The following is a 56,799-nucleotide window of genomic DNA, read 5'->3' as shown; positions in this document are numbered from 1 at the left end:
ATCGACCTCGGCAGCCATGCCGACGTCCACCACACCGACCCGACCCCGCACTCGGCCACGGGCGGCCTGCACCTGCTCGGCCTGTGACGGCCGAAGCCCCCGCCGCCCACGCGGCGGGGGTTCTTCTGTGAGCGTGCCGAGCCGCCGGGGGACAATCCTGTGACCGACGAACGCGTGTTGCGTGCTGCCAAGCGCCGGGAGTTCTGGGCCGCGATCCGGGCCGGGCGCACAGCCCTGATCACCGTGATGATCGTCAGCGGCCTGATCAACCTGCTGATGCTGACCGCCCCGATCTTCATGCTCCAAGTCTACGACCGGGTGCTGCCGAGCCGGAGCATCGCCACCCTGGTCGGGCTCGCCGGCATCGCCCTGATGCTGTTCGTGATCCAGAGCGTGTTCGAGGTGTTCCGCGCCCGGATCCTGTCGCGCTTCGGCCGCCTCGTGGATGAGCGCCTCGGCCCGCGGATCTTCCGGACCCTGCTGGCGCGCGGCGCCGAGACGCCCCGCGGCGACGACGGCCCTCAGGCGCTGCGCGACCTCGACACCGTGCGGGGCTTCGTGTCCAGCATGGCGCTCACCGCCTTCTTCGACCTGCCCTGGGTGCCGCTCTACATCGCGGTCTGCTTCCTGTTCCATCCCTGGCTCGGGGCGGCGATCGCGGGCGGCGCCCTGTTCCTCTGCGGCCTGACGGTCCTGACCGACTGGGCCTCCGCCGAGACCACCCGGGAGACCGTGCGGGTCGCCGGGGAGCGCCGCTCCTTCACCGACATGGCGCACCGGACCGCGCCGCTGCTCTGCGCGCTGGGGATGCGGTCGCGGGTGGCCGACCTCTGGCAGGTCCGGACCCGTAAGAACCTCGACGTCGCCACCTCCAGCAACGATCTCGCCATCGGCTTCGGCGCGGTGGCGCGCCTGCTGCGCACGGTGCTGCAATCCGGGATCCTGGGGCTCGGCGCCTACCTGGTGGTGCGCGAGGAGGCCACCGCCGGGGTGATGCTGGCCGCCACGATCCTGTCGGCCCGGGCGCTCGCCCCGGTCGATCTCGTCATCGCCAACTGGAAGTCGTTCTCGGCCGCCCGGCAGGCCTGGAGCCGGCTCGTGGCGTTCCTGCCCCGGCGGGAGCCCGAGGCCCTGACGCCCCTGCCGGCGCCCCGGGAGAGCGTGCGCGTGACCGCGCTCTCGATCGCCGCCCCCGGGACCGACAGCCTGATCCTGCACGACGTCAACGTCGCCCTCGCCCCCGGCAGCGCGCTCGGGGTGATCGGCGCCAGCGGCTCGGGCAAGTCCACCTTCGCCCGGGCGCTCGTCGGCCTGGCCCGGCCGGTCCGCGGGGTGATCCGCCTCGACGGCGCGGCGATCGACCAGTGGGATCCCGACGCCCTCGGGTGCGCAATCGGCTACCTGCCGCAGGACATCGAGATGTTCGACGGCACCATCGCGGAGAACATCACCCGGTTCGATCCCGCGCCCGACCCGGAGGCCCTGCAATCGGCCGCGAAGGCGGCGGGCGTCCACGAGGTCGTGCTGCGCCTGCCCGGCGGCTACGACGCCCGGGTTGGCGCCGCCGGGCTCGGCCTGTCGGGCGGCCAGCGCCAGCGGATCGCGCTCGCCCGGGCGCTCTACGGCGACCCGTTCCTGGTGGTGCTCGACGAGCCGAACTCCAACCTCGACGTCGACGGCGACCGCGCCCTGTCGGCGGCCGTGCAGGGCGTGCGCGCCCGGGGCGGCATCGTGGTGGTGATCGCCCACCGGCCGAGCGCGCTGGCCGCGGTCGATCGCATCCTGGTCCTGGGCGAAGGCCGCGTGCGCCTGCACGGGCCCCGCGACGAGGTCCTGGCGCAGCTGGGCGCCCTGACCCGGCAGACACCCACGAGGGTCGCATGACGCGGGACCAGGCCTCCATCGACCCGACCCGCGAGACCCGGCGCTCGCTCCGGCGGCACGTCGTCGGCGTCGCCGCGGTGATCGTGCTGGCCACCGGCACCGGCGCCTGGACCGCCGCCACCGAGCTGGCCGGGGCGATCATCGCCACCGGCTCCCTGGTGGTCGAGAGCAACATCAAGAAGGTCCAGCACCCGACCGGCGGCGTAGTCGCCGAATTGCCGATCCAGGAGGGTGCCCGCGTCCAGGCCGGCGACCTGCTGGTCCGTCTCGACGCCACCACCACCCGGGCCACCTACGACAGCGTTACCAAGAGCCTGTGGGAGATCGCCGCCCGCAACGCCCGGCTGGAGGCCGAGCGCGACGGCCGCGACGAGCCCGCCTTCCCGGCCGATCTCGCCGGGGCCGGGCCCGACGTCGCCCGGATCGTCGACGGCGAGCGCAAGCTGTTCCGCTTCCGCCGCGACGCGCTCCAGGGCCAGAAGGCGCAGCTGCGCGAACGGATCGGCCAGCTGCGCGAGGAGATCAAGGGCCTGGTCGAGCAGGCCGCCGCCAAGGAGCAGGAGACCGCGATCATCGGCCGGGAATACGAGGGCGTCGAGGATCTCTGGAAGAAGAACCTGATCCAGCTCACCCGGCTCACCAGCCTCCAGCGCGACATGTCCCGTCTCAAGGGCGAGCGCGGGGTCCTGGTGGCCAACATCGCCCAGACCAGGGGCAAGGTCTCGGAGACCGAGCTGCAGATCATCCAGCTCGAGCAGAACCTGCGCAGCGACGTCGCCAAGGAGCTGGCCGAGAACCGCGCCAAGGCCGCGACCCTGACCGAGCAGCGGATCGCCGCCTTCGACCAGTTGCAGCGGATCGAGATCCGCTCGCCGCAGACGGGCTACGTCCACGAGCTCGCGGTCCATACCCGCGGCGGCGTGATCTCCCCGGGCGAGCCGATCATGCTGATCGTGCCGAACGCCGATTCCCTGGTGGCCGAGGTCCGGGTCGCGCCCCAGGACATCGACCGGCTGCAGACCGGCCAGGCCGCGGGCCTGCGCTTCCCCAGCTTCGACCAGCGGACCACGCCGGAACTCAACGGCCGGGTCACCCGGATCGCCGCCGACGTCAGCGAGGACAAGCGGACCGGCAGCTTCTACTACCTCGTGCGCCTGGGCGTGACCAAGGACGAGCTGAGCCGGCTCGACGGCGCCAAGCTGATGCCCGGCATGCCCGTGGAGGCGTTCATCCGGACCGCCGACCGGACGGTCCTGTCGTATCTCACCAAGCCCCTGGTCGATCAGGCGCGCCGGGCGTTTCGCGAGAAGTAGGGCCGTCGGCCTCGCCGCCGCCGGGCCGGCAGGAATATTGCAACCCATGATTGCATATAGAACGTGATCCGGCAGAACCGACAGGCCAGCCACGATGCCGATCGACCCCAACAACCTCGCGCAGACCGCGACCCTGACCTACAGCGCCGAGTTCAACACCCTCGACCTCTGGAACGGGACGTCGGGCCTCGACACGGCGGGCGGCCCGCAATGGGGCAGCTACGTCACGGCGACCGGCACGCGGCCGTTCAACCAGGAGCAGGAATGGTACGTCCGGGCCGACCATCCCACGGACGGCAGCGCCGCCGCGCTGCCCAACCCGTTCAGCGTCCATGACGGCATCCTGACCATCACGGCGGCGCCGTCCGACCCGTCGCTGCTCTCGGACCTCGGCGGCCAGCCCTACACGTCGGGGATGATCAACACGTCCCACAGCTTCAGCCAGACCTACGGCTACTTCGAGATGCGGGCCGAGCTGCCGGCCGGGCAGGGGGTGTGGCCGGCCTTCTGGCTGCTCGCCAAGGACGGGTCCTGGCCGCCCGAGATCGACGTGATGGAGATGCTCGGGCACGATCCCAGCACGCTCTACACGACCGTCCACAGCCTCGCGCCCGGCCAGACCCCCGACACCCACACGGTGAGCCAGGGCGTGTCGCAGGTCGCCGACATGAGCGGCGGCTATCACACCTACGGAGTCGACTGGGAGCCGGACAGCCTGGCCTTCTACTTCGACGGCCAGGAAGTCTATCAGACACCCACCCCCGCCAGCCTGGACAAGCCCATGTACATGATCGCCAATCTGGCGATCGGCGGGACATGGCCGGGCGATGCCGACGCGACGACGCCGTTCCCGGCCCAGATGAACATCGACTACCTGCGCGCCTATCAGGCGAACCCGAACGCCGGCACGAGCGCGAGCCTGGAGCCGGTCTTCCACTTCTACGACGCGTCCACCGGCCAGCATCTCTACACGGCCAGCACGGCGGAGCGGGACGCGATCAAGACGTCCCAACCGGACTACGCGTATCAGGGGGTCGGCTGGGCCGCCCCCACCGGATCCGCCGGCACCGAGGACGTGTTCCACTTCACGAATGCGGCGACCGGGGACACGTTCTACACGACCAGCCCGGCCGAGCGGGACGGCCTGCTCGGCTCCGGTTCGGGCTACCACTACGACGGCGTCGCCTTCGAGGCCTATGCCGATCCGTCCGCCCCCGGATCGAGCGCGATCAACATCGAGCGGTTCGTCAACACCGAGAGCGGCCGCCACTATTACGCGTCCAGCGCCGCGGAGATCACCTCGATCGAACAGGGCCACGCCGGCCCCGGCTGGGTCGACGAGGGCCACGCCTTCACGTTGCACGCGCCGACCCAGAGCATGTTCGGGCTGTAACGTCTCGGAGACAGGCGCCGCGGTGCACGATTGCGGCAGCGCCGAGCGGAATCCGCTTTCGCACGGGATGTTTTATCCAAGGCGCCGGGAACAAACGCCGAGGCCATCTTTTGTGCTGGCGGTTACCCCCGTCGGCCCTTTTCGGATTGTCCCCGGCGCCCTCGAGACAGGAGATCGCTGTGCCCGCGGTGCAGAGCGCGATGACGCGCCAGCCCTCTCGGACAGCGGCCTCGGCCGGCGGCGGCGGCGCGACGTTTGAAGCTTCCGCGGGGCCGGCGTGACCGCCCGCGCCGCCCTGGACGTGATCGAGCAGCTGCCCGGGCGCTCGAAGACCGTCGACCGGATGATCGTGGGCCTCGCTGTGATCCTGGCGATGCTGGGCATCGCGGTGGGCGCCTCGGTCTATCAGCAGCGCGGCAGCGAGGCGGTACGCCACGCCCTCGCGGTCGAGGGACGCCTCGGCCGGGTGCTGTCGGCGGTCCAGGACGCCGAGACCGGGCAGCGCGGCTATCTCCTCACCGAGGACGAGAACTTCTTGCAGCCGTTCCGAAACGGCCGGTCCAAGGTCAACGGCGAGATCGCCCGCCTGCACGACCTGCTCCGGGACGACGACAGCCAGCGCGCCGAGCTCGACGGCCTGATCCTGCTGATCCGGGAGAAACTCGGCGAGCTCGGCACCAGCATCGACCTGCACCGGAGCGGCGACACCGAGGCGAGCCGGACCCTCGTCCGAGAAGGGCACGGGCGCCGCCTCATGGACGAGATCCGCAAGGTCGTGCGCCGCATGGAGGCCCAGGAATCGGCCCTGATGGAGCAGCGGCAGGCGGCGGTCTCCCGGATCGCGCTGCTGATCTGGGCGGCGCTCGCCGGGCTCGTCCTGGTGCTGATCCTGTTCGCCGTCTCGGCCATGCGCGAGGCCGGGCGCCGGCGCCGGTTGTCGCGCTTCCTGCCGCAGGAGCTGGTCTCGCGCCTCGCCGACGACGACGGCAGCCTGCGGGCCGGCTGGCGGCAGCAGGCGGTGATCGCCTTCGTCGACATGCGCGGCTCCACCGCCCTGGCCGAGCGCCTCGACCCGCAGCAGCTCTCCGCCTTCCTGTCGGCGTTCCGGCGGCGGGTGATGCGCATGGCCCGGCTGCACAACGGCGTGGTCGACAAGTTCATCGGCGACGGCGCCCTGGTGGTGTTCGGCCTGCCCGAGGCACAACGAGACGACGCCGCCCGGGCGGTGGCCTTCGCCACCGACCTGGTCGAGGTCATCGCCCGCTGGAACCTCAAGGGCGAGCACGACGCCACGGTGCGGATCGGCATCGGCCTCCATTGCGGCGAGGTGTTCAGCGGCATCATCGGCGAGGAGGCGCGCTACGAGTTCACCGTGCTGGGCGACACGGTGAACGTCGCCGCGCGCCTGGAGCAGGCGACCAAGACCCACGGCGTCCCGATCCTGGCCTCGGAGGCCGTCCGGCGCGCCGCCGGGCCGGCGACCGCCCTCTGGCGGGAGGTCAGCCGCGAGCCCCTGCGCGGCCGCCGGGAACCGATGGCCTACTTTTCGGTCGAGCCCCCGGGCTCTGCCGAGTCCGCACCGGCCCGCCTCCGCGACGTCGATCCGCTTCCGGAAATGGCGCTGTAGCCGCGCTTTCGAGCTGCGCCGGCCCGCGGCGCGGATGTGACCAACCGAGAGGCCGATGCCGACCGATCTGTCCTGGCTGCTGCGCCGCGAGACCCTGTTGGCCGGGACCGTCGTGCTCCTCGGCACGGCGGCCCTGGCCGCCTGGTACCTCCTGCAGGCGACCGTGCTGACCGTCGCGGTCGCTCCCCGGGACGGGACCGAGCCCGGCCTAATCAAGGCCTACGCGGACGCCCTGGATTCGGGCCGCACGGGCCTGCGTCTCAAGATCCTCGCCTTCGACGACGTGCGCGAGAGCGCCGCCGCCCTGCAAGACGGGCGCGCCGACCTGGCGGTCGTCCGGCCGGACGTGCTGCTGCCGACCAACGGGCTGACCCTGGCGATCCTGCGCGACCAGGCGATGATCATCGCCTCGCCCGAGCAGGCCGGCATCAAGGATTTCCCTCATCTGGCCGGCAAGCGGCTCGGCATCGGCGCGCACCGGGACGCGGATATCTGGCTGCTCAAAAGCATCCTCGGCTATTACGGCCTGAGCCTGGAACCGGGGGCAGGGGGCGGCCCCGGCGACCGGGCGGTCGTGCTCGTGCCGGTGGCCGAGGATGCGGTGGCGGGGGCGCTGCGCGAAAAGCGGATCGACGCCTTCATCAGCATCATCGCGCCCTCCGCCCCGAAGGCCCTGGACCTCGTTGCCGCGGTCCGCTCGGTGGCGCGGGGCGGCAAGGTCGAGTTCGTCGCCGTCGAGGACGACGACGCGGTGATCGAGCGCTTCCCCAAGCTTCAGGCGGTGGCCATTCCCGGCGGCCTGTTCGGCGGCCGGCCGAAGCTGCCGGCGGACGACGTGAAGACAGTGGGCGCCTCGTATCGCCTGATGGCCCGCGCCTCCTTGAGCCGCGCCGTGGCGGCCGACATGACCCAGCAGTTGTTCGAGAAGCGCACGGAGGCAGGCAACGCCACGGAGGCGGCGGATTACGTCCAGGCCCCGTCCTACGAGACCACGGTGGCGGCGACCAGCGCCAGGATCCCGATCCACCCGGGGGCGCTCGATTATTACGAGCGCGAGCAGCACGGCTTCGTCGAGCGCTACGGCGACACGCTCTACCTGCTCGGCGCGCTGGCCGGCGGCCTGGTCTCGGTCCTGGCCTGGATCCGGCAGCGCCTGGCCGGCCTGCGCCGGGAGCACATCGACGAGATCGTGGAGCGGCTCCTGGCGATCACCGAGCAGGCCCGGGCCGCCCGGGACCCGGCGGCGCTCGCCGGCCTCACCCGCGAGGTCGACCGGCTGGCCGCCGACGCGGTCCGCTACGCCCGCGAGCGGGCGCCGGACGCCGCGACGATGTCGGCGGTCGCCATCGCCCTCGACACGGCCCGGGCGACGATCGCGGATCTGCGCCCGGGCGCCGCCGCGGGGCAGGGCGGCGCGCGCACGACGTCCGGGGCGGAAGGCTGAGCGGCGCTCAGTCCCGCCGCTCGCGGCGCAGGGTCTTCAGGCCGATGCCCGTCGCCTCGAAGCCGCCATCCACGGCCAGTTGCTGGCCGGTGACGAAGGAGGCCCGCTCGGAGCACAGGAACACGATCGCCTCCGCGAGCTCCGTCTCCAGGCCGTAGCGCCCGAGGGGGACGGCGTCGTGGTAATCCGCGCGAATCTCGGGGCTGTGGACCGCCTTGGCCATCGCGGTGTCGACCGGGCCGGGGGCGACCGCGTTCACCCGGATGCCGAACTGCGCCAGCTCGACGGCCTGCTGCTTGGTGAGCTGCGCCAAAGCCGCCTTGCTGGTGCCGTAGGCCGTCCGCAGCGTCGAGGCGCGCAGGCCCGAGATCGAGGTGACGTTCACGATCGCGCCGCCGCGCGCGGCGAGCAGCGGCACGGCCGCCTGCGTGCACAGGAACGGCCCGGACAGGTTCACCGCCAGCACCCGCGACCAATCCGCGAAGGTGGTCTCCATCAGAGGCTTGAAGATCGCGATCCCGGCATTGTTGACCAGCGCGTCGAGGCGCCCGAACCGGTCGGCGACCTGCCGCATCGCCCCCGCCACCGCCTCCGGATCGGAGACGTCCGCGGTCACCGCCAGCACCGCGTCGGGCCGGTCGAGCTGGGCAGCGGCGGCTTCCACGCCCGGGCCGTCGATGTCGAGCAAGGCGACCCGCCACCCGTCCGCGAGGAACCGGGCCGCGGCGGCAAGCCCGATGCCGCGGGCCGCCCCGGTCACCAGCGCGGTCCGGTCGTTGGTGTCGCTCACGGGTCATCTCCATCGGCGATGGCCGCGCGAGCGGCGGAGGGGATCGTTCGGGCAGCCGAAAGCGCGGTCGCCGCAACTGGAGCCGGAGGGGCCTTCCTCGGCAGGCTGTGGAAAGCCCATCTTGGGTGATTTCTTATCGCCGGTGCAACCGAGTGCGGGAATTGGCGGCCGGATTGCGGGCTGCCCGAGACCGGCGTTGTGCCACCTACGGAGTCACGCGCGGATGAGACGACGGCTCGATCCATAGCGCAGCACGCGAAGACTTTTCCTATACCCGATACCGCAACCGCAACCGCAGCCGCAGCCGCAGCCGCAGCATCGCACTCAGCGCTGATGTTTGCTGGCGCGCCAGACAGAATGAAACTGCGAACACCTACGTCATTGAGACTGCGAGATAAGATCCAGCATCTTATAGAGCTGCCGTGATCTAGGACGCCTGAAGCCAACCGATCGCGGCACGCCCCGCGTCGGAGAGGATTCGCCGCGAAAGCGGACAAACCCCTACCGACCCGACCCAGTCGTTCAGGCTCCCCGACGCGATGCCCGGAAGCGGACGTGAGGCGAGCGACAGCCTGTATGACTGAAGTTGGCTGAAAAGCCGCCGGTCCGCTTTGAGATATGGACTTCAGGACATTGGACGTAATCGTTTCAGCCAGTGCGGACCTGTGGAATCTTGTGCCGCTCGTCGGATATCGGCGGATTGTCTAAGGGAAAATCTTGGCGAGCCGCAGCTGAACGAAGGTCGCTTGCGGGTTTCCGTTCTCGATGGTGAGGTCGCGCCCGATCATGGCTTGAATCTGGAAGGTCGGCTCCGGAAAATAGGCGACCGCAAGACGGCCATACGTCGTTCCCTGCGAGTTTCGGAGCGAAACCTGCTGGAAGGATTGATTGCCGCCGATCCGGCCGCCCAGGCCGCCCGCAACTTCCAGGGCCGGGTCGATCTTGTAGCGCAGATAGGCCTGAAACTCGAATTGCGGAGCCTGCGACAGCCGCCCGAGGCCGGCGAGGTTGTAGCGGGCGTTGTCCGAGTAGAAGGCGACGTCGCCGATCACGTCGAGGGACCATACCGGGTCGAAATGTTTGACATAGGCCCCCTGAATGACCCCCTGCCAGCGGTTGGTGCCGAAGTTCAGCGACCGGGTCGCGTCGTAATCGCCGGTCGGCGCGATCAGATACGGGGTGATCGAGACGACGTCCTTGAACGCGGTGTCGAGCTTGAACTTGAACGGCGCCGCCAAGATGACGTCGCCCACGCCGCCGGGCGATCCGAGGGCCTCCAGCACGCCGCCGGTCGAGATCGCGCCGACCGGGAGGAGGAATTGCGGGTCGACCGTCACGCCCGGGGCAATCTCGTAGACGTGCAGAAGGCGGATGATGCCGACATTCGTATCCAGCTTGGCATCCGATGTCGTCTTGCCCCCCCGCGTGTAGGACTCATCGCCGTGACCGTATTGATAATAGAGCAACCCGATCGTCGCTCCCGACGGGAACTGCTCGTAATCGCCCGGGTTGATCTCAAGCGCATAGGCACTGAAGCTCATGCACGTGCCGAGAATTGCTGAAATCAAGCTCCGTCCAAATCTGATTTTCATCACACGCCCCTCGCTCCCGATCCTGATGTCGGGAGTTGTTGAGAGGAAGCTTCCGGATTTTCCGCCTGCGGTCGTTATCCGCAAACGTCTTTCGTTGTTCGATTCCTGCTGAAGCCGGCGGCGCGGTCGCGGACAGGCCCGCCCGTGATCGGCTTTCACATGGACAGACCGCACTGTGGCCGCCAACGAAAGGCGCTCGAGTTCCTGAGGATGTCGGAAGACAGGCGCGGGGCCTCATGACGCCGCCGGCGTCAATCCGGGATGTCGCCGTTCCGGATGCTGGCGAGCCGTCCGTCGCCGGTGCTTTCGCCGAGAGCCCGCCTACCGGCCTCGGGGCACCCCTCCGGACCTGCGGATCGAACCGATTGGCAAAGCCCTCGCCGGCGCGAAGCCGCGGCGCCTATCGCTGCGCGGAGGCGCGCAACTGGGCTGGCGTCACGCCCATCGTGTTGCGGAAGGCGCGGGTGAAGTTCGCCTGCGACGAGAACCCGGTCGCCGCCGCGATCTCGGCGATCTGGGTATCCTCGGTCAGCAGCCGGTGCTTGGCGAGGTCGAGGCGGCGCCCGCTCACATATTCGTAGGGCGTCCGCCCGGTCGCCGCGCGGAAGCTGCGGGTGAAATGCGCGACACTCATGCAGGCCGCCGCCGCGAGGTCGGCGACCGCGAAATCCTCGAACAGGTGGGCCGCGATGAAATCCTCCACCCGCTCGAGACGCCGCCGGTCGAGCGGCTTGTCGGTGCTCTCCTTCGCCTGGACGTTCGCGGCCGAATAGCGCTGTACGAGATGGGCGGCGAGGGCCACGCCCAGCGATTCGATGAGAAGCCGCCCGGCCGCGGACTCGTCCTCCAACTCTTCGATGATCCGGCCGGCGACGTGCTCGATGAAGGGATCCTGGGCGATGACCTCGTAGCGCAGTTCGACCCGGGCCGGGTCGATGTCGAGGTCGCGCAGCAGGGTCTCCTCGAACGGGCGGCCCGGCAGGAAGATGTGCAGGCAGTCGAGCATCGGATCGGAGATGTTGACATACTCCTCCTCGATGCCGGCCGGGCACAGCCAGACCGTGCCGCGATGACCGTGGGTCTGCTGGCGCCGGCCGCTGCCGACCCGTTCGACGAAGGTCCGGCCGCGCAGCAGGATGGCGATCTCGGTGTCGTGCGGGGTGAGGGCCGGAAGCTCGCCGGGCATATGGCTCCAGCGCTCGGCGTGCAGGTGCGACCAGCGCAAGCGGTTCGACGTGTCGAGCAGCCGTCCGGTCACGTATTTGTCGACCGAATGCCCCAGCATGCCTAGCCATCCCCCCTTTGGAAACTGAAACAGTTCCAGATCGGATGCACAACCTGCGCCAACGCGCGGCCGAGCCCGGAGACGAGCGCCTGGTCAGGCGGGCCGAGGACCGCAATCCAGGAATACGAAGGCGCAGGTCGCGATAAAGCCGGCTGCCTCGTTTGTTGGCACGATCCCCTCCTGTTCAAGAATTGGTCAATCGGAGGGTGGATATGGCCCGCGAAGTCGTCATCGGCGCATGCCCGCACGATTGCCCCGACACCTGCTCGATCCTGACGACCGTGGAGGATGGCAAGGCGATCGCGGTGCGGGGCAACCCGGATCATCCCTTCACCAAGGGGCGCCTGTGCGTGAAGGTCAACGACTACCAGAACCGGGTCTATAGCGACCAGCGCCTGCTCTACCCGATGCGCCGCGTCGGCCCGAAGGGCAGCGGCCAGTTCGCGCGGATCACCTGGGACGAAGCGCTGGACGAGATCGCCGGCCGCTGGAAGGCGATCATCGCCGAGAGCGGCGCTCAAGCCATCCTGCCCTACAGCTATCTCGGCACCCAGGGCATCATCAACGGCCTCAACGTCGGCGATCCGCTGTTCAACAAGCTCGGCGCCAGCGTCTGCGAGCGCACCTTCTGCGATTCCGGCTCGTGCACCGCCTACATGATGACGATCGGCCATACGCCGGGGGTCGATCCTGAGAGCTTCGTCCATTCGAAGTACATCATCCTGTGGGCCTGCAACACGCTCAGCACCAACTCGCACCATTGGCCGTTCATCGAGCAGGCCAAGCGCAACGGCGCCAAGCTCGTCGTGATCGATCCGGTCCGCACCCGCACGGCCCGGCTGGCCGACTGGCACATTCCAATCCGCCCCGGCACCGACGGCGCGCTGGCGCTGGCGATGATGCATATCATCATCAAGGAAGGGCTGACCGACCGCGATTACATCGACAAGCATACGATCGGGTTCGACGAGCTCGCCGAGCGGTGCGAGGCCTACACCCCGGAATTCGCCTCCGCCGAGACCGGCATCCCGGTCGAGGACATCCTCAAGCTGACCCGCGAATACGCCACGACGCCGCCGGCGGTGGTGCGGATCGGCGTGGCGGTGGAGCGCCATGCGGGCGGCGGCCAGACCGTCCGGGCGATCGCCTGCCTGCCGGCGCTGATCGGCGCCTGGACGCATGTCGGCGGCGGCCTGCTGCAGCTGCCGATCTGGGCCTTCCCGGTGAACTGGCCCGGCCTGATGCGGCCCGACCTCCAGCCCGAGACGATGCGGGTGATCAATTCCTGGGCGCTCGGACCGGCGCTGGCCGGCGAGATGCCCCTCGATCCGCCGATCCGCGCGCTGTTCGTCTACAACGCCAACCCGATGGCGATGGTCTCGCAGCAACAGACGATCGAGCGCGGGCTGGCGCGCGAGGATCTGTTCACGGTCGTGAGCGAGCACTTCCTGACCGATACGGCGCGCTACGCCGACATCGTGCTGCCGGCCACCACCCAGCTCGAACAGGCGGACATCATGTTCTCCTGGGGGCACCTCTACCTGTCCTACAACAACCCGGCCATCGCCCCGCTCGGCGAGGCGGTGCCGAACACCGAGCTGTTCCGCCGGCTCGCCAAGGCCATGGACATCGAGGATCCGTTCTTCTTCCGGTCCGACGACGCGATGATCGCGGACTCGATGGACTGGTCGAGCCCGGTGCTGGCCGGCATCACCCTCGAGGAGCTGAAGCAGAAGGGCTACATGCGCCTGACCATGGACGCGGCCGATGCCTGGGCGCCCCATCGCGACGGCAATTTCCCGACCGCCTCGGGCAAGTGCGAGTTCAAGTCGAGCCTGGCCGCGGGCGGCAACTTCGTCGCGCCGCTGTTCCGCCAGGGCTACGGCGGTGGCCAGTCGGGCGAGCCGGTCGATCCGCTGCCGCACTACCTGCCCCCGAACGAGAGCCCGCGCACCGCGCCCGCCCTCGCCGAGCGCTTCCCCCTCAGCCTGATCTCGCCGAAGAGCCACGCGTTCATGAACTCGAACTACGGCAACCTGCCGGCCCAGGTCGCGCAGGCGGGCGAGCAGCAGGCGGTGCTGCTGCACCCGGACGATGCCGGGCCGCGCGGCATCGCGGCGGGAACGCCGATCCGCGTGTTCAACGACCGCGGCACGTTCGAGGCCTTCGCGACGCTCTCGCCCGACGTGATGCGCGGGGTGGTCGTCGCTCCGGCGGGCTTCTGGCAGCGCTCCAACCAGCGCGGGCCGACCGTCCACGCCCTGACGCCGACGGCCTTCGCCGATCTCGGCCACGCCCCGACCTTCTCCGACATGCTCGTGGACGTGGCCGCCGCCTGACCGCCTCCGCGTCCTCCCTTTCGTATCAGCTGAGGTGAGATCGACATGGCCTATGTCGTCACGGATTCCTGTCGTGGCTGCCGCTACACCGAGTGCGTCACCGTCTGCCCGGTCGAGTGCTTCCATCTCGACGAGGAGATGACCTACATCGACCCCGAGAACTGCATCGATTGCGGCGGCTGCGCGCCGATCTGCCCGGTGAGTGCGATCCATCCGTCCTGGCAGATGCCGGCGGACAAGGCCGGATGGGTCGAGATCAACCGGCTGCGGGCCGCCGAGACCCCGGTGGTGAACGCCAAGCTTCCGCCGTTGCCGGGCGCGGATGAGCGGGCAAGGCGGCTGGCCTCATGAGCGTGCCGCATCGCATTGCCGTGGTCGGGAGCGGCCCGGCCGGCTTCTACGCGGCCGAGGCGCTGCTGCGCTCCGGCGTGCCGGTGGCGGTCGACCTGTTCGAGCGCCTGCCCGCCCCGTTCGGGCTCGTCCGGTTCGGCGTGGCGCCGGACCACCCGAAGCTGAAGCAGGTGACCGCGGTGTTCGACCGGATCGCCGGCCTGCCCGGCTTCCGCTTCGTCGGAGGCGTCGAGGTTGGCGTCGATGTGAGCGTCGCCGAACTTTCGGCTTGCTATCACGCCGTGATCCTGGCGAACGGGGCCTCTCTCGACCGGCGGATGCACATCCCCGGCGAGGACCTGGCCGGAAGCCATCAGGCGGGATCCTTCATCGGCTGGTATAACGGCCACCCCGACGCCGCCGGGCAGTCCTTCGATCTCTCGGCGGAGCGCGCGGTGGTGATCGGCCATGGCAACGTCGCGCTCGACGTCGCGCGTATCCTGCTCAAGACCCCCGACGAGTTGCGCCACACCGACATCGCCGCCCACGCGCTGGACGCTTTGGCCGAGAGCCGGATCCGGGAGGTTCAGATCGTCGGGCGCGGGGGCGTCGAGCGCGCCCGCTTCTCTCCGAAGGAACTGGCTGAGTTCGGCGATCTCGCCGCGTGCGACACCGGGCTCGATCCCGACGACCTCCCCGGGGGCGTGCCGGAACCAACATCCGAAGCCGGTGTGGAGGCCCGCGCCAATGCCGAGATCCTGCGCGCCTTCGCCGAGGCGGGGGGCGGCGCGGGCAAGCCGCGGCGCTGCCTGATCCGCTTCGGTCTCGAACCGCTCCACCTCGCCGGGGATGGCCATGTGGAGCGCCTGCACCTGCGCCGGCCTGGCTCGGACGCGACCGTCGCGCTGGATTGCGGGCTCGTGATCTCCAGCATCGGACGGCGGACCGCGCCGGTGCCGGGCGTACCCTACGACGCGGCGACGGGCGTTCATGCCAATCTCGGCGGCCGGATCCAGGCGGACGGCGTGCCGGTGCCCGGCCTCTACGCCTGCGGCTGGAGCAAGCGTGGGCCCCGCGGCACGATCGGGACGAACCGCGCCTGCGGCGTCGAGACGGCCGCAGCCGTGCTCGCCGACCTCGCGGCTCTGCCGGCTCCGATCGGGAACCCGGACGCGCTGGTGGCCAATCTCGCGAACCGGACCGGGTGCAGCATCGACTTCGCCGCGTGGCGCCGGATCGAGGCCGCCGAACTGGCCCGCGGCCAGGCCGCCGGCAAGCCCCGCGAAAAGATCGTCACGCGCGCCGAGATGCTCGCGGTCGCGGGCGAGGCGGCCTGAGATGGCGGCGCAAACGCAAGCCGGAACCTGCGGGCTCATCGACGGCTTCGGACGCCGCGTGACCTATCTGCGCCTCTCCGTCACCGACCGATGCGACCTGCGCTGCGTCTACTGCATGTCGGAGGACATGAGCTTTCGATCCCGGCGGGACATCCTGAGCCTGGAGGAGCTGGCCCGGCTCGCGCGGCTGTTCATCGCCCGCGGCGTCGACACGCTGCGCATCACCGGCGGCGAGCCGCTGGTGCGCCAAGGCATCCTCGATCTGTTCCAGGCGCTCTCCGAGCCGCTCCGAACCGGCGCGCTGCGCGAACTGACCCTGACTACGAACGGAACGCAGCTCGCCCGCTTCGCCGAGGACTTGGCCCGGGCCGGCGTACGCCGGATCAACGTCTCCCTCGACACGCTCGACCCCGAGCGCTTCCGGACGCTGACCCGCGGCGGCTCGCTCGCCAAGGTGCTGGACGGGATCGCGGCGGCCCGCGCGGCAGGGCTCAGGGTCAAGCTCAACGTGGTGGCGCTGAAGGACGGGACGGAGCACGAGATCCACGATCTCATCGCCTTTGCGCACGAACGGGACATGGCGCTGAGCCTGATCGAGACCATGCCGCTCGGCGATATCGGTGCCGACCGCCTCGACCAGTACCTGCCCCTCGATGCCCTGCGCCGGCAGATCGAACGGCGTTGGACGCTGGTCGACATCCCGATGCGCACCGGCGGTCCGGCCCGCTACGCGCGGATCGCCGAAACCGGCGGCCTGATCGGCTTCATCACCCCGCACACCCACAATTTCTGCGCGGATTGCAACCGCGTGCGGGTCACCGCGTCCGGGACGCTCCACACCTGTCTGGGGCAGGAGGATGCGACCGATCTGAGAGCGATGCTGCGGGCCGGCGGCACCGACGACGATATTTTCTGCATCATCGATCAGGCGCTGGGCCGGAAGCCGAAGGGCCACGATTTCGTCCTCCGGCGCGGCGCGCCGTCCCAAATCACGCGAACGATGTCCGAGACCGGCGGTTGATGCGACGTGGCTGCATCAGGATGCCGTTGGCGGCTAGCAATATATTGGGTTGAGGAAATTTATTTTAATGGCCGCTATGGTCAATTATTTAAATAGCCATTAAAGATTCAATCGACAACTTGCTTATCAGCAAGAGTGTTTCTTTAACAGATATATTTGCTTTGCAGAAATTTACGAGACTGGCTGCACGACCGAGATGGGTGCAAAGCCGAATGGCCGCTTGCAAAGCGTTCACCCAGCGCTTCACCCGCCGCGTCTCCGCCGGCGTGCAGCGGAGCTTGAGCACACAATCGAGACAGGCCGTCAGGTTGCGGTAGTGGTCCAAGGCTGCGAGGTAGCGGCCGATGCTCGCCGCAACCTGAACCAGTCGGGCTTCGACCTTGGCGGTGGTGAAGGTCTTGTCGCGGGTGTTGACCGCCTTGAACGTGCTGCCGGCGACCGCGACCACGGCCTTGCTGAACAGGTTCAGCCGGCGGCACAGCACGACGAACTGCGCACAGGCGCCCTGGATCGCCGGGCCGTTGTCCTTGCGGAAGTCAGCCAGCGTCTTGAAGTCGGGCATCAGCCGGCCGGTCAGCCAGATCAGCTCAATGTTGCGCTGGCTCTTGCGTTCGAGGCGGCGGCTCGACGGGACGCGGTTGAAATAGCCTTACAAGTAGATCTTGAGCAGCGCCGCCGGATGATAGGCCCCACGCCCGGTCGCTTCCGGCACCGCGCCCGCGAAGCCGAGCACGGCCAGATCGAGCTCATCGACGAACACCTCGACGAGGCGAGCCGGATTGTCCGCGGTGATAGAGTCGTCCAGGCAATCGGGAAGGAGCGTGATCTGCTGACGATCCTCGCCTGCTATGAAACGCTTCATCCCGACCTCTCCAGATCGGGATTTACACGACCAGAGCGGCGCGTTTTCACACAGCCTGCACTCATAGCCGCCGTTCAACCGAAGTCGGCCGCATCCTGGGAACCGACGTTGCAGCAGCAGGAATCTCCGGTTTGGCTGCATCCGCGATGAGGACTGGCGACACGAAGTCGTCGATGCCAGATCGAGAATTACGTCACGCTTGGGAAACCCGCTCCGCCGGGTGCGGACGCTGAAGTCCCAGATGCGCGCGCAGGGTCCCGCCCGTATAGTCCGTCCGGAACAGGCCGCGCTCCTGAAGCAGCGGCACCACATCACGCACGAAGTCGCTAAGTCCGTCCGGGAAGAAGGGCGGCATCACGTTGAAGCCGTCCGCCGCACCGCCCTCGAACCAGGCCTGCATCCGGTCGGCGACGTCGATGGCCGTGCCGACGATCATGTGGTGCCCGCGTCCGGCCGCCACCCGGAGGGCAAGCTGCCGGATCGTGAGTTTTTCCCGGCGGGCCAGCTCGGCGAGGAGTTCGGCCCGGCTGCGCAACTGATCCGAGATCGGAAGGTCCGGGAGCGGGCCGTCGAGGTCGTAGCGTGACAGCGAATGGCCGAGGCGCTCCTCCAGCAGCGGCATCGCGCTGGCGATGTCGGTCCACTGGTCGAGCTCGATCAGCTTGGCGCTCGCCTCCTCCAGCGTCCGGCCGATGACCGGCAGGAGGCCCGGCATGACCGCCACCGTGGACGGATCGCGGCCGAAGCTGGCGACGCGCTGCCGGAGGCTGGCGTAGAATTTCTGCGCCTCCTCGATGGTCTGCTGGGCGGTGAACACGACGTCGGCCCGGCGGGCGGCGAGATCCTGCCCAGGCCCGGACGAGCCGGCCTGGATCAGGATCGGGTGGCCCTGCGGCGAGCGCGGGATGTTGAGCGGGCCCTTGGCGCGGAAGTAGCGGCCGACATGGTCGAGCACGCGCACCTTCGCGGGGTCGGCGTAGACGCCCCGCGCCTTGTCCTTGACGAAGGCGTCGTCGTCCCAGCTGTCCCAGAGGCCGCAGACCACGTCGACGAATTCCTCGGCGACCGCGTAGCGCTCGTCATGCGCCGGATGCTCCTTGGAGAAGTTGTTGGCGGTGCGCGCGTAGGAGGTGGTGACGACGTTCCAGGCCGCGCGTCCGCCGCTCAGATGGTCGAGCGACGCGAAGGCGCGGGCGGTGTGGTAGGGCTCGCCGTAGGTGGTCGAGGAGGTCGCCGCGAGGCCGATGCGGCTCGTCACCATGGCCAGCGCGCTCAGCAGCGTCAGCGGCTCGAAGCGGGCGATCATCGAGGGGTGGGCGTCCACGGCGCTGGTCAGGCCGTCCGCCAGGAAAACCATGTCGAACTTGGCGGCCTCGGCCATCTGCGTCACCCGGAGCAGGAGATCGAAGTTCTCGCTGCCGGCCTCGGCGCGTGGGTGGCGCCAGCCCGAGACGTGATGGCCGGCTCCCTGCAGGAACAGGCCGAGATGCATCTGTCGCGGAGTCGTCGTCATGGGCGGGCTCTCGGCTGGGGTTCGGGGGCGGCCGGGGTGCTTACGGCTGCCGCGGTTGCGCCAAGCAGGCGAGGAGGCGGGCGAGATCGCTTACGTCGTGCATGGTGCGCACGAGGTCGGGCACCGAACGCAACGCCTCGGATCCGGCGGTCGCGTCCCGGAACTTGTCGTCGGCATCGGCGAGCCCTGGCAGGCCGTCAATGCGCCGGTCGTGCGTCCGGCCCTGCCCGTCCGTCATCTCCACCACGACGAAGCGCGTGCTCGGATCCGACGAGAGGCGCCGGGCGGCCTGGTCGTGCCGGCGCTCGACCCGCGCCGCCAGCGCGGCTAGGTCGGGGCGGACGGGGCGCTCGTCGAAATGGTCGATCCGCACCGCTCCGTCCACGAGGGCGGCGGCCAGGATATATTCCGGGCTGAACCGGGCCTCGATGCCGGTGCGCGGCGTCCGGACCACCAGTGCGGCGTCGCCACCCGGCGGGAAGGTGATCGTCGCCCGCGTCAGGTCGCGGATGCCCTCGCGGTGGAGGCCAAGGCCGGCCACCGCCACGGGATGGGCCGCCGTGCAGCAGGGAAACGCCTTCAGGGTCAGGCCGGGTCGGACGATCTGCCAGGGGGCGCCCCAACCTTCGAGCACCCGCTCGGGCGCCGCCTCGCCGAAGCCGTAGGCCTGCAGGAACCCGTTCGGGCCGTCGAGGCAATCTTCGGCGCCGGACAGGCCTGCTTCGGCCAGGCGCGCTGCCGCCAGGCCGTTGCGGGCGGCGAGCCCGGCATGGAGCGGCTTCGCGTCGGATCCGAACTGCAGCCGCAGCCCGGCGGCCTGCGTCGCGCCGAGCCCCAGGGCGATCGCGGTCGTCCGAGCGCTGAAGCCGCGCAGGTGTGCGATCGCCGCTGCGGCCCCGAGGGGGCCGAGGGTGGCGGTGGCGTGGAAGCCGCGCTCGTAATGCGCGGGGCCGATCGCGCGCCCGAGATGCGCCATCGTCTCCAGCCCGACCAGGTAGGCAGCCAGGAACGCGTCCGCACTGGGCAGTGCGTCCGGGTCGAGGGCGGCGAGCAGCGCTGGGACGATCACCGTCGTCGGGTGGCCGCGCACGCTGGCATGCACGTCGTCGTAATCGAGCACGTGGCCGGCATGGCCGTTGAGGAGAGCGGCCAGGAACGGGTCGGCCGGCTGTGCGGCGCCGATCACCAGGGCACGGCCGGGGGCATCGCCGAACACGCCGCGCAACGTCGCGAGCGACAGATCGGTGCTGCCCGCCAGGGCGCAGGCGAGGAAGTCCACGAGGGCGATCCGCGCCGCGCGCATCGCGGCGGGATCCGTGTCCGGGCGCGAGGCGACGATCGCCTCGGCGAGGGCGGCGGTGCGCGGGTTCGACATCAGATTCCCTCCCGGTCCTGCACGGCGTCTCGATAGCCCTGGAAGCCGCCGATGAACTGGCGGATGCGCGGATTGCCGGACCGGTAGAACAGCTCGGCCGGCGGGGCCTGGGCGACGATCCGGCCGTTCTCGGTGAACGCGATCGTATCGCTGATCTCCTCGGCGAAGCGCATCTCGTGGGTGACGAGAATGCTGGTCAGCCCATCGCGGACGAGCTCGCGGATGACGGCGAGCACCTCGCCGACCATCTCGGGATCCAGGGCGGACGTGACCTCGTCGAACAGGACGAGGTCCGGCCGCATGGCCAGCGCCCGCGCGATGGCGACGCGCTGCTGCTGGCCGCCGGACAATTCGCCCGGATAGGCCGCGACCTTGTCGGCGAGGCGGACCCGGGCGAGCAGGTCGCGCGCCAGGGCTTCGGCCTCGTCCCGCGGCACCTTGAGGATGCGGATCGGCGCGATCGTGATGTTCTCCAGCACCGTGAGGTGCGGGAACAGGTTGTATTGCTGGAACACGATGCCGATGCGCTTGCGCAGGGCGATCCGCTCGGCCTCGGTGCGCAGGGTGTCGACCCGGGTGCCGGCGACCGTGATCCGCCCCGCCTGCGGCTGGGCGAGGCCGTTGATGCAGCGCAGGATCGTTGACTTGCCCGAGCCGGACGGGCCGATGATCGAGACCGCATCCCCCTTCGCCACCGTCAAATCGATGCCCTTGAGCACCTCGGCCGCCCCGAAGGACAGGTGGACGTCCTGGAGTTCGACGAGGGGCGGCCGGGGGGTGGAATCCTGTGCCATGGGGCGGGGTACAGCCTTCAGCGCGGGGCGAAGCGGCGTTCGAGACGCCGCGTCAGGCGCGAGATCGGGAAGCAGAAGAGGAAGAAGGCTGCGAGCACGGTCAGGTAGACCGCGATGGTGAAGTCGTCGCGGCGCACCGCCGTGCTCGCGTCGGTGGCGGCGTGCAGCAGCTCGTGGACGCCGACCAGGGAGGCCAGCGCCGTGCTCATGGTGATCGAGGCGTAGAGGTTCATCCAGGGCGGCAGCGCCCGGCGCAGGCACTGGGGCAGGATGATCCAGCGCAAGGTCTGGCCGCGGGACATCCCGACACCCTTGGCGGCATCCCACTGCGTGGTCGGGACCGACTGGATCGCCCCGCGGACGATCTCAGCCACGTAGGCGCTCGCCGGGATCGCGAGGCCGAACACCGCCTTAAGCCAATCCGGAAAGGGCAGGTAGTTGCCGGCCACCACGATCTCGAACGGGAAGATGTAGGTGGTGGCAAAGATCAGCACGAGGTGGGGCGCGTTGCGGAAGACCTGGACGTAGGCCACGGCCGGCGCGCGCACGAGCCGCGAGGCCGACAGCTCCATCGCCCCCAGCGCGACGCCCGCGAGCGTGCCCGTACTCATGGCGAGCACGCTGATCAGGATGTTCATGGCAAAGCCCGAGGCGAGGTAGGGCAGCCAGTCGAGCAGGTCCCGGGCGAGGCGCGCGTCGAGCACGGACCACAGGAGGAAGCCGGCTGCGGCCAGCGCCAGCCAGGCCCAAGCCGGGCCGAGGGCGGCGCGGCCGCGCGCGGGGAGCGCCGCGGTGCTCAAACGCCGTATCCCGGGACCGCAAGTCGGCGCTCCACGTAGCGGCCGATCTGCGACAGCGCCGTGTTGATCAGCCCGAAGAACAGCAGGATCACGATCATCAGTTCGAGGACGTTGTCGCGCTGCGTCCAGATCATGATCGACGCGTAGGTCACCTCGCCGACCGCGATCGCCGACCCGATGGTGGTCAACTTCACGAGGTTGACCAGATTGTTCACGATGGCCGGCATGGCGGTGCGCAGGGCGAGCGGGAGCGTCACGTAGCGCAGGACCTCGAAGCCGGAGAAGCCGATGGCGTGGGCGGTCTCGACCATGGCTGCCGGCACGGCCTCGATCCCGCCGCGCAGCGCCTCCGCGTGGAAGGCGGCGATGTGGAGCCCGGTCACCGCCACCACCCAGAAGAACGGCGTGAACGGGTTGTTCGCCGCGCCGCCGAGCGCCTTCGACAGCAGCATGTTGAGCGCGAAGAACGCGAACATGAGCTGGACGAGGGTCGGGGTGTTGCGGGTCAGCTCGACATAGGTCCGCACCGGGCCGGCGAGCCACGGGCGGCCGGAGGTCAGGGCCGCCGCGAAGGCCACGCCCGCGGCGAGGCTCAGCGGGATCGCCAACAGGATGAGCAGGAGCGTCGTGCCCATGCCGGCGATCCAGGGCCGGACCTCGGACGGGCTCGCGAGGAAATCGTAGTGCAGGCCGATCTCGCCCGCGAGGGCGATGAAGGTCCGAACGGCGTGGTCGATCATGCCGGCTGCGACGCGGTCACGGCTTGGCGGGCGCGGCGTATGTGCGCCGCGCCTCCTCGATGAATGTGGGATCGACGAGCCGGTTCGCCTTGGCCATCTCCAGCATCGCCCCCGACGCGTGCAGATCCCGGACCGCCGCGTCGAGGGCCGCGCCGGTGTCGCGCTCGCCCTTGCGCAGCCAGATCACCGAATCGGCCGGCTCCAGCTCGGTCGGGATGATGACGGCGTAGTCCTTCCACTCGTTCGGGCGGTCGGCGAGCAGCAGCTTGATCGTCGGGGCGACGTGGACGGCGACGACGCAATTGCCGCCCTGGAGCGCCAGCATCGATTCCGGCTGGCTCGGGATGCCCTTCACCGCAGCGCCGTAGGTGTCGGCCAGCGGCTGCGCGTAGTTGGAGCCCTGCGAGATGCAGACCGGCTTGCCCTTGAGATCCGCCCAGTCCTTGATCCCGCTGTCCTTGCGGCCGAGCGCGGCCCCGCCGGCCCGGTCGTACGGGGTCTGCACGTGATCCATGATCTTCGCGCGATCCTCGGTGAACTGCATGTTGGCGATCAGGATATCAACCTTGCCCTGCTGCAGGAACTGCACGCGGTTGGGCGGCGTGACCGTCACGAGTTCGACCTTGACGCCGAGCTTCTCGGCGAGCGCCCGCGCCAGATCGATGTTGAAGCCCTTCTCGGCGCGGCTTTGCGGGTCGATGTAGCCGAAGGGCGCACCCGAGAGGATGATGCCGACGGTGAGCTTCTGCCGCCCCTTGATCCGGTTGAGCGTCGCATCCGCCTGAGCCGCCCGGCTCGCGATCAAGCTGAGGGATGCGAGCGCGAGAGCGCCGAGACAGGATTTGAACGATGAGATACGCGCCATAACGGCTCCGGTGCGATGCGCGAGGCGCGCCCATCCATACGGGGGACAGGGACGCGCGGAAAGTCGGAACGCTCCGCGCCGACGAGGTCGCCAGCGCGGAGGAAGAGGCTTTGATCGTCCCGACCATACAAACGAGCAGATCGCCGGTCCGCTGCCGGCACGCTGGGGCGCACCCGCTGCTCCAAGACAAGCTTGGCCGACCGCTATTTTGGTCCACAGCCTATGCAAGTTCTCGGGTGACCCTGACCCAGCAAACTGGTCCGCGCTGAGCGCAAGTTTTTCGGGCATCCTGAACCCTGAAGGAGGGTGGATGCCATGCCTCGCAAACGCGTCACGAACGAACAGATCGCCTTCGCCCTGCGGCAGGCGGAGAATGGTGCGACGGTGGATGAGGTCTGCCGGAAGATGGGCGTATCCGAGCCGACGTTTTACCGCTGGAAGAAGCAGTTCGTCGGCATGGGCGTGCCGGAGATCCGCTGGCTCAAGCAGCTGGAGGACGAGAACAGTAAGCTGAAGAGGCTGGTCGCCGATCTGACGCTGGACCGCTCCATGTTGCAGGACGTGCTCAAGGATCAGTGGTGAGGCCCGCCGCTCGCCGTGAGGTCGCCGGTCACCTGCAGGTGGCCTACGACATCAGCGAGCGTCGGGCCTGTCAGGCCACCGGCGTCAGTCGTTCGTCGCAGCGCTACAGGAAGCGCTCGGACCCTCAGGTAGCGCTGCGCATGCGGCTGAAGGAGCTGGCCGCCGCGCGGGTGCGCTACGGCTACCGGCGGCTGCACATCCTGTTGCGACGGGAGGGCTGGACGGTGAACCACAAGCGCACTGACCGGATCTACCGCGACGAGGGGCTGTCGATCCGGTCCAAGCTGCCCAAGCGTACGCGGGCCTGGCGGTATCGCCAGGGGCGGTCGGCCATCGGTGGGCCCAACGAGGTCTGGGCGATGGACTTCGTATCCGACCGCGTCTTCGACGGGCGTCCGTTCCGGATCCTGACCGTCGTCGATTGCTACACGCGAGAGGCGCTCTCACTCACCCCGAAAGCCAACTTCCGCGCTTTCCAGGTGACCGAGGCCCTGGACGCCTTGGTCAGGCTGAGGGGGCGACCCAAGAGCCTGCGGGTCGACAATGGGCGTACCTGAACGAGGTCGAGATCGACTTCTCACGACCGGGCAAGCCAACCGCCAACGCCTACATCGAGTCGTTCAACGGCCGCCTCCGAGCGGAATGCCTGAACGCCTCTTGGTTCCTGTCGCTGGCCGATGCCCGCGAGCGCATCGAGGACTGGAGGTGCCATTACAACGAAGATCGCCCCCACACGGCCCTGGGCGGCTTGACGCCCCGAGCCTTCGCCAACCAAGCTGTCACAGCCCGGGAACTTGCATAGGCCGTGGACCACAAACGGGGTCAACTCCAGACCGACGATGCACTAACTTCGAACCTGGGCCACCAAATGGGGGCAGGCCACTTCGAAGCGGACATATGGCGCAAATGGGCGAACGTCATGGAAGGGTGGCGAACGGAAGTTGGCTGGCAGCCCGGAAGCAGACCTTCGGCTCCGCGTCCAGCGCGGAGACTTCGACCGTACGCGCTCAACTGCCGAAGCGGACGCAGGCGCCGCGACCCAGCCGCTGTCAGCCACCCGCAGCTTAGCGGTACTGCCGTATGTGAAGCGGCGACGCCTTGCTCGCGGAGGAGCGAATATTCAAATGGAGCGTGCTGATGTGCAGGCGGCCGCGGCAAAGGCTGATCGCACCGACGGAGCATCATGTCTCGGCCCATTGCCGAAGCAGGTTGTGATAGGTCCCCGTCAGAGACACCAGGGCCTCATGTCCCGGTACGTCGCGGGTCAGATGCCGGACCGAAGTGTCGAGGTCGAACAGCAGGGCCCGGCGCGTCCGGTCGCGGATCAGGCTCTGGATCCAGAAGAAGGAGGCCACTCGTGAGCCGCGCGTGATCGGCGTGACGTTGTGCAGGCTGTCGGCCGGATAGATTATCAGATCACCGGCAGGAAGTTTGACGGCGTGGCTGCCGTAAGTGTCCTCGACCGTCAGCTCGCCGCCGTCGTACTCGTCCGTCCCACTGAGGAACAGCGTCGCCGAGATGTCGGTCCGGATGCGCTGGCCATCTAGCGACTGCCGGATGGCGTTGTCGATGTGGGCGCCGAAGGTCATGCCGGCGTCATATCGGTTGAACAGAGGCGGGAACACCGTGTGCGGCAGCGCGGCCGAGAGGAACAGCGGGCTGCGCTTGAGCGCGAGCAAGACCATATTGCCGAGTTCCTGGGCCTCCGGAGCGTCCTCCGGCAGCTGCAGGTTCTTCTTGACCTGCGCCGACTGGAACCCGGCGGTGACCCGGCCGTCGGTCCAGGCAGCACGATCCATGATCGCACGGCAGCGGGCGACCTGATCTGCGCTGAGCACCTGCGGGATATGTACGAGCATGGGACAGGTCCGTTTGGCTAGGCGTTCTCGACGGACATCAAACGCGGATTAGGCAATGCGGAGGTGCCGCGCCGCAGCGCCGCCTTGTTGCGTCGCTTCCGCAGCCACATCAGTACGCCCGTGATCGCCAGGAGCGTCGGCAGGACCCCGCAGAGGCCCGCCAGCGTGGCCCAGATCGGGCCGTGTGAGCGGCCATCATGCACGCGCCGCATCCAGGTGCCTATGACATCCCCACGGCGCGGCGGTTGTTCCAGTGTCGTTTGCCCGGTCGCGTCGTCGATGCTGATCGAGTGCCGCGTACCATCTGGGGCCTCGACCTCCAGGCGCCACGCCCTCGTGGTGATGCTGGGTGCGGCCAGCATCCGAGGTTTCTCCGGTTCGGCAGCGTCCTTCCCGATCTCAAGGGCCCGTTCCGCCGTGAGTGCCGGGTGTGGCATGAGTGGATCGGCGCCGGTGCGCCTGACAGGCGGCTGCGGCGTGTCGAATGCGTTCAGCACGGCGCTCGCCTGCGGCGGGAAGGCCAGCACTATGCCGGTGAGCGCCATCAACCCCAAGGGGATCGAAATCCAGAGACCCGCGAGGTGGTGCAGGTTGATGCTCGTCGTTGGGCCCCTGCGCCAGGCGAAGGCGCGCACGAGGCGCGCGTTGCGCGGCAACCAGAGGACCAGCCCCGTCAACGACAGCAGGAGCAGCGCGACGCCCGTCCAGCCGACGACGGCGCGGCCGGAGTACTCCGGAACCATCAGGTTCTCGTGGAAGACGTGGACCTGCCCGATCAACGAATCACGGAAGTCCTTGATGCCGAGCACCGCGCCGGTCGGTGGGTCGAGATAGATGAGGCGGCTGGGCGGCCGCCTGTTGCCGGCCTGGCCCTCGGGTCTGCCGCTCCGGTTGGTGCCACGCTCACCGTCCGGCTTGTGCTCAACCGCGGATGGTGGGGGTTGGAGGCGGACCATGACGGTAACCGGCCTACCTTCTCCGTCTGGCCAGCGCAGCATCACAGCTCGGCCGCCCACGGCCGCGCTTGCGCTTTGCATGTACTCGTCCGCGGGACGAGCCAGGGCCGTGCCGGTGGTTGCGTAGAGGCCGGGATTGAGGACCTCGTCGATCTCGTCATCGAACACGAGGACCAAGCCGGTGAGCGTGATCGGCACGATCAGGAGCGCCAAGCCGATCCCGAGCCACAGATGCACCTTGCGGAACATCGTACGCCAGGAAGGGGGTCGTCCAAAAGTCATCGGTCTCATGCCCGTTCAGCCACCGCCAACCGGTCTTGGTTCAAGATCCAAGCGAAAGCAATCCGATCGATTTAGAATTCATCTAGTCAATCTTTTATTTCGAATTATTATAATCTAAAAATAACAGCAAAACGATCCGGGCACATTGATTCCGATTGATGTCGGGGAGTGGATTAAGATACGCAGCGGATACGTGGTGGGGCAGGTATCCTGGAATTACTATGAAGAAGCAGGAACTGATCGCCGAACTTTTCTCGGCCGCCGATGATGGGGCCAGCACTTCATTCGACAATGGATCCAGCTCTCGCGCAGCCGGATGGACCCGCCTTTCGCAGGCGGCGGTTGGTGCAGCCTCTTTGGCCTTCGTCGCCTCACCGGCAGTGGGACAGGACTCGATGTCGGTCGTGATGGATCAACTCGACGTCACGATGTCTGGGGCTCCCGCAGGTTCGTCCTACAACCCCCGGCAGCTTCAGCTTCAGCGGCTGCCGACCCCGATCCTCGACACCCCTCAGAGCATTACGGTCGTCCCGCAGCAACTCATTCAAGATCAGCGCGACTCGACGCTCGTCGAGACGCTGCGCAATGTGCCCGGCATCACCATGTTCGGTGGCGAGGGAGGCACGCAGGGCGACAACATCAACATCCGCGGTTACTCCGCCCGCAACGACTTCTACCGCGACGGCGTCCGCGACCCTGGCTGGTACACACGCGACACGTTCAGCATCGAGAGCGTCGAGGTGCTGAAGGGGCCTTCCTCGTTCTTGTTCGGGCGCGGTTCGACTGGCGGCGTCATCAACGTCACCAGCAAACTGCCGTTCTTCGCGGCCGACAAGGTGCAGATCGACGCGTCGGGCTACAGTGCCCCGGGCGCGCGCGTCACCGGGGACATCAACACGGTCCTGGGCGACTCCGCCATCCGCCTCGCATTCCTCGCCAACGACACGGATGTCGCCGGCCGCGACCACATCAACACCACGCGCTTCGGCGTCGCCCCTTCGCTTCGGGCGAACCTGACACCGGACGATCAGGTCACTGTCAGCTACATCTACCAGAAGGACAACAATATCCCGGATTACGGCATCCCGGTTCTGCCGGGCGGCTACTTCGGCACTTACTATGGCCGACCGGCACCGGTCTCGAAGAACACCTACTTCGGACGCCTCAGCCCGGGTTTCTCCGACACTGAGCAGGTAGACGCGCATATCGGCACTCTGCAGTACAAGCACACGTTCGATCAGGACTGGAGTATCACCAATACCACGCGCTACTCGTTGATTGATCGGTTCGTGCGCGTCCGCGGTGTTCAAGTCAACGCGACGAACCTCTACGGGCAGGCCAACGGCGGAGCGGCGCTTTCGAGTGCGGCCTTGTTCGCGCGTCCACTGGGCAGCCTCTACGTGAACAACACGAACGACTTCCAGAACCACACCGTCAACACGCTGTTCACGAACCAGACCGATCTAGTCGGGCACGTCGAGACGTTCGGCCTTCAGCACACGCTGCTGAGCGGGATCGAGCTCAGCCAGGAGACCCGCGACCAGTACCGGACCAACATCACCGGCGGTTCGCGCGTCAACGTCGGTTTCCCCAATCCCTATCCGACCAGTCCAGGTGTCGTTCCAACCGTCAGTACGGACACTTACGACGTCGGCAATACGGTCGGCGTCTATGCGAGCGATCAGGTCAAAATCAACCGCTACCTGGAGATCCTGGGCGGTCTCCGGTACGACGATCTCACAGTCCACCAGCATGCGGCCTCGGTCCTGACGCCGTCCTACGTCCAGACCGGCCCGCTGAACGCGACGACGCCGTACAACGTCGTCAACAAGGTGCAGTTCGTCAGCTGGCGGACGGGCGCAGTCGTCCACCCGGTCGACAACGCCAGCGTCTACTTCATGTACGGAACCTCGTTCGACCCGTCGAGCGAGTACCTGACGATCACCGGTGGCCAGCAGAACCTCAAGCCGATCACCAACGAGACCTACGAGGCCGGCGCCAAGTACGATCTGTTCGACAGTCAGCTCAGCCTGACGGGCGCAGTGTTCCAGGTCACCCAGCAAAACGCGATCGAGGCCGTCGACTCAACGAACGGTATCTACTCGACGGTCGGCACCACGCGGGTGCAGGGCTTCGAGCTTGGCGTTGCCGGCAAGATCACGGACGCGTGGAGTGTGTTCGGCGGCTATACCTATCTGGACGGCCGCGTCTTGAAGAGCGCCCGGAACACCACGGGTGCCTTCGTGTCGACGCCTGGCAACATCCTGGCCAACACGCCGCACAACACGTTCGCGCTAACCAGCACCTACCTGATCCTCCCCGGTTTGACGGTCGGCGGAAGCGCGTACTATGTGGGCGAACGCTTTACCAGTTCGGCGAACACCGCCCTCGTGCCCGGCTATTGGCGGTTCGACGCACTGGCCACCTACCGGCTTACCGAAAACGCGGCGTTGCAGCTCAACGTCTACAACATCGCCAATACCAAGAACTTCGAGACCGTCTCCGGATACGGCTCGGCCACGCCTGGTCCAGGTCGAACCTTTGTGCTGACGGCACGCCTGACGTTCTGAGCGCGTTCCATCTCCCTGATCGATGGAGCGATGCCGACATGATCACCCCGCCGCGGGGCATGCCTCCGCAGGCGAGATTACGAGCGGCGATTCCTACTTCGCCTCGTGGCTCGCTCGAAATCAGTCAGTTTTCGGTGTGTCCGCCGTCAGCGCTCCTGAGACAAATTGAGGGCCTTCACGAACGGAGGATGACTGGTTCATCGTAGCCCCCAGGAGCGAAGATGAAACAGACATCCGGGCCGGCACGGAAGCCGGCAGAAGCTGTGATCAAGGACATCCGACGGGCCACGCGCCGGCAGTTCTCGTCCGAGGAGAAGATTCGGATCGTGCTGGAGGGCCTGCGCGGTGAGGACAGCATCGCCGAGCTGTGCCGGCGCGAGGGCATCGCCATCTCGATGAGCTACGGCTGGTCTCAAGGAGTTCTTGGAAGCCGGCAAACGGCGACTGGCCGGTGACACGGCTCGCGCGGCCACCTCCGACGAGGTCAAGGATCTGCGGCGCGAGGCGGGCGCGCTGAAGGAGGTCGTGGCCGACCTCGTCCTGGAGAACCGCCTGCTCAAAAAAATATGAGCGGGGCTGGGGGCGACGAGGCGTGAGGTACCCGGCCTCCAAGAAGCTGGAGCTCATCCGGTTGTTCGAGCAGTCCCACCTGCCGGTGCGCGCCACCCTGGACAAGCTCGGTATCCCGCGCGCCACCTTCTACGGCTGGTACGACGCCTACCAGCGCGGCGGCCCCGAGGCCCTGGCTGATCGGCCCTCGCGGCCCAGCTGGGTCTGGAACGGTCTGCCGGTCGAGGTCCGCGAGCAGATCGCCGCCTTCGCGCTGGAAGAGCCGGAACTCAGCCCGCGCGAGATGGCGGTGCGCTTCACCGACGAGCGTCGGTACTTCGTCTCGGAAGCGACCGCCTACCGCCTGCTCAAGGCCCAGGACCTGATCACCAGCCCAGCCTATATCGTCGTCAAGGCCGCCGACGCGTTTCGCGACAAGACCACCGCGCCCAACCAGCTCTAGCAAACGGCCTTCACCGACCTGAAGGTCGTCGGATGGGGCTTGTACTACCTGGCGACGGTGCTCGATGACTTCTCACGCACCATCGTGGCGTGGAAGCTGTGCGCGACGATGCAGGCCAGCGACGTCACCGCCACGCTCGACCTGGCACTGGCGGCCGCTGACCTCGACCCCGTGCAATGCACTGGCCACGGCTGCTCACCGACAACGGATCGCGCTACGTCGCGGGCGATCTGGCCGACTGGCTCGGCAGCTGCGGCATGACCCACACCTGCGGTGCGCCCCGTCATCCGCAGACGAGAGGGCAAGATCGAGTGCTGGCACCAGACGCTCAAGAACCGCATCCTGCTCCAACACGCCTACCTGCCCGGCGAACTGGAGGCGCGGGTGGCCGCCTTCGTCGAGCACGACAACCATCTCCGGGCTCACGAGAGCCTGAGCAACCTCACGCCGGCCGATGTCTATCTTGGCCGCTGCGAGGACATCCTGCGTGAGTGCGCACGGATCAAGCGTCAGACCCTCACTGATCTCCGCTTGCGCCATCACGCGTCGGCGGCCCTGCCCTGGACATGAGCCGCCAGGAGGAAGCGGCGCACATGCGGCCCGAACCCGCCGACGATCCCGGGTGGCAGCGCGGCCACGACCCTCACCCCCGACGGCGTGGACCAGCGCTCACGCCGGTAGCGGATTACGACCGGTTCCAGCACGAGATCGCGCACCACGACATCCGCAAAGCCCTTGAATCGCGAGCCTGCCGGAACGGAAGCCTTCAACACGACCTCGCGCGGGATCACGCTCCGCTCGTGCACGGGCCCACGCCGCCGCTGGCCTGGTTTGGTCAGCGTCCGCTCACTCGCTCTTTCCATCCCGGACGGGGAGGGCCGAATCGGCGGGCGCGGCAGCAAGCCCTTCAGTTGCGCGACCTCTTCGCGCAACGCCCGGTTCTCGTCCGTCAAGGCGCGGACCTGACCGATCAGGGTGGCGACCAGCCCGCGAAGCTCGCTCAGCGAGAAGACATCCAGGCCATCGGGATCCGGCAGCGCCATGCCGGGTGTTGAATCACGCCACGGCCAAACCGCAAAATGCAACTGCCCGGAAATCTGCCCCGGCGACCAAGCCAAGGCGCTAACGCGTTGTTTTTCAGAAGAGATTTGCTGGCGCGCCCTACGGGAATCGAACCCGTGTTTTCGCCGTGAAAGGGCATAGCCAATCGTCCAGAAACGTCCAACTAACCCCTTGATATATCGATATTCTATTCCAAACTGGCGTTTGGCCTATCCAACTTTGTGTGTCATGGTCCGAGCACGCCCACGGGACACTGGCGGGACACCATGGTTCGTAACACGCGCTCATCGAAGCTCGAAACTCGCACCAGCCGGCTACGCCTGCCAGTGGCCAAAAAGCCCGTCTTCGCTCGTGTCGCGCCCGGTGTGTCGCTGGGCTACCGCCGCAACGAGACTGCAGGGACCTGGGTGCTACGTGTTGCTGACGGGAAGGGCAGTTCCTGGACCAAGCGGATTGGGCAGGCCGACGACTTCGAGGATAGCAACGGCCGGAGCGTGCTCAACTTCTGGGAGGCACAGCAGCAGGCTAAGGCGACAGCGGGTGGCGAGAAAGGGGAGGGGGCTCAGAAGACGCCGCTCACCGTCGAGGTTGCTGCTCAGACCTACCTTGCTGGGCTTGAGGCCCGAAACCAACGTACAGCTTACGACGCCCGCCGCCGCTTGGAACGCCTCTTCCTGCCCCGCTTCGGTTCGAGCCGCATCGAGAACCTAACGCGCCGCCAGCTCGAGGCTTGGCGCGATGGCTTGGTGCGGACCGTCAGTGACGCTGAGCAGCGTCGCCGCAGCCAGGACACCGCCAATAGGGTGCTCAGCATTGTCAAAGCGATGCTCAACCACGCGGTGGGCGATCCAACAAATGGTTTATCGGACGACAGCGCTTGGCGGCTGGTGCGCCCGTTCCAGCGAGTTGGCCGAGCCCGTGAGGTCCACTTCACGCCCGTGGAAGTGCTGCGTCTCCTTGAAGGCTGCAGCGACGCGAGCTTCCGCGACCTGCTAACGGCCGGGTTTCTGACGGGCGCTCGCTATGGCGAACTCGCTGCCTGTCAGGTCCGCCACTTCGATGTCGAGGGGGAAACGCTGAACGTGCCACGGGGCAAGACGGGTGCGCGAATCGTCATCCTGCAGCCCGAAGCAGTAGGGTTCTTCTCACGGCTGGTGGGCGGCCGCCCGCAGGAGGCCCCGCTTCTGTGCCGCATCGATGGCGGAGCCTGGGGGGCAAGCCACCAGGTTCGGCCGATGAAACGGGCGCTCGTGGCCGCCAAGCTCGATCCGACTGGGACGTTCTATGCGCTGCGGCATTCGTACATCTCACGCGCGATCGAGGCCGGAGTGCCTCTGAACGTGGTGGCGGAGAACTGCGGCACCAGCGTGCGGATGATCGAGACAACCTACGCCAAGGTGCTCGCGGCCAAGCGGCGCGAGTTTATCGTCGCCGGAGCCCCAAGGTTGTTCGCCGCCTGATATTTGTGCCCGGAGATAGCCCCAAAAGGAAGTTGAATGCGTCCGCTTTAGGTGGTTCTAGGGGCCGCGTAGAACAGCCGCCTTCTAAGCGGCAGGTCGTTGGTTCGAGCCCAACCGGGGTCGCCAGAAATTCTTTCGCTCAGTCAATGACTTGGCGGGTTTTTCCTGGCCCGTATCCGGTAGCCTAAGGGCGCAACACGTAGCAACACGGATCGTTGTTTTACAAAGGCTTACAACTCAAGCCGAGGCGCTTGCGGGTGCTCCACGCAACACGGATGCAACACGAAAGGCGTGTCTGTACGCCTCAGCGTGAGCCTCTATGAGCGGCCGACCACATGTCCCAAGCTTAAGCGTTATGCCTTGCAGCCGCCGTCGTCACCGCTAGCTGGCGGAGCGACCGGCACAGTCCGGTGTCCGAAGCCGGAGGGTCCGATGCGTGTGCTGATGGTGGGCTATGAACCTGACTCGGTCGATTTCTCGGACCCAGCTCTCCCGCCCGGACTAAATGCCGAGAAGATCCACCATGGGATCGAGGTGGCGCTTAAGGATATGCGCGACCGCGGCTGGACGGCTGAGCAGTGCTTCATACAACCGGACGATCAAGCCGGCCCGATCCTGCGGCAGATGCTCACTTCCGGCTCCTACGACTGCCTCGTGATCGGCGCCGGCGTGCGTTCCTGGCCACGGCACCTGGCGGTATTCTAAGTCCTCATCAACGTAGCTCGGGAGGCTGCGCCGACAGTTCCGATCGCCTTCAACACGCGGCCTGAGGATAGCGGTAATGCCGTCGAGCGCGTGTGCAGCAGGCATCGGATCTGACCGTACGCCGCGACCCATACTTCACCGCCGCCCGACCAGCACGACGTTGTCAAAAAACGCGAAGGTTATAGCCATCATAACAACAGACCTCAGGACCAAAAGGGGTCTGCTGGATCTTCTCTGACGCTTGGCGGACTATGCTGGAGCACGACGGCTCGCTGAGACGAGTCCGCGCGTTTGGAGGAACTTCGATGGGCATGCTCAAAACCGGCCAGACCGTGGCGCTGGCTGTCGTCGCGGCCTCAGGTGGCTGGCTGTTTGCCCAGACTTCCTGGGGAGCATCCGACCACCCACCGCGGTTCCCGCAGCTAACCCTCGAACAGCTTACGCCTGCTCAGCGTCCGGTTGGCGAGAAGATCATGAAGGTCTCAAGCGTCGGACTTGCCGGCCCGTACAACCCGATGATCCGAAGCCCCGAGATGGCTCAGCGGATGTACGACCTGCTCGACTACCTGCGCTGGCACACCTCCGTGCCGACGCGACTGAATGAGTTCGCGATCCTGATCCAGGGACGCCTCTGGCGCTCGCAGGTCGAGTGGTACGCCCATTACCCGCTGGCGATCAAAGCGGGACTCTCCGAGCAGGTGGCGGCGGATCTCAAAGCGAACAAGCGGCCGGAGGGCATGAAGCCCGACGAGGCGGCCGTCTACGACTTCTGCATGGAACTCTCCACGCAGCATGCAGTCTCGGATGAAACCTTCGCTCGGGCGAAGGAAGTGCTGGGTGAGCAGGGCGTAGTGGACCTGACGACACTCACCGGCACCTACGTGACGGTGGCCATGCTGCTGAGCATGGCCGAGGAAGGCGTGCCGCCGGGCAAGGAACCTCCGTTCAAGCCGGGCGAACGGTAGGGCGAGCGACCGCCGGTCTTGGCGGATCGCTGCCGGGACCCGCTGGACCCTGGCGCGGCGGACATCCGCCCGCGCACGCCTTAACGCCTGTCGTAGCGCCCGCTCCATGGCCGAACGCCAGGTTTGCTCGCGCGTCTGCCACGGCGGCGGGGCGACATCGTTCCAGGATCGACGCTCGGCGCGGTTGACGGTTCACGGATCGCCGCCCGAACAGACGAGGCTACAATCCGCTATCGGGCCTTCCGCGTGCTCAGGGCAACGCCAAGCAAAACGGCGGCGCCGACACCGGCCCAAACGATCCCGGCGCTCATCGTCCCCGCCGACGGTACACCCTTGCGCGCCCGCCAGCCGCCGTCAGCGCTCGTTCCTTGTGGGATCGGTTTCCGCAGCGCCCCATGGGTCCGTGGTCCTGGATCGGCCCGGTCCAATGCGAAGCGGAAGCCTGCGCCCATCACACGCTCGGTCAGCGAGGGCGCAAGCGCGTAGCCGGCTTGGGCGAGGCGGGCCGGCCAGCCGACCGCCATCTCGTGTCGGGGATGCCGAACCAAACGCAGGTAGGCCTCGGCCACATCCTCGGGCGCGTAGTAGACGTGGCCTGGGTTGAGCGTCTTGCCCGTGACGTTGGCCCCGTGCTCCAGACCGGGTGTATCGACAATTGCCGGGAACACGCCACAGACGTGGATATGCTTATGCCGGGCAAGTTCCTGGCGCAGACTGGCCGAGAAGCCGCGCAAGCCGAACTTGCTCGCAGTGTACGCTGCTGCGAACGGCGTCGGGGCCCAGCCGCCCATTGAGACTGTGTTGATCAGCGTGCCGTGCCCCTGGCGCAGGAAGTGTGGCAGCACCGCATAGGCACCGTGAATCGCACCCATCAGGTTGATCTCGATCGTCTGCTTGTGCAGGTCGAGCGGAGCGTCGAGGAGCGGCCCGAATACCCCCGCACCTGCATTGTTGATCCAGACATCGATGCCACCGAACGCCCTCGCCGCGCCTTCCGCCAGCGCGAAGACAGCGTCGGTGTCAGTCACGTCGGTTGGGATCGCGATCGCCGCACCACCACCGTCCCGGATCTCGCGCACGATATCGTCGAGCACATCGGCACGCCGGGCAGCGAGAACGACGCGGCCCCCCCCGGCAGCAAAGGCATAAGCCGCGGCACGCCCGATGCCGCTCGACGCGCCGGTGATCACGACCGTAGATCCGCGCACTTGCGCCATGTCTTGCCCTCCCGCTCGTCGATCTCGATCAACGAACCGTAGCAGGATTGTCGTGTTCCTGCGGCAGAGAGACCGCGGGTCGTCAGGTGTAGCGGATAACCTGGTGAACTCGCGAGCGGGGCAACGCGTCGCCATTGTGCCTTCATCAGGCTTGGCCGATCTTCTCGTAGTCGCTGCCCGTCTGTTCCGAGATTTCGAGCCAGTAGCGGTTTGAAGCGTCAGCGAACGGTGCCTGGACGTATCCCATGACTGAGAGAGGGCGACCGCGGCAGTTTGAACGCGGTCAGCCCGTCGAGGCGCTGGCAGGCACCATCGAGCGCGTCACCTTCCACAGCCCTGAGACCGGCTTCTGCGTGCTCAAGGTCCAGGCTCGGGGCAAGCGCGACCTCGTCCCGGTGATCGGGCATGCCCCCGCCATCGCGGCTGGGGAGTGGATCACCGCCACCGGCATCTGGCACACGGATCGCCAGCACGGCGTGCAGTTCAAGGCCGACACCCTCAAGGTCACGCCACCCACCGGGGTGGAGGGCATCGAGAAATACCTCGCCTCCGGCCACATGCGCGGCATCGGTCCGGCCATGGCCAAGCGCATCGTCGCGGCGTTCGGCGAGGGCACGTTTGAGATCATTGAGGCCGAGCCGCAGCGACTGCCCGAGGTCGCCGGCATCGGCCCGAAGCGCGCCGCTCGCATCATCGCCGGCTGGGCCGAGCAGAAGGCGGTGCGCGAGATCATGCTGTTCCTGCACGCCCACGGCGTCGGCACAGCGCGGGCGGTGCGGATCTTCAAGACCTACGGCCACGACGCCATCGCGGTGATGACCGAGGACCCGTACCGGCTAGCCAAGGACATCCGCGGCATCGGCTTCAAGACCGCCGACGCCATCGCGATGAAGCTCGGGCTGACCCCGGAGGCGCCGCAGCGGCTGCGCGCGGGCATCTCGTTTGCCCTGCAGACGGCGACCGACGGCGGACACTGTGCGCTACCTGTGGCGGAGCTGATCAAGCTCGCGGGCGAACTGCTCGGCGTCGAAGCGGCACTGATCCGCTCGGCGCTGCTCGACGTGCTGGAGACCGGCGAGGTCGTGCAGGACATCCTCGGCGACAAGGCGTGCATCTTCCTGGCTGGGCTGCACGCCGCCGAGCGGATGATCGCCGAGCGGCTGCTCCGCCGAACGAAGGGTACACCGCCCTGGCCCGAGATTGACCTCGCCCGGGCTCTGCCCTGGGTCGAGGACAAGACCGGCAAGACGCTCTCGCCCTCGCAAGGGGAAGCCGTGCGGCGGGTGCTCGGCGCCAAGCTCGCGGTGATCACCGGCGGTCCGGGCGTGGGCAAGACCTCGACCCTCGACACGATCCTGCGGATCCTGCGGGCGAAGGGCGTGCAGGTGCTGCTTGCCGCCCCGACCGGCCGGGCGGCCAAGCGCATGACCGAGCAGACCGGGCTCGAGGCCAAGACGATCCACCGTCTACTCGAGATTGACCCGAAGCACGGCGGTTTCTCGCGCAACGAGGACAACCCGCTCGCCTGCGACCTGCTGGTGATCGACGAGACCTCGATGGTCGACGTGCCGCTGATGAACGCCCTGACCAAGGCGGTGCCGGAGCACGCCGCGCTGCTCCTCGTCGGCGATGTTGACCAGCTGCCCTCGGTCGGCCCCGGCCAGGTCTTGGCCGATGTCATCGCCTCGGGGGCTATCCCGGTGGCCCGGCTGACCGAAGTGTTCCGGCAGGCGGCCGAGAGCCGGATCGTGGTGAACGCGCACCGGATCAACGCCGGCAAGATGCCCGAGCCAGCTGCTCGGGGCGCGGACAGCGATTTCCACCTGATCGAGATCGACGAGCCCGAGCCGGCGGTGGCGACGCTGATCGAGGTGGTGACCAGACGCATCCCGGCGCGCTTCGGCCTCGATCCGGTCCGGGACGTGCAGGTGCTCACCCCGATGCAGCGCGGCGTGCTCGGCGCGCGCAACCTCAACCACGAACTTCAAGCGGTGCTGAACCCGAACCCCGCCATCTCGGTGGAGCGGTTCGGCTGGTGCTTCTCACCCGGCGACCGAGTGATGGAGAGCCAGAACGACTACGACCGGGAGGTGTTCAACGGCGATCTCGGAACCGTCGCCCGCATCGACGAGGGCGAGGGCGCGGTGATCGTCGATTTCGACGGCCGCGAGGTGGTCTACCCATACGGTGAACTCGACACGCTGGTCCCGGCCTACGCCACGACCATCCACAAGTCGCAGGGCTCGGAGTACCCGGCGGTGGTGATCCCGCTGGCCATGCAGCACTGGACGATGCTGGCGCGGAACCTCCTGTACACGGGCGTGACGCGCGGCAAGCGGTTGGTCGTGCTGCTCGGGCAGCGCAAGGCGCTGGGCATCGCGGTCCGCGGCGGCAACACACGGCCGCGGTGGACCAAACTGCGCCAGTGGCTAGCGCGTGAAGCTTGATGTTCGTGGGGACTGAGGCGAGAGGTTTGGAAGAGACAATCGTCCCGAAACAAGGGTGCCATAGGAGCGGACAGAGTCCCTGCCGACGCAATGTGGACGCGTAATAGCAAGCTGCGGAATAACTGCCCAATCTGTCCAATTTCATGCTACAAAACTACTAAGATTTGTTGTAATGTGAAATCGAGCGGCCGCTTTTTATATGATAAAATAATTGAATTTGCTGTTTTAATAGCCCATGCAACAAAAATTAGCAGCGCATTAAGTGAAAGATCAGTTATCTAAGTCGCTGCGGACCAGTTTAAGGAAGGACAGGGCGGCAGCTGATAGCGGGCGCCCAGGGCTTCCCAGTACAGTGACCGAGAACGTCACAGTCGGCTGCAATCTCCGCACGACAACCTGTCCCTTTAGGGCCCTCACAGTGACAGCCTCCGCTACAGCGAAGCCGAGGCCAGCGGCGACCATGGCACAGGCGGCTGCCGCGTTCTGCGTCTCCGCGACAAGGCGAGGCACGACACCGTTGACAGTGAAGAGTTCGTCGACCTGATCGCGGAGGCGGTACTGCCGACCGAGTGAGATGTAGGGTTCGTCATGCAGCTCAGAAAGCGGGATCGCCTTGTTCCGCGTGAGGCGATGCCCGGGTGGCAGGACAACAAGTCCAGGTAGGTCGATCGGCGGTGCTGCGACGAGGGCGCTTCGGCCGACCGGCAGGGCAAACCCGAGGTCGGCATTGCCGGCCTGCACCAAATCATGGACCTCACGCGAACTCGCCACCACGAGCGATATCCGCACCGGCTGCACCTCCCGGGCGAACTTAGCTAGCAGCCGCGGAATGAGCGACAGACCCATCAGTGGCATGGCGGCGACGCGCAACTCTCCGCTTCCGACTCCCCGCATATCGTCGATGGTGCGATCCAGGTGGTCGGCGGCCGCAAACAGGGTCGCGACGTCGCCCTCCAGCTTCACGGCTTCCGGCGTCGGCTGAAGGTGGCGGCGCGAGCGATCGAAGAGCGGCAATCCGGTCTCGTCCTCCAGGCCGCGCAGCAGCTTCGTGACGGCCGGCTGTGAGAGGAACATCCGCTGCGCCGCACGGCTGACCGAGCCGCTCTGCATGACTGCGCGGAATGCTTCCAGCTGGCGAAGCCGGCTCGGGGTCATCCAAAATCCTGCAACTCGCTACTGAAAGGAATGAAACGACAAAAATTATGAATTTGCGTCCCTCGTCAAGAGATCGCACGCTGTAAAGCATTCGGGGCTGGAAATTCGCGGAGATGCTCAGGCCGGAATCGACGTGCTCGTTTTATGCCCATGAATAGCTTTCCGATTGCTCACGGAGGCAAGCAATGTTGCGGTCGACACTAGGTCTCTTTACTGCGACGGCCACCGTGCTCAGCATGGCGGCCTCCTCGGCCGCGGCCGAACAGCGCCTGACTGTTGCCGGCTACGGTGGCAGCTATGAGCAGGTCATGCGCTCCAGCGTGATCCCGGCTTTCGAACGTGAGAACAATGTCCGGATCGACTACCTGACCGGCAACTCGTCCGACAATCTCGCCCGCATGCAGGCGCAGCGCGGCAATCAGACCATCGGCGTCGCCGTGCTGGACGACGGTCCGATGGTCCAGGCGGCCGGGCTCGGCCTCTGCCGCCCGCTGCCGGAGACCACCCGGGACGCCGTGTACCCGATCGCCCGCCTTGCGAGCGATCAGGCCGTCGGCACCGGCTTCGGCTTCACCGGCATCGCCTACAACAAGGATGTCTTCGCGCAGAAGAACCTACCGGTCCCAACGTCTTGGATGGACCTCGCCCGGCCTGAATACCGGCAGCACATAGCCATCCCGGGCATCGACAATACGTACGGCGTCCACACCCTGGCGATGGTCTCGCGCATCAACGGCGGCAGCGATTCCGACATTGCGCCGGGCCTCAAAGTGCTGCGCCAGCAGATCAACCCGAACGTCCTCGCCTACGAGAGCAGCCCGGGCAAGATGAGCGAGATGTTCCAGTCCGGCGAGATCTGGCTCGCAGTCTGGGGCTCCTCGCGGGTCGCAGCGATGCAGCAGGCGGGTTTCCCCCTGGCCATCGTGCGGCCGAAGGAGGGATCCGTAGTCCTGATGACCGCAGGATGCGCCGTCACCGGCAGCCCGGAGCCCGCCCTGGCCGACAAGTTCCTGGCCTATATGATCTCGCCGGCCGTGCAACTGGCCTTTGCCACCCAGTACGGCGCCGGACCGACCAACCCGGCCACCAAACTGCCCCCCGAGGTCGCCAACCGGGTGATCTACGGTGAGGATCAGGTGAAGAGCCTCATCGGGCTCGATTGGGATGTGGTGAACCGCAACCGCGCTGACTGGACCCGCCGCTGGCAGCGCGAGGTCGAGCGCTGATGGCCGCCCCGCATTTCCTCACCCTCGACCGAATCGGCAAGGATTACGGGGCTTTCACGGCAATCCGTGAGGTCAGCTTCTCGGTAGCCCCGGGGGAGTTCCTTGGCCTGCTCGGCCCCTCCGGCTGCGGCAAGACCACCACGCTGCAGATGATAGCCGGTTTCGAGGCCCCGAGCCGCGGCCGCATCACGATGGATGGGCGCGATCTGACCACGGTGCCGGCGGCCAAGCGCGGCATCGGGCTGGTGTTCCAATCCTACGCCCTGTTCCCGCACATGACCGCGGCCGAGAACGTGGCGTTCGGCCTGGAGATGCGTCGGGTGTCGAAGGCGGAGCGCATAAAGCGCGTCGCTGAGGCGCTCGATTTGGTCCACCTTGCCCATCTCGCCGACCGCTTCCCGCGGCAGATGTCGGGCGGCCAGCAGCAGCGGGTCGCACTAGCGCGCGCCCTAGTAATCGAGCCACGCCTGCTTCTCCTCGACGAGCCGCTTTCGAACCTCGACGCGAAGCTGCGCGAGGAAATGCAGGTCGAGCTGCGCGAACTCCAGCGCAGGATCGGCGTCACCACGATCCTGGTCACGCACGACCAGTCGGAGGCGATGGCCCTGTGCGACCGCGTGGCGATCATGCAGGGCGGCCGCATTGTCCAGATCGATGCACCGTGGCGGGCCTACGACGTCCCAGCGGACGACTTCGTCGCCGACTTTCTGGGACGCAGCAACCGCCTGCCCGCCTGCGCGGGGGGCGGCCAGGCGGAAGCTGGGGGGCATCGCTTCGCACTGCCGCCGGACCTGGCCGATCGCCAGGGCGACATCCTGCTCACCATCCGGCCGGAGCGCCTGCGCATCGGCAATGATGGGGCCGCAGGGCTCGGCGGGCGGGTGCAGTCGCGCCTCTTCCTAGGGGGCTTCTGGCTCTACGCCGTCGAGACGGCGCTCGGGAGCTTCGCCGTGATGCTGCAGAACACCGGCTCCGTGCCGCACGACGAGGGTGCCCCGGTGACGCTAGACTGGGATGCCCACAGCCTGCGCCGGCTCGAACGCGCATGAACGGCCGGAGTAACCTGACCCCTGCGCTTCTCGCGGCGCCCTCCCTCGTCGTCTATGCCGGCGCGCTGCTGCTGCCGCTCGGTGGCGTGCTGCTCCTCAGCCTGCACGGGTTCGATTTCGAGAAGGGCATCCTGCCCGGCTGGGGCCTGGAGAATTACCGCGACCTGCTGACCGATAGCCTGTTCGCAGAATCGCTGCTGCGGACTCTGCGTATCGCACTCTGGACCACGGCGATCTGCCTGCTGGTTGGCGTGCCCGAAGCCTGGATCATCTACCGCATGGCTCCGCGCTGGCGCGGTGCGATGCTGCTGATCGTGGTCGGGCCGCTGCTCGTGTCGGTGGTCGTGCGCAATTTCGGCTGGATGGTGCTGCTCGGCACGACCGGGCTCGTGAACCAGGTACTGACGATCCTCGGTGTGCCAGGCGCGCCTTTCCGCCTGATGTTCACCGAACTCGCCGTGGTGATCGGCCTGGTGCACGTGATGGTGCCCTTGGTGGTTCTGTCCGTGTGGGCGAGTCTCGGTCGGCTCGATCCGGTGCTGGAGCGCGCGGCCTTCAGCCTTGGGGCGAGCCGTCTGACGGTGTTCCGCCGCGTCGTCCTCCCGAACGTCATGCCGGGCATCATGGCCGGTGCCTTGATGGTGTTCTGCCTGTCGGCCTCGGCTTTCGCGACCCCGGCCATGCTCGGGGGAAAGCGCCTCAAGGTCGTGTCGAGCATGACCTACAACGAGTTCCTGAACACGCTGAACTGGCCGCTCGGCGCTGCGCTCGCGACGCTGCTGATGGTGGCGATCCTCACCGCCACGCTGATCTGGACACGCTTCGTTGAGACGCGGGCCATGCGCCGCCTGGGCGAAGTCGCGGAAGGTGGCAAGGGAGGAAGCCGGGCATGAGCCGCAACGGTCCCCTGGCGCTGGCCTTCCACGCGCTGTTCCTCACCTTCATCCTGGCACCGCTGCTCGTGGTGATCGGCGTATCTTTCACCGGGGAGGGTTACCTCGCCCTGCCGCTCAACGGGCTCTCCCTGCGCTGGTGGCGCGCGATCGGCGACAACCCGCGCTTCCTGGAGAGCTTTTGGTTCAGCTTGCGCCTCGGCGTGACGGCCGCCACGCTATCCGCGCTGATCGCGGTGCCGGCAGCTCTGGCGATCGCCCGGTGGCGCTTCCCCGGCCGCGGGGCTCTGGTGGCGATCCTCGCCTCGCCGCTGATGATCCCGCACGTGGTGCTGGGCGTTGCGCTGCTGCGCTTCTTCTCCGGCTTTGGCCTCTCGGGCAGCTTCGCGGGCTTGGTCACCGCGCATGTCATCGTGATTACCCCCTACATGCTGCGCCTCGTCGGGGCCGGCCTGTCGGGTCTCGATCCGCGGATCGAGCGCGCCGCAGAGAGCCTCGGGGCCTCGCGCCTGACCGTGTTTCGTCGGGTGACCCTGCCGCTGATCGCCCCGGGCGTCGCGGGGGGCTGGATCCTGGCCTTCGTCACGAGCTTCGACGAGCTGACGGTTAGCCTGTTCCTGGCTTCCCCGTCCGCCAACCCGCTGCCCGTGCAGCTGTTCAACTACATCGACCAGATGACCGACCCGCTGGTCGCGTCCGTGTCGGCGGCCCTGATCCTCGGCACCGCCCTGGTCCTCCTGGTGCTCGATCGCTTCTACCCGATCGACCGCCTCCTCACCGGGGAGCGCCGCGCATGATCTCGGCAACACAGACGCTGCAGGGCGAGACGCGCGACGCCATCGTGGTCGGCGGCGGACTCGTGGGCGCAGCGATCGCGTACGGGCTGCAGCGGCAAGGCCTGTCCACGCTGATGCTGGACGAGGGCGACATCGCCCACCGGGCCAGCAGGGGCAATTTCGGGTTGATCTGGGTCCAGTCGAAGGGCCTGGGCGCACCCCATTACCAGCACTGGACCCATGGCTCGGCGCAGGCCTGGCCGGGACTCGCCGAGGATCTGTCCGAGGCTACCGGCATCGGCGTCGGCCTGCACCAGCCGGGCGGCCTGCATTTCTGTTTCTCGGACGCGGAGATGGCGCAGCGTGACGCGCTGATGGGGCAGCTCCGCAGAGAGGCCGGCAATGCCGGTTACGAATACCGCATGCTGAGTGTCGCGGAGCTACGCGACATGGTCCCGGGACTCGGGCCCAAGGTCGTGGGTGCCTCCTGGACCCCCTACGATGGGCATGCGAGCCCGCTGCATCTCCTGCGCGCGCTCCACGCGGCGTTCCAGCGGGCGGGCGGCCATTACCGGCCGAATGCCCGGGTCGAGGCCGTCACGGCGGCGCCCCACGATTTTTCCGTCAGCCTTGGCACGGCGATCGTGCGGGCGCCCCGGCTCGTGCTGGCCTCGGGGTTGGGCAACGCCGACCTTGCACCGCTCGTCGGCCTCGCCGCTCCGCTGCGCCCCGAGCGCGGCCAGATCCTCGTCACGGAACGCACCCGCGAAGTGCTCGCTCTGCCGACCCACGTCGTCCGCCAGACCGACGAGGGCTCGCTCCTCCTCGGAGACAGCAAGGAGGACATGGGCTTCGACACCCTGAGCCAGACCCCCGCGATCATGCGGGCCATCGCCCAACGGGCGGTGCAGACCTTCCCGTGGATCGCTGAACTGAACATCGTCCGGGCCTGGGCGGCCCTGCGGGTCATGTCGCCCGATGGGAAGCCGATCTACGACGAGTCCGAGCGCTGCCCCGGGGCGTTCCTGGCCAATTGCCATTCGGGCGTGACCCTGGCGGGGGCGCATGCGCACCTGCTCGCCCCGATGATCGCAGCCGGCGCGCTGGCGCCGGAGATGTCCCCCTTCAGCGCGAGACGGTTCGATGTTCAGAAGGCGGCCTGAAGCCCGCCCCGCCCCGCGGGACCGGCTGGTGGACGTGTACGTGGCCGGCGCGGTGGTCCGCGTCCCCGAGGGCGCTTCCGCCGCCGCCGCGGTGCTGCTCTCCGGCGCCCCGGCGATCCGCACGACGCCGGTAAGCGGAGCTCCGCGCCTGCCCTATTGCATGATCGGCATCTGCTTCGATTGTCTCGCTGAGATCGACGGCGTCGCCAACCGCCAGGCCTGCCTGGTCCCGGTGGCGCCGGGCATGCGCATCGAGCCGCAGCAGGGACCGCGCGCAGCCCGGCCCCACCATAATGCCCCGGAGGCCGCATGAGCTACGATCTCGCTATCGTGGGCGCCGGCCCAGCCGGCATGGCCGCCGCCATTGAGGCCACCGCGCTGGGGCTCTCGGTCACCGTGCTCGACGAGCAGGCTGCCCCGGGCGGGCAGGTGTTCCGCGCGGTGGAATCCGCCTCCGGCGACCCGGCCCTCGCGGGCGAGTTCCTGGACGCCGGCGGTGCGCTCACCGCGTCATTCCGGGGCGTCACGACGATCGCCTATAGGCCTTCCTCGACGCTGTGGCATCTCGCGCCCGACACAGGAGCGCTCTCGGTGAAAGCCGGTGGGGCTTCGTCGGAACTCGCGGCCCGGCGCGTGCTGCTGGCCACCGGCGCTCAGGAGCGACCGGTGCCGATCCCCGGCTGGACCCTCCCCGGCGTGATGAGCGCCGGCGCGGCCCAAATCCTGCTGAAAACCGCCGGCGCCGTCCCGCAGGGCGCCGTGGTGATCGCCGGCCAAGGACCTTTGTGCTGGCTGCTGGCGGTCCAGCTTCTGCGTGCCGGGGTCGGGCCGCTGACGCTGCTTGAGACCGGTGCCGGCGGCGCGCTCTGGGATGCGTTCCGCGCCGGCGGCCTTTGGACCGGCCGCCGGCTCCTCGGTAAGGGCGTTGCGCTCGTCCGGGAGGCTAAGCGACGCGGCCTTCAGGTCGTGCGGGGCGTACGCGACCTAAGGGCGGAGGGCGATGCGCACGTCCAGGCGGTGCACTGGCATGGAGGTTCGCTGCCTTGCGACACGCTGCTCCTGCACGAGGGCGTGATCCCGTCGACGCACATCACCCGGGCCCTCGGCCTTGACCACGATTGGGACGCGCGGCAGCTGTGCTGGCGGCCCCGCCTCGACCCCTGGGGCGCCACCAGTCACCCGAACGTGGCAGTCGCGGGCGATGGCGGCGGCATCGGTGGCTGGGAGGCGGCGGTTGCCAGCGGCCGGCTCGCGGCTATCGACGCGGCCCACCGCCTGGGGAAGCTCGATGCCGCGGCCCGTGATGCGCGCGCGGCGGCCCCACGCATTTCCCTGCGTTCCGCGCTGTCGCTGCGACCCTTCCTCGACCGGCTCTACGCCCCTGCACCGACTGTGCTGGCGCCCGCGGACGACACCATCGTGTGTCGCTGCGAGGAGATCACCGGCGGCCAGATCCGCGAGGCCGCGCGGCTCGGCGCCACGGGGCCAAACCAGGTCAAGGCGTTCCTGCGCGCTGGCATGGGCCCCTGCCAGGGCCGCATGTGCGGGACTGTGGTCGCCGGCCTGATCGCCGAAATCCGCGGGGCCTCGATGGAGGAGGTCGGCGCGCTCCGGCCGCGGGCGCCGTTCAAGCCGATGACCGTCGGCGAGCTGGCGCGGGAACCGCAGGACGCGGCCGCGTGAGCGCGCCCGTGGCGCTCCGGATCTGCGTGCTGGGCGGCGGTCCGGCTGGGAGGGCAGCCCTGGCCCGGCTGCCGGGGGCCGTGCTGATCGCGCGCCCGCAGGCGACTGGCTGGCATGCCGAGCCCGGGATCCTCTGGATCGAGAGCGCGGGCCGCGTCCGGCCGGAGCCCTTCGACCGCCTACTGGTCTGCGCCGACGAGCCCCTGCTGCTGGCAAGCCTCGGCTGCGCCTTCACGGAAGGCCACCTCGTCGCCGACGGGGCGGGACGCACCACCGTCCTGGGCATATCGGCCGCCGGCCGGGTGACTGGCGCGGACTCGGCGGACGCCGCGGCAAGGCAGGGGGCTGCCGCTGCCAAGGCGCTGATGGCGGGGTCTGCCGCAGCCCCGTTCCCGGCGTCGCTTCCGGAGTCTAGCGGAACGGCGTGGCTGGATCCGTTCGACCTCGCGGCGCTTCTGGAGCGTCCCGCCGATCCGGCCCGTGATGCGCGGTTGCGCGCGCACGGCATCCTTGCGGGTCCGGTCCGGCCGGCCCGGCCCGTCAGCCTCGCGGCGCTTGCGAGTTTCGTCGCGGAGGCGCCGGAGCCGCATCCGCCGCAGCTGGACGGTGGAGAGCTCGCATGAGGGAGTCTGACGTCCTCGTGGTCGGCGGCGGGCTTCACGGCCTCTCTGCCGCCCTGCATCTCGCCCTGCGCGGCATCCGGGTCCGCGTACTGGAAGCGCAGCAGGTCGGCGCGAACGCGTCAGGCTACTCAGCCGGCGGCGTGCGCACCTTGGGCCGCCACGTCGCCGAGGTGCCGCTCGCGCTGGAAGCCCTCGACCGATGGCATCGCATCACCACCCTGGTGGGCGAGACCTGCGGCTTCCGCAGCGTCGGGCAGGTGCGGGTGGCCGAGACCGAGGCCGAACTCGTTCGCCTCACCGAACGCGCGGCGCAGATGCGCGCGCTGGGCTTCCGTCACGAAGAGGTCGTGGATGCCACAACCCTGCGCGGCCTGCTGCCGGCCGTCGCCGGCCACGTGGTCGGCGGCCTGATCGCGCGGCGCGACGGCTACGCGGTTCCGCTCCGGACCACGCAGGCCTTCGGCCGCGCAGCGACAGCCGCCGAGGCGGAGATTCTTGAGGGCGTGCGCGTCTCCGACGCCGAGCGGCGGGACGGACGCTGGATCCTGAAGAGCCGGGACGCGGACACCTATGCAGCCCCGTATCTCGTCAATGCGGCCGGTGCCTGGGGCGGGCGCCTTGCCCGGGCGGTGGGCGAAGTGATCCCGCTCGGCTTCAACGCGTTCCAGATGCTCCTCACCGACAGTCTGCCGCCGTTCCTGACACCCGTGGTCGGCGCAGCCGGGCGGCCGCTCTCCTTCAAGCAATCCGAGAGCGGGCACGTCATGATCGGTGGCGGCCACAAGGGCCTGGCGGATCTAGACACCGGTCAGGTGCGCCTCGACGTCCCGCGTCTCGCCTATTCGGCCCGCACGGCTCTCGACCTGTTCCCGATCCTCCGCGACGCGCGCATCGTGCACGCCTGGGCCGGCATCGAGGGGGTCACGCCGGACGAATTGCCGGTGATCGGCCGCTCGGCGGTCGCGGACGGGCTCGTGCACGCCTTCTGCTTCTCCGGCCACGGCTTTGCCCTGGCACCGGTGATCGGCGACATCGTCGCCGACCTCCTCCTCGATGGACGAACCCGCTTCCCCATCGAGCCCTTCGCGCCCGACCGCTTCAGCCGGGCCGCCACCGGCTCAACCCCCCGGGGTGCCCTAATGCAGCCAGCCGGCTGAGCCCCGTTTCCACAGAAAGGACCACACCCCGTGATCGACCGTCATATCCGCACGCCCATCATGCACCGCGTCGTCGAGCACGCGGGGGTCCTCTATTTCGGCGGCATTGTCGCCGAGGATCGCTCGGTCTCGATGAAGGGGCAGACCGAGCAGGTGCTGGCGCGCATCGATGCCCTGCTGGCCGAGACCGGCAGCGACAAGAGCAAGGTCTTGACGGCTACGCTCTACATCACTGACATGAACCTGAAGGACGAGATGAATGCGGCCTGGACCGCATGGTTCGCACCCGAACTCCTGCCGAGCCGGTCGACCATCGGCGTCGCCGAGCTCGGCCCCAACGTCCTGATCGAAGCCGTGATCACGGCCGCGAAATAGCGGGTTCCCGGCTTCGCTCCCGTACGGCGATCGAGGCCGGGACATGCCGCGCTGGGGGGCCTTCCAGCCATCGGCGGGCTACGCGGTGGGGCGGCATCAGGGCAGACGCCGTCTCCTCATAGTTCGTCCGTCGTCCGGCAGCGGAATGGGCCGGCCCGTCAAACTCCGTTTCAGACGAGGGTCCAGAAGTTTCCGACTGCCATCAGCGCAACCCAAATTTCCGCCGGACCAGGACGATGCAAACTAGGCTGACGCTGGCCGCGAACATCAGGAAGAAGCTGGGGGCGAGCGCCGTGTGGGTCATCGCGATCAGGCTCTCGATCCAGAACGGCGCGAAGCCGCCGAACAGCGTCACGCCGACATTGTAGCTGATGTTCATGCCGGTGCTGCGCGTGCGTGTCGGGAATATCTCGGCCATGAGCGCCGGCAGGGCCGCGCTGTAGCTCGCCTTGAGAGCGCCGATCAGCGCGAGGACCGGCACGATGACGAGCAGCACCGGATAGCTGATCAGCAGCGCGAAGGCCGGAAACATCAGCACGAAGACACCAATCACCACCGCCCGCATGATCGGCGTCCGTCCGATGCTGTCCGACCAGTGCCCGACCAGCGGCGCAACCGTCATCAGCATGACGGCCCCGACGAACGAGGCGACGAAGCCGATCCAGGAGGGCAGGCCGAGCTGGTTGACCGCGTAGGTAGGCGTGTAGCTGATCATGTAGTTCAGCGCCGTGGAGGTCGCCACGAGCCCGGTCGCCAGCAGGATGTTCAGCCATTGCTGCACGAACAGGTCGCACATGGGCGAGTTGGTCGCCTCCTTCTCGGCGGTTGCCTCGAACTCGGGGGTCTCCTTGATGTTGCGCCGGATGTAGAGACCGACGGGACCGATCAGCAATCCGAACGCGAAGGGCAGGCGCCACCCCCATGAGGCGATCTGGTCCGCGCTCAGGGTGGCGCTCAGGATGACCCCGGACAGGGCCGCCATCACGCTGGCCACGCCCTGGCTGGCGAACTGGAAGCTCGCGAAGAACCCTTTCCGCGCGGGACCGTGCTCGACCATGAAGGCGGTCGAGGCGCCGAACTCGCCGCCGACGGAAAACCCTTGGATCAGCCGCGCGGCGAGCACGCCGATCGAGGCCAGGATTCCGATCGACTCGTAGGACGGCATCACCACCATCATGAAGGTGCCGACCATCATGAGCACGATCGACAGCATCAGCGCGGGCTTGCGGCCGACCCTGTCCGCGTAGAGGCCGAGCACGATCGCGCCCAGCGGACGCATCAGATAGGAGATGCCGAAGCTGCCGAGCGCGAGCAGCAGCGAGGTGGTCGGGTTGCTGGTCGGGAAGAACAGCTTCGAGATCGTGACCGCGAAATACAGGTACAGGGTCAGGTCGTAGAACTCGAGGGCGTTGCCGATCGAGGACGCGATCACCGCCTTGTACATCTGCGAGGAGCCGCGGGAGGGTGCTGTCGTCCTGACGGCCGCGACCGGTTCTGTCATGATGAGCTTGATCCTGGTACGCGGCGACACATCGTGCGGTCCGGCGCGCTGGCCGCCGAATCGTTATCCACTCCGGTGGCGAGCGCCCTAGAAGCCGCCGGCGTGGCCGTCCTTGCGAGGATCGGAGCCGCCCACGTAGCCGCCGTCGATCCGGCGCACGATTTGCGCGCCGCCGAAGCCGAAGGCGGAATCCGGCGGCTCGCGCACGAGGTCATGGCCCCGCGCCTCCAGCTCGCCTAGCACCGCGGCGGGGAAGGCGGTCTCGACCGCGACCTGCAATCCGGCGACATGGCGCCAGCGGGGCGCATCCACGACGGTCTGCGGGTCCTGCCCCCAGAGCTGGGTCCGCACGAGGACCTGCACGTGGCCCTGCGCCTGGATGGGGCCGCCCATGAAGCCGAAGGCCATCAGCGGCGCCCCGTCCTGCATGACGAAGCCCGGGATGATCGTGTTGAACGGGCGCTTTCGCGGGCCGACTTGGTTGGGATGGCCGTCGGCCAGGGTGAAGCCGTAGCCACGGTTCTGCAGGCTGATGCCGGTCTCCGGCACCACCACCCCGGAGCCGAAGCCCGAATAGTTCGACTGGATGTAGGAGACCATCATGCCGCCGGCATCGCCGGTGGCGAGGCACACGGTCCCGCCCTCGTTCGGCGCCCCGTGCCCGAAGACCTGCGCGCGTCGTCGGTCGATCAGGGCCGCCCGGGCGGCGAGATAGGCCGGATCGAGCAGGTGGTCGTGGGTGACCTTGGTCATGTAGCGCAGGTCGGCCGCGTAGGCGTAGACGTCCGCGAAGGCGAGTTTCATCGCCTCGATTTGGAGATGGAGCGCGTCCGGGCTGTCCGCGGGCAGGTCCGCGAGGCCGGTCGAGCGCAGGATCCCCAGCGCCATCAGGGCCGCGATGCCCTGCCCGCTCGGCGGGATCTCGTGCAAGCTCGCGCCGCCGAAATCCTGCCGGATGGTGCCGCACCAATCCGTGCTGTGCTCCGCCAGGTCACCCTCGTCGAGGGCGCCGCCAAGCTGGCGGGCGAAATCCGCGATCCGGTGCGCCAGCTCGCCCCGGTAGAAGGCCTCGCCCCGCGTCTCAGCGATCAGCCGGAGCGTGCGGGCATGGCCAGGGGCCCGGAACAGCTCGCCGGCGGCTGGCGTCCGCCCGTCAGGCATGAAGGTCGCCGCGAAGCCGGGCTGGGTCTTGAGCTCCGCCGCGCCGCGCCGCCACAGCTCGGCGATGACTGGCGAGACCAGGAAGCCCTCCTCCGCGTAGCCGATGGCCGGCTCGAACAGGCGCGCGAACGGCAATTGTCCGAAGCGCCGCGACAGCTCCACCCAGGCCGAGACCGCGCCGGGCACCGTGACGGTGTCCCAGCCGCGATGCGGAAACGCGCTGTGATGGGCGAAGCGCTCCGGCGTCCAGCCGGCCGGCGAGCGCCCGGAGGCATTGAGCCCGTGCAGCTGGCCCTCGTGCCAGAGGATGCAGAAGGCGTCCGACCCGATGCCGTTGCCGGTGGGCTCGACCACGGTCAGCGCGATGGCCGCCGCCAGCGCCGCGTCGAGGGCGTTTCCGCCCTGGTGCAGCATCATCAGCCCGGCCTGCGTGGCAAGCGGCTGCGAGGTGGCGACGAGATTGCGGGCGAAGACCGGCGAGCGCCGAGAGGCGTAGATCGCATCGTGTCGGTATTGCATCATCGTCCTCGTGAATGCGCCCGTCCCTTGGAACCTGACTTGGCAACTCTTGTACCTCTTACGCTGGTCCACGTTGTGTCGCGTTTCACGATTCACGGATGACCTTGCCCCCAATCACCTCGTCATCCTTATTCGAGGGTCAGCATGGATGGCCCATCCATTCGCCCGCCTAGCGTTCAGCCTCTACGCCCTGCCGGGCGGGCCGCTGCAGCGCCCGGGTCTACTCCGGGTGGCCGCGGACGAAGGCAGTTGCATCCAGACGGAGGTCTGGGCGCTGCCGCCCGCCGCCTTCGGCGATTTCGTGGCTGCCATCCCGACGCCCCTCGGCATCGGCACCCTGTGGCTCGCCGACGGAACAGCACCGAAGGGCTTTCTCGTCGAGGCGGCTGGCGTCGCAGGTGCGGTCGACATCACGCAATTCGGTGGCTGGCGCAGCTACGTGGCCGGTGCCGCCGCGGCCTAACAGACCTGCTGCTTCTATGAAGTCCATGGACACAAAGGATCGGCCACGCACCTTGCTATGCCAAGGCCGACGATCCTGATTGATCTGAATAGCCTGTCTTAGCTAACTCACGCGATAAGATCGCGGTGCGCGCAGTGCCTGTGCAGCCAAGTCCTGGCGTAGCCGCACAAGGGTACAATCCGCTCACCGCTTGCCCGGGCCTGAGCCACCACGCCTTCCATGAGCCGTCCAGCAGCTCCGGTGCCTCGCAAGGCAGGTGGTGCGTAGACGTAGCTGATGATGAGGCAGCCTGCTTCGCGCTGATAATCTGCGAACACAACTGCATCTCCGGCCCCCAGCTCGAAACGGCTTTGGTCGACGTTGTTGCGCACCAAGTCCGTCATGCTCTTCCCTCGCCTCACATCCAGCGGAGCGCGTTTTACCACCTCCAGCCGGATTGAAACGCCATAGCTGTCGTCGGTGTCCGGCCTATCACTCCATCTCCAGGCCACGATAATCGGCCTGGATTTGCATGCTGTGGAGATTGTTGGGCTGGAAACCCCTGTCGCCGGCTTGGGCGGCAGGCTCTCCGTCCCGATCATCTAACAGCGCAACGATCCGCTCCACGACATCGAGCGCGAGCTCCGCGAGTTGCTCGAACTCCTCTCGCGGAATGGTCTTGGCGGCTACGCGATGGCCACCCGGAAAGCGGACGACATTGCTCATGCTCAGCCCCAGGCCTTCACGGCTTCCATGAGGAGATCGCGATCCCGGATCGCCCCCTCGCATAAGATCTCTTCCTTGATGCGCAGGCTCATAGCGACGCTGCGCTCCCACTCATTCTGCGGTTCTCGCAGGCGCACCTCATCCGCTATTCGGTCTCGGATGAAGGCTGCACGCGTGCCCTCGGCGTCAGCCAGCGTGCCGGCTGGCGTATGGCCACGCACTCCCACTCGGTGATGATCGGTGCAGAAGGGAAGCTCTGAAACAGCCTGCCATTGATCTCTAACCGATGTGTAGACGTCCCAGAGATTGCCTAACTCCTGAATGCGGAGGCCGCTGAGATCGACCGCATAGGCGTGCGGCATCGCCCAGTCATTCTTGTCGTGGGCTTCAGCCGGGCGGGAGCCGGCCTGCCGCGCGGCGAACCGCTCGGCCGCGTCGAGGAGGATGGTGAGGGCTTCTTCCTGAAAGGTGTTGCCAACCTCGATGCCACCGTCCCGAAGGAACCCGCGTAGATGCGTGGCCAAAGCGCAAAGACCGGCTGGGGTCGTCGGTGTGATTGCGGCGAGCGCCTTGTACAGGTGGTCTGCGGTCTGGCAGGCCAACTCGGAGAGCTCCTCCGTCGGCTGTGAGTTGGCGGCGATGAAGGCCTTACGATGGGCAGCGATCGCCGATTGAATTGGATCAACAGGGTCCGATCGGCTCGTGGCGGCCAGGCTGTCGATGCCATCGCAGACTGCCTGAACGGTCGCGAATGGAACACCCTCGTCGAGCGAGTTCAGATCGAAGTTCGCGCGCAACACCTCCACCTGGCAGGCCAGATCATAGATCGTACGGATTGGCGCATTGATGATCGCTTGCTCGGCGTCGGAAATTACTGTGCTCAGTCGCAGGAAAGCCGCCTCAGGCAAGCCAGGCCGGTTCGCAGCTTCGAGTGCCGCACGCCAGCGGTCGCGCAGTTCAGAGATGGATGAGGCGGCGACTGGTTCTGCAGTCGCTTTCACCTTGGACGCACGCTTCAGGACACGGGCGACTGATGCCTCGACGTCGGCGGCGCGCTCGCGCAAGGACGTGCGCGGGCCAGCCGGTGCCTTTCTGGAGGGGGATTTGCTCATGGCTCCCTACCTCACGTGAGAGAAAGGTAGCCGTAGGCGAACACGCCCCCGGCGATGATGAGGGTAGCGGCCAGCGCCTCGCCAGCGAGATCCAGGAAACGCCAGGCCCGGACGTGCGCCGTGTCGGGGCGAACAGGAGCCACGGCCTCCCACGGCTCAATGGCACCAGGTATCGGCCCGTTCGGCAGGATTGGGGAACGGCGTTCGCTCGGAAGCTCACGGACTGTGCCGATCACGACTGGCCGCCGAATTGGGACGGGCTGGCTGAAGTCCGGGATGTCAGCGAAAGGCCGAGAAGGCGAGCGCAGGCGTTCACCGACGCGAGTCGGTGCTGTAGGATTACGGGTAGCCATGTGACGGTCTTTCCGGACGGCGTTGCAGGGTCAGGGCCGAGCAAGAGCACCACCTCTTGTTCGGCCCGGCAGTTTCTGACATTATCAACCTACGAGAGGTTGTCAATGTCAGAAACCGGTAAAAACAAAGGCGGCCGCCCTCGTATCGATGCCACCCCGATCACCGTGCGGGTGCCGCCCGGTCAGCTCGACAGCCTAGATGCATGGATCGCGGATCATCCAGAGCCCAAGCCCAGTCGGCCCGAAGCCATTCGAGAAGCAGTTTCGGAGCATCTGAAGGCGAAGGGCTACGTCAAATGAAGGGCTCTCACACTGAGCCCGACAAGCTGGTCGAGGTCGCTAGGCTCGCGACAGCGATCGCCGACCGCATTCTTGAGCAGCATGCCGCCGGGACGACGATTCCGCCGGAGCAGTTCATCATGATGGTCCGAGCCGCTCGGATGCTTCAGGACAATCAGGCTCCCTGGCCGCCGTCGGTGGAGCAAGTTTTGATGGAAGTCGCCAAGCGCGCCGAGCAAGCTGAAGAGACACCCGACGCTTCCCCGGCCGCGTCTGTCGGCGACGAGGTTGTGGGGCACCTGTCGGAGTTCCTCGGCGCCGTTAAGCGTCGCGTCGGGGCCAGCAGATGAACACGGCATCGCTCGCCGTCACCGACGGGCCCATCCGCCGGGGATATGTGCAGCACCGCGAGGATCTGGAGGGCGCAACTTGATACGCATAGCGACCGCATCCGCAGATCCACGTCCCGAAACCGAAGAAGTCGATCCACCGATGGCAAATGACGACACTCTCGCGAAGGCCCTGGCCAGCGTGAGGCAGCAGCGCGAGACCCTTGAGGTTGAGTACGAGCGAGTGAGCGGCGAGCTGACGAAGCTTCGCATGGCCGAGCGGTCGCTCGCATCGATCGTTGAAGGCACGTCGATGGACGAGCCGGTGGACGACCAGCCGAAGCGCCGCCGCGCGCCCGCGGAAGACGGTCAACCTCGTGCCACTCGTGGTCCCCGAGGCCCCCGGGCCAACTCTGCCAAGGGACGCTTGAAAGCGCTCCTGGAGGAAGCCGGGTCCGAGGGGCTGACGCACGCTGAAATCACCGAGCGCCTGACGGACGTGGCGGCCAACACCTTGGCCACGTACCTCAGCGTGATGTCGACGAGCGGCGAATTGGTGCGGAATGGCGACTTCTACCGGGCGGGCAACCCAGCCGCGGCTCCAGAGAACGATGATCCTGAAAACGAAGAGGCTGAGGGCGCGGAGTCTGATCCGGCGGACGATGAGCCTGCCCAGGCTGCAGAGTAGCGGAGCAGCACACGCCCAGCGATGCTGGGAGGGACGGGATGGAGGGCGAAGACCGCGAGTTCGAGCACTCCCCGCTGTCCGGAGCCTTCACCCGAGATGACATCGAGGTCGATGTCGAGATCTACCGCTTCGCCAGCAAGCAGGATCGCTGGCAGCTCGCGGTCGTCGCCCTCGGTGGCGGCTGCATTCAATGGACACAGACCTTCGCGACTGAGACAGAAGCCTACGCGGCGTTCCTTGCGATGGTCGAGGCAGACGGTCTGGACACGTTTACCCGCGCGCGGCTGGCCGGGCGACACTGAGGGGCCGAGGCCAAGCCTACCGACCGCTCCCGGGCGTCCCATAGCAAGGACCCCATTTTTTATTCGGGAATAGGGGTCCCTCCTTGGAAGAAGCCCTCATTCCCGCGCGCCCTAAAAAGCCCCTTTTCCGACGCGGTCTGGATCGACGCGGGGAGCCCGGGCGACTGCCGACTTTCCGAAACAGGCTGCCAGCGCTACCAATTCGCCCCTCCATGGCACGCCACGTTGGTGCGCTGGAGACGACTAGGATACCGCGATGGCTACCGGCACTGTGAAGTGGTTCAACGAGACCAAGGATTACGGCTTCGTCCAGCCCGACGACGGCGGCAAGGACGTGTTCGTGCACATCTCCGCCGTCGAGCGCGCAGGGATGCGCAACCTGATCGAGGGGCAGAAGATCTCCTACGACGTTGAGGCCGACCGGCGCAGCGGCAAGGAGAGCGCCGCCGACCTGCAGAGCGCCTAGAGCTTCCCGATCTGGGATAGTCTTTTGGCTAACCGTTGAGCCGAAGCTAACCCTCCTCTGCCACCTTGCGTCTGAGGCCGTGTTGCGTACTTGGCCCCTTCGCCGTGAGGAACGGCACGACGCCCCGCCAGCCCTGAAATTATGGGCGGCGGGGCAGCGATCGTCGCCTCGGGCCCCCAATCTCCACCGCGGCGTTGGCGAGCGAGCCGAATGTGCAACCTGTACAGCTTGGTCCGCGGGCAGTCTGAGATTGGCCGGGTGTTCGGCGTCGAACACGATGACACTGGCAACCTACCACCGCTGCCCGGTATCTTCCCGAACACCGCGGCACCTGTGATCCGCATGCGCGACGGTGACCGTGCCCTGTCGATGATGCGCTGGGGTATGCCGTCGCCTGCCT

At 67.6% G+C, this 56,799-nt stretch carries 50 protein-coding genes and 5 pseudogenes (1 of these 55 only partly in view); 34 read left to right on the top strand and 21 right to left on the bottom strand.

What is annotated here, in order from left to right:
• The 6 genes from MKL09_RS21170 to MKL09_RS21145 form a co-directional block, all read left to right on the top strand.
• Positions 1-87: the 3' portion of a hypothetical protein gene (locus tag MKL09_RS21170; protein ID WP_244023405.1), read on the top strand. It extends 2,226 nt beyond the left edge of the window; 87 of the gene's 2,313 nt are visible here — the last part of the coding sequence; its start codon lies off the left edge, out of view; the stop codon is at positions 85-87.
• 72 nt (positions 88-159) lie between these two features.
• Positions 160-1,884 (top strand): type I secretion system permease/ATPase, encoded by a 1,725-nt coding sequence (locus tag MKL09_RS21165; RefSeq protein ID WP_244023404.1) that lies wholly within the window; start codon positions 160-162, stop codon positions 1,882-1,884.
• Positions 1,881-3,197, top strand: coding sequence for an HlyD family type I secretion periplasmic adaptor subunit (locus tag MKL09_RS21160; protein WP_244023402.1), 1,317 nt, complete (start codon positions 1,881-1,883; stop codon positions 3,195-3,197). The genes MKL09_RS21165 and MKL09_RS21160 overlap by 4 nt, the downstream gene beginning before the upstream one ends.
• A gap of 94 nt (positions 3,198-3,291) precedes the next feature.
• Positions 3,292-4,590, top strand: coding sequence for a family 16 glycosylhydrolase (locus MKL09_RS21155; protein WP_244023400.1), 1,299 nt, complete (start codon positions 3,292-3,294; stop codon positions 4,588-4,590).
• A gap of 277 nt (positions 4,591-4,867) precedes the next feature.
• A complete protein-coding gene (locus tag MKL09_RS21150) occupies positions 4,868-6,217 on the top strand; it encodes a CHASE3 domain-containing protein (RefSeq protein WP_244023398.1) in 1,350 nt (449 codons plus the stop codon).
• 55 nt (positions 6,218-6,272) lie between these two features.
• On the top strand, positions 6,273-7,661 hold the full coding sequence (locus tag MKL09_RS21145; RefSeq protein ID WP_244023396.1) for a TAXI family TRAP transporter solute-binding subunit: 1,389 nt from the start codon (positions 6,273-6,275) through the stop codon (positions 7,659-7,661).
• A gap of 7 nt (positions 7,662-7,668) precedes the next feature.
• On the opposite strand, the gene MKL09_RS21140 is transcribed toward MKL09_RS21145, so the two are convergent.
• The 3 genes from MKL09_RS21140 to MKL09_RS21130 all read right to left on the bottom strand — a co-directional run bounded on the left by MKL09_RS21140 (position 7,669) and on the right by MKL09_RS21130 (position 11,328).
• Positions 7,669-8,451, bottom strand: a complete 783-nt coding sequence (locus MKL09_RS21140; protein WP_244023394.1) for an SDR family NAD(P)-dependent oxidoreductase — start codon at positions 8,449-8,451, stop codon at positions 7,669-7,671.
• Between the two features lie 704 nt (positions 8,452-9,155).
• Complete coding sequence (locus MKL09_RS21135; protein WP_244023392.1) at positions 9,156-10,202, bottom strand: transporter; 1,047 nt, start codon at positions 10,200-10,202, stop codon at positions 9,156-9,158.
• A gap of 241 nt (positions 10,203-10,443) precedes the next feature.
• Positions 10,444-11,328 carry a helix-turn-helix transcriptional regulator gene (locus MKL09_RS21130; RefSeq protein ID WP_244023390.1) on the bottom strand — a complete coding sequence of 295 codons (885 nt, stop codon included), beginning with the start codon at positions 11,326-11,328 and terminating at the stop codon, positions 10,444-10,446.
• 212 nt (positions 11,329-11,540) lie between these two features.
• Between MKL09_RS21130 and MKL09_RS21125 the strand changes: the two genes are divergently transcribed.
• Genes MKL09_RS21125 through moaA form a run of 4 tightly spaced genes read left to right on the top strand, consistent with a single transcriptional unit; the run spans position 11,541 to position 16,355 of the window.
• A complete protein-coding gene (locus MKL09_RS21125) occupies positions 11,541-13,667 on the top strand; it encodes a molybdopterin-dependent oxidoreductase (RefSeq protein ID WP_244023388.1) in 2,127 nt (708 codons plus the stop codon).
• A gap of 45 nt (positions 13,668-13,712) precedes the next feature.
• Entirely contained in the window at positions 13,713-14,018 is a 306-nt protein-coding gene (locus MKL09_RS21120; RefSeq protein WP_244023386.1) for a ferredoxin family protein, read from the top strand.
• The gene (locus MKL09_RS21115) at positions 14,015-15,334 is read left to right on the top strand and encodes an FAD-dependent oxidoreductase (protein WP_244023384.1); all 1,320 of its coding nucleotides are present in this window, start codon (positions 14,015-14,017) and stop codon (positions 15,332-15,334) included. The genes MKL09_RS21120 and MKL09_RS21115 overlap by 4 nt, the downstream gene beginning before the upstream one ends.
• A gap of 1 nt (position 15,335) precedes the next feature.
• Complete coding sequence (gene moaA / locus MKL09_RS21110) at positions 15,336-16,355, top strand: GTP 3',8-cyclase MoaA (RefSeq protein WP_244023382.1); 1,020 nt, start codon at positions 15,336-15,338, stop codon at positions 16,353-16,355.
• Positions 16,356-16,674: 319 nt separating this feature from the next.
• Here moaA and MKL09_RS21105 read toward each other — a convergent pair.
• The 7 genes and pseudogenes from MKL09_RS21105 to MKL09_RS21075 all read right to left on the bottom strand — a co-directional run.
• Positions 16,675-17,217, bottom strand: a pseudogene (locus tag MKL09_RS21105) (transposase); the annotation flags it as partial.
• Positions 17,218-17,410: 193 nt separating this feature from the next.
• Positions 17,411-18,730: an LLM class flavin-dependent oxidoreductase gene (locus MKL09_RS21100; RefSeq protein ID WP_244023380.1), complete on the bottom strand. Its 1,320-nt coding sequence runs from the start codon at positions 18,728-18,730 to the stop codon at positions 17,411-17,413.
• Positions 18,731-18,770: 40 nt separating this feature from the next.
• Complete coding sequence (locus MKL09_RS21095; protein WP_244023378.1) at positions 18,771-20,105, bottom strand: MmgE/PrpD family protein; 1,335 nt, start codon at positions 20,103-20,105, stop codon at positions 18,771-18,773.
• Positions 20,105-20,899, bottom strand: a complete 795-nt coding sequence (locus MKL09_RS21090) for an amino acid ABC transporter ATP-binding protein (protein ID WP_244023376.1) — start codon at positions 20,897-20,899, stop codon at positions 20,105-20,107. The genes MKL09_RS21095 and MKL09_RS21090 overlap by 1 nt, the downstream gene beginning before the upstream one ends.
• Positions 20,900-20,916: 17 nt before the next feature.
• On the bottom strand, positions 20,917-21,639 hold the full coding sequence (locus MKL09_RS21085; protein ID WP_409566959.1) for an amino acid ABC transporter permease: 723 nt from the start codon (positions 21,637-21,639) through the stop codon (positions 20,917-20,919).
• 56 nt (positions 21,640-21,695) lie between these two features.
• On the bottom strand, positions 21,696-22,439 hold the full coding sequence (locus MKL09_RS21080; RefSeq protein ID WP_244023374.1) for an amino acid ABC transporter permease: 744 nt from the start codon (positions 22,437-22,439) through the stop codon (positions 21,696-21,698).
• 16 nt (positions 22,440-22,455) lie between these two features.
• Complete coding sequence (locus MKL09_RS21075) at positions 22,456-23,304, bottom strand: transporter substrate-binding domain-containing protein (RefSeq protein ID WP_244023372.1); 849 nt, start codon at positions 23,302-23,304, stop codon at positions 22,456-22,458.
• Positions 23,305-23,619: 315 nt separating this feature from the next.
• Between MKL09_RS21075 and MKL09_RS21070 the strand changes: the two are divergent.
• A pseudogene (locus MKL09_RS21070) lies at positions 23,620-24,688 on the top strand (IS3 family transposase).
• Between the two features lie 379 nt (positions 24,689-25,067).
• On the opposite strand, the gene MKL09_RS21065 reads toward MKL09_RS21070, so the two are convergent.
• On the bottom strand, positions 25,068-25,745 hold the full coding sequence (locus MKL09_RS21065) for a Fe2+-dependent dioxygenase (protein ID WP_244023370.1): 678 nt from the start codon (positions 25,743-25,745) through the stop codon (positions 25,068-25,070).
• Between the two features lie 17 nt (positions 25,746-25,762).
• On the bottom strand, positions 25,763-26,950 hold the full coding sequence (locus MKL09_RS21060) for a PepSY-associated TM helix domain-containing protein (protein WP_244023368.1): 1,188 nt from the start codon (positions 26,948-26,950) through the stop codon (positions 25,763-25,765).
• A gap of 254 nt (positions 26,951-27,204) precedes the next feature.
• Between MKL09_RS21060 and MKL09_RS21055 the strand changes: the two genes are divergently transcribed.
• Positions 27,205-29,553: a TonB-dependent receptor gene (locus MKL09_RS21055; RefSeq protein ID WP_244023366.1), complete on the top strand. Its 2,349-nt coding sequence runs from the start codon at positions 27,205-27,207 to the stop codon at positions 29,551-29,553.
• A gap of 221 nt (positions 29,554-29,774) precedes the next feature.
• A pseudogene (locus tag MKL09_RS21050) lies at positions 29,775-31,135 on the top strand (IS3 family transposase).
• Here MKL09_RS21050 and MKL09_RS21045 read toward each other — a convergent pair.
• The gene (locus tag MKL09_RS21045) at positions 31,105-31,608 is read right to left on the bottom strand and encodes a hypothetical protein (protein ID WP_244023364.1); all 504 of its coding nucleotides are present in this window, start codon (positions 31,606-31,608) and stop codon (positions 31,105-31,107) included. The pseudogene MKL09_RS21050 and the gene MKL09_RS21045 sit on opposite strands and share 31 nt — an antisense overlap.
• 285 nt (positions 31,609-31,893) lie before the next feature.
• Between MKL09_RS21045 and MKL09_RS21040 the strand changes: the two genes are divergently transcribed.
• From MKL09_RS21040 to MKL09_RS21030, 3 genes are all read left to right on the top strand, one after another.
• Positions 31,894-33,087 (top strand): tyrosine-type recombinase/integrase, encoded by a 1,194-nt coding sequence (locus MKL09_RS21040; RefSeq protein WP_244023362.1) that lies wholly within the window; start codon positions 31,894-31,896, stop codon positions 33,085-33,087.
• Positions 33,088-33,519: 432 nt separating this feature from the next.
• The gene (locus tag MKL09_RS21035; protein ID WP_244023360.1) at positions 33,520-33,792 is read left to right on the top strand and encodes a hypothetical protein; all 273 of its coding nucleotides are present in this window, start codon (positions 33,520-33,522) and stop codon (positions 33,790-33,792) included.
• A 311-nt stretch (positions 33,793-34,103) separates the two neighbouring features.
• Positions 34,104-34,757, top strand: coding sequence for a carboxymuconolactone decarboxylase family protein (locus MKL09_RS21030; RefSeq protein WP_313901199.1), 654 nt, complete (start codon positions 34,104-34,106; stop codon positions 34,755-34,757).
• 230 nt (positions 34,758-34,987) lie between these two features.
• On the opposite strand, the gene MKL09_RS21025 is transcribed toward MKL09_RS21030, so the two are convergent.
• Positions 34,988-35,974 carry an SDR family oxidoreductase gene (locus MKL09_RS21025; RefSeq protein WP_244023356.1) on the bottom strand — a complete coding sequence of 329 codons (987 nt, stop codon included), beginning with the start codon at positions 35,972-35,974 and terminating at the stop codon, positions 34,988-34,990.
• A 245-nt stretch (positions 35,975-36,219) separates the two neighbouring features.
• On the opposite strand from MKL09_RS21025, the gene MKL09_RS21020 reads away from it, so the two are divergent.
• Positions 36,220-38,421 (top strand): ATP-dependent RecD-like DNA helicase, encoded by a 2,202-nt coding sequence (locus tag MKL09_RS21020; protein ID WP_244023354.1) that lies wholly within the window; start codon positions 36,220-36,222, stop codon positions 38,419-38,421.
• A 270-nt stretch (positions 38,422-38,691) separates the two neighbouring features.
• Here MKL09_RS21020 and MKL09_RS21015 read toward each other — a convergent pair whose 3' ends face one another.
• A complete protein-coding gene (locus tag MKL09_RS21015) occupies positions 38,692-39,576 on the bottom strand; it encodes a LysR family transcriptional regulator (RefSeq protein WP_244023352.1) in 885 nt (294 codons plus the stop codon).
• A 236-nt stretch (positions 39,577-39,812) separates the two neighbouring features.
• Between MKL09_RS21015 and MKL09_RS21010 the strand changes: the two genes are divergently transcribed.
• From MKL09_RS21010 to MKL09_RS20965, 10 genes are read left to right on the top strand one after another with little or no spacing between them, the layout of a single operon-like run.
• A complete protein-coding gene (locus tag MKL09_RS21010; protein WP_244023350.1) occupies positions 39,813-40,802 on the top strand; it encodes an ABC transporter substrate-binding protein in 990 nt (329 codons plus the stop codon).
• The gene (locus tag MKL09_RS21005) at positions 40,802-41,851 is read left to right on the top strand and encodes an ABC transporter ATP-binding protein (RefSeq protein ID WP_147907921.1); all 1,050 of its coding nucleotides are present in this window, start codon (positions 40,802-40,804) and stop codon (positions 41,849-41,851) included. Before MKL09_RS21010 ends, MKL09_RS21005 begins: the two co-directional genes overlap by 1 nt.
• Positions 41,848-42,744 (top strand): ABC transporter permease, encoded by an 897-nt coding sequence (locus MKL09_RS21000; RefSeq protein ID WP_147907920.1) that lies wholly within the window; start codon positions 41,848-41,850, stop codon positions 42,742-42,744. Before MKL09_RS21005 ends, MKL09_RS21000 begins: the two co-directional genes overlap by 4 nt.
• Positions 42,741-43,541, top strand: coding sequence for an ABC transporter permease (locus MKL09_RS20995; protein WP_243954549.1), 801 nt, complete (start codon positions 42,741-42,743; stop codon positions 43,539-43,541). Before MKL09_RS21000 ends, MKL09_RS20995 begins: the two co-directional genes overlap by 4 nt.
• Complete coding sequence (locus tag MKL09_RS20990) at positions 43,538-44,683, top strand: NAD(P)/FAD-dependent oxidoreductase (protein WP_244023348.1); 1,146 nt, start codon at positions 43,538-43,540, stop codon at positions 44,681-44,683. Before MKL09_RS20995 ends, MKL09_RS20990 begins: the two co-directional genes overlap by 4 nt.
• On the top strand, positions 44,664-44,996 hold the full coding sequence (locus MKL09_RS20985) for a (2Fe-2S)-binding protein (RefSeq protein WP_243954545.1): 333 nt from the start codon (positions 44,664-44,666) through the stop codon (positions 44,994-44,996). Before MKL09_RS20990 ends, MKL09_RS20985 begins: the two co-directional genes overlap by 20 nt.
• Entirely contained in the window at positions 44,993-46,366 is a 1,374-nt protein-coding gene (locus MKL09_RS20980) for an NAD(P)/FAD-dependent oxidoreductase (protein ID WP_244023346.1), read from the top strand. The genes MKL09_RS20985 and MKL09_RS20980 overlap by 4 nt, the downstream gene beginning before the upstream one ends.
• Positions 46,363-46,989, top strand: coding sequence for a hypothetical protein (locus MKL09_RS20975; RefSeq protein WP_244023343.1), 627 nt, complete (start codon positions 46,363-46,365; stop codon positions 46,987-46,989). Before MKL09_RS20980 ends, MKL09_RS20975 begins: the two co-directional genes overlap by 4 nt.
• The gene (locus MKL09_RS20970) at positions 46,986-48,146 is read left to right on the top strand and encodes an NAD(P)/FAD-dependent oxidoreductase (RefSeq protein ID WP_244023341.1); all 1,161 of its coding nucleotides are present in this window, start codon (positions 46,986-46,988) and stop codon (positions 48,144-48,146) included. Before MKL09_RS20975 ends, MKL09_RS20970 begins: the two co-directional genes overlap by 4 nt.
• A 30-nt stretch (positions 48,147-48,176) precedes the next feature.
• Positions 48,177-48,521, top strand: a complete 345-nt coding sequence (locus tag MKL09_RS20965) for a RidA family protein (RefSeq protein WP_243961113.1) — start codon at positions 48,177-48,179, stop codon at positions 48,519-48,521.
• A 202-nt stretch (positions 48,522-48,723) separates the two neighbouring features.
• Here MKL09_RS20965 and MKL09_RS20960 read toward each other — a convergent pair whose 3' ends face one another.
• Complete coding sequence (locus tag MKL09_RS20960) at positions 48,724-50,022, bottom strand: MFS transporter (protein ID WP_244023339.1); 1,299 nt, start codon at positions 50,020-50,022, stop codon at positions 48,724-48,726.
• Positions 50,023-50,109: 87 nt separating this feature from the next.
• Positions 50,110-51,702 carry a gamma-glutamyltransferase family protein gene (locus MKL09_RS20955; protein ID WP_244023431.1) on the bottom strand — a complete coding sequence of 531 codons (1,593 nt, stop codon included), beginning with the start codon at positions 51,700-51,702 and terminating at the stop codon, positions 50,110-50,112.
• Positions 51,703-51,853: 151 nt separating this feature from the next.
• On the opposite strand from MKL09_RS20955, the pseudogene MKL09_RS20950 reads away from it, so the two are divergent.
• Positions 51,854-52,165, top strand: a pseudogene (locus MKL09_RS20950) (allophanate hydrolase); the annotation flags it as partial.
• 107 nt (positions 52,166-52,272) lie between these two features.
• Here the strand turns inward: MKL09_RS20950 and MKL09_RS20945 are convergent.
• The 4 genes from MKL09_RS20945 to MKL09_RS32075 all read right to left on the bottom strand — a co-directional run bounded on the left by MKL09_RS20945 (position 52,273) and on the right by MKL09_RS32075 (position 54,125).
• Positions 52,273-52,548: a GNAT family N-acetyltransferase gene (locus MKL09_RS20945; protein WP_244023337.1), complete on the bottom strand. Its 276-nt coding sequence runs from the start codon at positions 52,546-52,548 to the stop codon at positions 52,273-52,275.
• Positions 52,549-52,636: 88 nt separating this feature from the next.
• Positions 52,637-52,870 (bottom strand): hypothetical protein, encoded by a 234-nt coding sequence (locus MKL09_RS20940; RefSeq protein WP_244023335.1) that lies wholly within the window; start codon positions 52,868-52,870, stop codon positions 52,637-52,639.
• Positions 52,871-52,872: 2 nt separating this feature from the next.
• Entirely contained in the window at positions 52,873-53,982 is a 1,110-nt protein-coding gene (locus tag MKL09_RS20935; protein WP_244023333.1) for a hypothetical protein, read from the bottom strand.
• 11 nt (positions 53,983-53,993) lie between these two features.
• A complete protein-coding gene (locus tag MKL09_RS32075) occupies positions 53,994-54,125 on the bottom strand; it encodes a hypothetical protein (protein WP_279606030.1) in 132 nt (43 codons plus the stop codon).
• A gap of 315 nt (positions 54,126-54,440) precedes the next feature.
• Here MKL09_RS32075 and MKL09_RS20930 point away from each other — a divergent pair, with 315 nt between their 5' ends.
• The 6 genes and pseudogenes from MKL09_RS20930 to MKL09_RS20905 form a co-directional block, all read left to right on the top strand.
• Positions 54,441-54,635, top strand: a complete 195-nt coding sequence (locus tag MKL09_RS20930) for a ribbon-helix-helix domain-containing protein (RefSeq protein WP_244023331.1) — start codon at positions 54,441-54,443, stop codon at positions 54,633-54,635.
• The gene (locus MKL09_RS20925; protein ID WP_244023329.1) at positions 54,632-54,964 is read left to right on the top strand and encodes a hypothetical protein; all 333 of its coding nucleotides are present in this window, start codon (positions 54,632-54,634) and stop codon (positions 54,962-54,964) included. Before MKL09_RS20930 ends, MKL09_RS20925 begins: the two co-directional genes overlap by 4 nt.
• Positions 54,965-55,106: 142 nt before the next feature.
• A complete protein-coding gene (locus tag MKL09_RS20920) occupies positions 55,107-55,631 on the top strand; it encodes a hypothetical protein (protein ID WP_244023327.1) in 525 nt (174 codons plus the stop codon).
• Between the two features lie 38 nt (positions 55,632-55,669).
• A complete protein-coding gene (locus tag MKL09_RS20915) occupies positions 55,670-55,933 on the top strand; it encodes a hypothetical protein (RefSeq protein WP_244023325.1) in 264 nt (87 codons plus the stop codon).
• A gap of 256 nt (positions 55,934-56,189) precedes the next feature.
• A complete protein-coding gene (locus tag MKL09_RS20910) occupies positions 56,190-56,399 on the top strand; it encodes a cold-shock protein (RefSeq protein ID WP_244023323.1) in 210 nt (69 codons plus the stop codon).
• A 210-nt stretch (positions 56,400-56,609) separates the two neighbouring features.
• Positions 56,610-56,799, top strand: a pseudogene (locus MKL09_RS20905) (SOS response-associated peptidase); the annotation flags it as partial.

The sequence above is a fragment of the Methylobacterium sp. J-048 genome, from assembly GCF_022829515.1.
In the GTDB taxonomy this organism is placed as follows: Bacteria; Pseudomonadota; Alphaproteobacteria; order Rhizobiales; family Beijerinckiaceae; genus Methylobacterium.
Note: the sequence above shows the minus strand (reverse complement) of the source record. Positions and strands in the feature narration are given on the sequence as shown.

Coding starts and splice junctions, on each gene's coding strand:
- MKL09_RS20990 (WP_244023348.1), top strand. CDS start 43,538: ATGATCTCGGCAACACAGACGCTGCAGGGCGAGACGCGCGACGCCATC.
- MKL09_RS21000 (WP_147907920.1), top strand. CDS start 41,848: ATGAACGGCCGGAGTAACCTGACCCCTGCGCTTCTCGCGGCGCCCTCC.
- MKL09_RS20960 (WP_244023339.1), bottom strand. CDS start 50,022: ATGACAGAACCGGTCGCGGCCGTCAGGACGACAGCACCCTCCCGCGGC.
- MKL09_RS21025 (WP_244023356.1), bottom strand. CDS start 35,974: ATGGCGCAAGTGCGCGGATCTACGGTCGTGATCACCGGCGCGTCGAGC.
- MKL09_RS21065 (WP_244023370.1), bottom strand. CDS start 25,745: ATGCTCGTACATATCCCGCAGGTGCTCAGCGCAGATCAGGTCGCCCGC.
- MKL09_RS20955 (WP_244023431.1), bottom strand. CDS start 51,702: ATGCAATACCGACACGATGCGATCTACGCCTCTCGGCGCTCGCCGGTC.
- MKL09_RS21035 (WP_244023360.1), top strand. CDS start 33,520: ATGCGTGTGCTGATGGTGGGCTATGAACCTGACTCGGTCGATTTCTCG.
- MKL09_RS21010 (WP_244023350.1), top strand. CDS start 39,813: ATGGCGGCCTCCTCGGCCGCGGCCGAACAGCGCCTGACTGTTGCCGGC.
- MKL09_RS21020 (WP_244023354.1), top strand. CDS start 36,220: ATGACTGAGAGAGGGCGACCGCGGCAGTTTGAACGCGGTCAGCCCGTC.
- MKL09_RS21130 (WP_244023390.1), bottom strand. CDS start 11,328: ATGCTGGGGCATTCGGTCGACAAATACGTGACCGGACGGCTGCTCGAC.
- MKL09_RS21055 (WP_244023366.1), top strand. CDS start 27,205: ATGAAGAAGCAGGAACTGATCGCCGAACTTTTCTCGGCCGCCGATGAT.
- MKL09_RS20940 (WP_244023335.1), bottom strand. CDS start 52,870: ATGAGCAATGTCGTCCGCTTTCCGGGTGGCCATCGCGTAGCCGCCAAG.
- MKL09_RS20995 (WP_243954549.1), top strand. CDS start 42,741: ATGAGCCGCAACGGTCCCCTGGCGCTGGCCTTCCACGCGCTGTTCCTC.
- MKL09_RS20985 (WP_243954545.1), top strand. CDS start 44,664: ATGTTCAGAAGGCGGCCTGAAGCCCGCCCCGCCCCGCGGGACCGGCTG.
- MKL09_RS21115 (WP_244023384.1), top strand. CDS start 14,015: ATGAGCGTGCCGCATCGCATTGCCGTGGTCGGGAGCGGCCCGGCCGGC.
- MKL09_RS21040 (WP_244023362.1), top strand. CDS start 31,894: ATGGTTCGTAACACGCGCTCATCGAAGCTCGAAACTCGCACCAGCCGG.
- MKL09_RS21095 (WP_244023378.1), bottom strand. CDS start 20,105: ATGTCGAACCCGCGCACCGCCGCCCTCGCCGAGGCGATCGTCGCCTCG.
- MKL09_RS21120 (WP_244023386.1), top strand. CDS start 13,713: ATGGCCTATGTCGTCACGGATTCCTGTCGTGGCTGCCGCTACACCGAG.
- MKL09_RS21155 (WP_244023400.1), top strand. CDS start 3,292: ATGCCGATCGACCCCAACAACCTCGCGCAGACCGCGACCCTGACCTAC.
- moaA (WP_244023382.1), top strand. CDS start 15,336: ATGGCGGCGCAAACGCAAGCCGGAACCTGCGGGCTCATCGACGGCTTC.
- MKL09_RS20930 (WP_244023331.1), top strand. CDS start 54,441: ATGTCAGAAACCGGTAAAAACAAAGGCGGCCGCCCTCGTATCGATGCC.
- MKL09_RS20915 (WP_244023325.1), top strand. CDS start 55,670: ATGGAGGGCGAAGACCGCGAGTTCGAGCACTCCCCGCTGTCCGGAGCC.
- MKL09_RS21100 (WP_244023380.1), bottom strand. CDS start 18,730: ATGACGACGACTCCGCGACAGATGCATCTCGGCCTGTTCCTGCAGGGA.
- MKL09_RS20920 (WP_244023327.1), top strand. CDS start 55,107: ATGGCAAATGACGACACTCTCGCGAAGGCCCTGGCCAGCGTGAGGCAG.
- MKL09_RS20980 (WP_244023346.1), top strand. CDS start 44,993: ATGAGCTACGATCTCGCTATCGTGGGCGCCGGCCCAGCCGGCATGGCC.
- MKL09_RS20935 (WP_244023333.1), bottom strand. CDS start 53,982: ATGAGCAAATCCCCCTCCAGAAAGGCACCGGCTGGCCCGCGCACGTCC.
- MKL09_RS20945 (WP_244023337.1), bottom strand. CDS start 52,548: ATGACGGACTTGGTGCGCAACAACGTCGACCAAAGCCGTTTCGAGCTG.
- MKL09_RS20925 (WP_244023329.1), top strand. CDS start 54,632: ATGAAGGGCTCTCACACTGAGCCCGACAAGCTGGTCGAGGTCGCTAGG.
- MKL09_RS21075 (WP_244023372.1), bottom strand. CDS start 23,304: ATGGCGCGTATCTCATCGTTCAAATCCTGTCTCGGCGCTCTCGCGCTC.
- MKL09_RS21060 (WP_244023368.1), bottom strand. CDS start 26,950: ATGTTCCGCAAGGTGCATCTGTGGCTCGGGATCGGCTTGGCGCTCCTG.
- MKL09_RS21090 (WP_244023376.1), bottom strand. CDS start 20,899: ATGGCACAGGATTCCACCCCCCGGCCGCCCCTCGTCGAACTCCAGGAC.
- MKL09_RS21030 (WP_313901199.1), top strand. CDS start 34,104: ATGCTCAAAACCGGCCAGACCGTGGCGCTGGCTGTCGTCGCGGCCTCA.
- MKL09_RS21045 (WP_244023364.1), bottom strand. CDS start 31,608: ATGGCGCTGCCGGATCCCGATGGCCTGGATGTCTTCTCGCTGAGCGAG.
- MKL09_RS21160 (WP_244023402.1), top strand. CDS start 1,881: ATGACGCGGGACCAGGCCTCCATCGACCCGACCCGCGAGACCCGGCGC.
- MKL09_RS20910 (WP_244023323.1), top strand. CDS start 56,190: ATGGCTACCGGCACTGTGAAGTGGTTCAACGAGACCAAGGATTACGGC.
- MKL09_RS21145 (WP_244023396.1), top strand. CDS start 6,273: ATGCCGACCGATCTGTCCTGGCTGCTGCGCCGCGAGACCCTGTTGGCC.
- MKL09_RS21080 (WP_244023374.1), bottom strand. CDS start 22,439: ATGATCGACCACGCCGTTCGGACCTTCATCGCCCTCGCGGGCGAGATC.
- MKL09_RS21005 (WP_147907921.1), top strand. CDS start 40,802: ATGGCCGCCCCGCATTTCCTCACCCTCGACCGAATCGGCAAGGATTAC.
- MKL09_RS21125 (WP_244023388.1), top strand. CDS start 11,541: ATGGCCCGCGAAGTCGTCATCGGCGCATGCCCGCACGATTGCCCCGAC.
- MKL09_RS20970 (WP_244023341.1), top strand. CDS start 46,986: ATGAGGGAGTCTGACGTCCTCGTGGTCGGCGGCGGGCTTCACGGCCTC.
- MKL09_RS21015 (WP_244023352.1), bottom strand. CDS start 39,576: ATGACCCCGAGCCGGCTTCGCCAGCTGGAAGCATTCCGCGCAGTCATG.